Below are 56,557 nucleotides of genomic sequence, written 5' to 3'. Positions count from 1 at the left end.
TGGATCGTTTCAAGGAAGTCAACGATACCTTGGGCCATGATGCTGGCGACGATTTGCTGGTGGAAGCGGCGCAACGCATTCGCTTATGTGTCCGGGAATCGGATACCGTAGCGCGCTTGGGCGGCGACGAATTTGTGGTGATTTTGCCTAAAGTCGACGAAATCGTTCCGCAGGATCGGGTGGCGCAATGTATCGTTGATGCCATGGTACGGCCGTTCCTGCTTGGCGAGCAGAATGCTTATGTCTCCGCCAGCATCGGCATTGCCGGTTATCCGCAGGATGCAGATAACGCTGAAGTCTTGATCGGCTGTGCCGACCAGGCCATGTATGTCGCCAAAAGCATGGGTCGCAACTGTTTCAGTTTCTTCACTCACGGCATGCTGGAGCAGGCCCGGCATCGTCTGGAGCTGGTCAACGATTTGCGCGGCGCGCTTGATGCAGGCCAACTTGAGGTGTACTACCAGCCGATAATCGAAGTGGTTAGCGGCAAGGCGGTCAAGGCCGAAGCGCTGTTGCGTTGGCACCATCCCGAACTGGGCATGGTGCCGCCCGACCGGTTTATTCCCATCGCCGAAGAAACCGATCTGATTCAGGAGATCGGTGCTTGGGTATTTCGCGAGGCTGCGGATACCGCTAAACGCTGGCATGGCCTGAGCGAAGAGGATGGGGTAGGGCAGATTAGCGTCAACATGTCGCCGCGCCAGTTCACCAAAGATAGCGGCGTTCAAACTTTCATTGATTATTTGCAGGAAGCTGCTATCGATCCGTCCTATCTCGTTGTCGAAATCACCGAAGGCCTGTTACTGGATGATTGTTCGGCTGTTACCGAGAAATTGGAGTTGTTGCGCGCGGCGGGGATTCAACTTTCTCTGGATGACTTCGGCACCGGTTATTCGGCGATGGCCTATTTGAAAAAATTCAACATCGATTACCTGAAAATCGACCGCTCCTTCGTCCGCGATCTGGAAACCGATCCCGGCGACCGGGCGATCGCGGAAGCCATTGTAGTGATGGCGCACCGGTTGGGCTTGAAGGTGATAGCGGAAGGCGTGGAAACCGAAGGCCAGCGGGCGTTGCTGATGGCGGTCGGCTGCGAGTACGTGCAGGGTTATCTGTATGCCAAACCGATGCCGGTCGAGGCGTTTTTAGCGTATGTCGCAGGGTAATCTTGCCAAGCCATGCGCATATTCCGGCCCAGTCTGAACGATGATTAATTCAAGAGGTAATGGTTTGCATTGGGTTAGCTGATTACTTAAACGGCATTGGCCGAAAAACCTGAAAGCATCACCGAATCGGTGGATAAATCAAAATCTGAATTATAATTGACGCAATTTTTTGGTGAACTGGATATAACGATGCGGCAAACAATAAAGGCAAAACACGAGCTTCGCTTGTACGAGCTTAAAAAAGCGGTGAACGATTTTCTTGAGTTCACTGAAAATTTAACGCTGCTTCAGGCAGTTAATGAAAAAGCGCAGGAGATGGCTCAGGCGGTTGACATGCTGCAACAGTTGTTACAGCAGGGCTCGGCTGCAAATAAGCTGGTTAAGGCTATTAATGCTTCCGAGGCAGCGACTCTGCTTGATGAGATTGTCGATGTCGATGCGGTTGGCGAGTTGGAAGCTTATATGTTGTCGGCGGCAGAAGGTATTGAAGATGCCGAGGTAACGCAGTTTTTAACCGAGGTAATGGACAAGGTTGAGCGTAAATATAATCTGCTGCTTGAAAAAGCGCATGCTTATAATGCGCTACTTAAAGGCTAAACAAGCGCGGTTCTAGTAATTGCGTTGGACAGAAAACATCGCCAATAACGTCAACGCTTGTTTGTATTCGGAATCAGGCAGAACGCTTAATGCGGATATCGCTTTCTGGGCTTCCTCGTCGGCGCGCTGTTCTGTGTAATCAATGGCTTTAGTGCTTTGCACGATGGCGTAAACTTCGTTAAAGACATCACGGTCACCATTTTTGATCGCATCAATAATGATTTTGGCCTCGCTTTCGCTGCCGTTTTGAATGGCGTAAATCAGCGGTAAGGTCGGCTTGCCTTCGGCAAGGTCGTCGCCGAGATTTTTGCCCAGTTCGTCTTTGCTGGCTTTGTAATCGAGTGCGTCGTCAATCAGTTGAAAAGCGATGCCCAGATGCTGTCCGTATAGTGACAGGCCTTGTTCGGTTTCGGTTGACGCTCCGGCGATAACGGCGGCCAATTTGGTCGCGGCGCTGAATAAGATAGCGGTTTTTCTGGCAATAACTTCGAGGTATTTTTGTTCTGTCGTCTCGGGATTATTGCAGTTTAAAAGTTGCAGTACCTCGCCTTCGGCAATGGCTGTGGTGGTTTTTGACAGGATTTCCATGACTCGCATATTACCGGTACGCACCATCATTTCAAATGCGCTGGAATAAAGATAATCGCCTACCAGGATGCTGGCCGCGTTGCCCCAGACGGCATTAGCGGATTCTTTACCGCGTCTGAGGTCGGAGTCGTCCACAACGTCGTCATGCAGCAGTGTGGCGGTGTGGATAAATTCAATGACCGCCGCCATCAGCAGGTGGTTATCGTTGGCTCCTCCCAGGGCCTTGGCCGCCAGTAACAGCAGCATTGGGCGTAATCGTTTGCCGCCGCTGCCGACTATATAATGGCCCATCTGGTTAATGAGGACAACATCGGAACTTAACTCGTTAATAATGAGCTGATCGACAGCTTTTGCCTCGGCTGTAGTTAATTTTTTGATTGAATCAAAATCAATGGGTGCAGTAGTGTTAGCGGGGGATTGTGAGTGCGATGCCATTATGTTGTGCTGCGTATAAGTTTGGGTTATTTTTCATGGTGATAGCTATGAAAATCAAATTCTGTTAAGCTATTATAACTTAATAGAACATTAATCGCCCATGCTATTGATTGGGGGGTTGAGGGTAATAGCTTTTTTGTGCTATTTTGGTAAGATATTCAGGCCGTCGATTTAATTTAGATTGACTTGGTCCTGTTTTAAAAATATAATTTTTTGTTCACTTTAAACAGATTAATGCTTGATGGAGCTTGCGCCGATGTATGCGGTAATTCAAACAGGTGGTAAACAGTACCGCGTAGAAGAAGGTACTTACTTAAAAATAGAAAAACTGGAGCTAGGCGAAGGCGACAGCATTGAATTCGATAAAGTACTGATGATTCAGTCAGACGATGCTGTTAAGGTCGGCATGCCTTTTATCGAAGGCGGCAAAGTTACAGCGACTGTCTTGTCTCAAGGTAGACATGCAAAAGTCAAAATTATTAAATTCAGAAGACGTAAGCACCATATGAAACAAATGGGGCATCGTCAGTACTATACAGAAATCCAGATTACTGGCATTTCTGCTTAAGATATTAGGAGTTACAGATGGCTCATAAGAAAGCTGGTGGTAGTACGCGTAACGGACGTGACTCTAATGCGAAAAGATTAGGTGTTAAGCGTTACGGTGGAGAGAGTGTGACGGCGGGCAATATCATCGTTCGTCAACGTGGAACCAAGTTTCACGCTGGTGATAACGTAGGTTGCGGAAAAGATCATACCTTGTTTGCAACGGCTGATGGTAAAGTGGTTTTTCAGGTTAAAGGACCTAATAACCGCAAATTTATCAGTATTGTTGCTGCATAAGACATACGGCTGTATCGCGCCATAGCATGGCGAGACAGTTAGGTCGGGTTTGTGTACCCCGGCAACTTTAAAAAAGCTCCGCCGTTCATGGTGGGGCTTTTTTTGTTTTTATCGGTTGAGTTTGAAGTTTGGCGGCATGTGATTTATGAGATTTGTTGACGAAGCGGAAGTTCGTGTAGAAGCGGGCGATGGCGGCAATGGTACTATCGGTTTTCGGCGCGAGAAATACATTCCTATGGGTGGTCCGGATGGCGGTGATGGCGGCGATGGCGGCAGTGTTTATCTGATTGCGGCAGAGAATGTAAATACTCTGGTGGATTTTCGGTATCATGCGGTACATCGGGCTCAGCGCGGACAGAACGGCATGAGCCGTAATTGTACCGGCAGGAAAGGCGATGATTGCTATGTGCCGGTGCCGCTTGGAACGCAGGTTTCGGACGCGGAAACGGGTGAGGTTATCGGTGATTTAACCGAAATCGGTCAAACCTTGCTGGTTGCCCAGGGCGGGTTTCATGGTCTGGGTAATACGCGCTTCAAAAGTAGTGTTAACAGGGCGCCGCAAAAAGCCAGTAAAGGCAGTGAGGGCGAGCATCGCAGGCTTAATCTGGAGTTGACGCTGATTGCCGATGTCGGTCTGCTGGGTATGCCTAACGCCGGAAAATCCAGCTTGATTCGCTCGGTATCGGCGGCAACACCCAAGGTTGCCGACTATCCATTTACGACCTTGCACCCCAATCTGGGTGTGGTTAGCGTTGATGATTTGCGCAGTTTCGTTATTGCCGATATTCCCGGTGTTATTGAAGGTGCGGCGGAAGGTGCGGGCCTCGGCTTGCAATTCTTAAAGCATTTGCTGCGTACCGGCTTGCTGTTGCATCTTATTGATGTGGAACCCTACGAAAGCATGGAATCGCCGGTTCAGGCGGCTAAAAAGATCATTCACGAAGTCGAAAAATGGAGTGATGAGTTGGCCGCCAAGCCGCGCTGGCTGGTGTTGAACAAGATAGACCGTCTGCCTGTTGATGAAGTTGACGAGCGATGCCAGGCTATTGTCGATGAGCTGGAATGGACAGGGCCGGTCTTTAAAATTGCGGCGATTAATGGCGATGGTACGAGAGAGTTGATGTTTGCCATCATGAACTTTTTGGAACAGCAGCGGCAGGAAAAAAGTGAACAGGACTGATTTTGCCAAAGTTAAGCGGGTTGTCGTCAAGATAGGCAGTTCTTTATTGACCAAGGGTGGCCAGGGCCTTGATAAGGTTGCCATCGCTGCCTGGGTTGAGCAGATGGCAGGCTTAAGGCAGCAATCTATCGACGTGATACTGGTTTCTTCGGGCTCCGTGGCAGAAGGCATGTGTCGTTTGGGTATGAAGGTGCGCCCCAAGACATTGCACGAGCTACAGGCGGCCGCATCTGTCGGTCAAATGGGCTTGGTGCGCGTATTTGACGATAATTTTCAGCGGCATCGCTTGCATGCGGCGCAGGTGTTATTAACTCATGACGATTTATCGGACAGGCAGCGCTATTTAAACGCCAGAAGCACGCTGCTGACCTTGCTCAAGTTTGGCGTAGTGCCGGTTATTAATGAAAACGATGCGGTGGCAACCGAAGAAATCCGCTTTGGCGATAATGATACGCTGGCGGCATTGGTCGCCAATCTGGTCGAGGCCGATTTACTGATTATTTTGACCGATCAGCAGGGCCTGTTCACGGGAGATCCCGGTTTGCATCCCGATGCGAAATTAATTTCCGAGATCAGTGTTAACGATGATCGGCTGGATGTAATGGCTGGCGATAGTCGCAGTGGATTAGGGCGGGGCGGCATGTGTACCAAAGTACGGGCGGCGCGGCTGGCCTCCAGGTCCGGCGCTGCGACAGTGATTGCTGCGGGCGCTGTTGACAATGTTATTGCCTCCGTAATCTCCGGGGCTGATTTGGGTACCTATCTATTGCCGGACATAGAGCCGTTGGTGGCTAGAAAGCGCTGGCTCGCCGGACAGCTACAGGTTAAGGGGCAATTGGTTTTGGATGCGGGTGCGGTCAGGATGTTGCAGAATGAGGGCAAAAGCCTTTTGGCTGTCGGTGTTAAGTCGGCATCAGGCAGATTTGAGCGCGGCGAGTTGGTTTCCTGCGTCGATGAAAGCGGCTTGGAAATCGCGCGCGGACTGATTAACTACGGCAATGTCGACGCCCAATTAATAGCGGGCAAAAACAGTTCGGAATTCGAAAATATTCTGGGTTATTTCGACGATTCAGAGCTGATACATCGGGATAATCTGGTGATTATTTAACGCGATTAGCGCGCAATAAAAAAGGCCGTAACTCGATGAGTCCGGCCTTTTTTATTGAGTAAGACTACAGCGATTAAGCGATAGCTTTTACTTTTGCATTCAGTCTGCTTTTACCGCGTGCGGCTTTATTTTTGTGAATAATGCCTTTGGTAACTGCTGAATCGATAATCGGAACGGCAGTGTTGTAGGCGGCTTGCGCTTTTTCTTTGTCGCCAAGCTTTACTGCGGCAATGATTTTTTTGATGAATGTGCGTAAGTTGCTACGTTGTCCTGCGTTGCGAATACGGCTTTTTTCCGCTTGTCGCGCACGCTTTTTAGCTTGTGCTGTATTAGCCATAGTGTCTCGATTCTTGTGGTAAGTTAATTAAACCGTGTATTATCATTACAAGTGATATTATTGTCAAACTTTTTAACGCATCATAACAGGAGCAGCGTTGAGCAGGCAGCTTTTTAAATCGACCTTAGTTGTCGGCGGCATGACTTTGATCTCTCGTGTTCTAGGGTTTATCCGGGATATGTTGATTGCACATATTTTCGGTGTGAATTCGGCAACCGATGCGTTTTTTGTAGCATTTAAAATTCCCAATTTTTTGCGTCGTTTATTTGCCGAGGGCGCTTTTGCACATGCCTTTGTCCCGGTGCTGTCCGATTACAAAGAGCGGGGCAGCAAGGCCGCGTTAAAACAGTTTATCGATAAAACCGCCGGAACGCTGTCCGTGTTTTTACTGTTGATTACGGTGGTCGGTGTAGTGGCCGCCCCGGTGCTGATCATGTTGCTGGCTCCCGGTTTTATGTGGCAGGGAAGCCAGTACGAGCTGTCCGTGCAACTGTTGCAAATTACCTTTCCTTACCTGTTTTTTATTGCTTTGGTGGCCTTTGCCGGAGGTATTTTAAATGCGCACGGGCAATTTGCGATTCCCGCTTTAACGCCGGTTTTTCTGAATATCTGCATGATTGCCGCCGCGATCTGGCTGGCGCCATTGATGGACGAGCCGGTCACGGCCCTAGCGTGGGGCGTTTTTGCGGCGGGCATCGTGCAGCTGTTGTTTCAGCTTCCCGCGTTGATGCGCTTGGGACTGATGCCGAGATTAAGACTGGGTTTTGATGACTCGGGCGTTAAACGGATTATAAGCCTGATGCTACCGGCCATTTTTAGCGTTTCAGTGACGCAGATCAATTTGTTGTTGGATACCTTGATTGCCTCCTTTTTAACCGTCGGCAGCGTGTCCTGGCTGTATTATTCCGATCGTTTGGTGGAGTTTCCGCTGGGTATTTTGGGTCTTGCGTTGGGGACGGTTATTTTGCCGAATTTAGCCAAAAGCCATGCTGCGGAAGACACGGCCGCTTTTTCAAATGCGCTGGATTGGGGCTTGCGGCTGGTGGTTTTGGTAGGATTGCCCGCTACCATCGGTTTGGTATTGCTGGCCGAACCGATGCTGTCGACGCTGTTTCAATACAATGAATTCGGCGTCAGCGATGTACATTTTGCAGGATTGAGCTTGAAGGCGTATTCGCTGGGTTTGCTGGGATTTATTCTGATTAAAGTGTTGGTGCCGGGCTTTACCTCGCGCGGCGACATGAAAACGCCGGTACGCTACGGGGTTTACGCGATGATCGTCAGCTTGGGCCTGAACTTGGCGCTGGTTTTCCCGCTGGCGCATGCGGGACTGGCTTTAGCGACGTCCTTGGGCGCTTTTTTTAACGCCGTTTTGTTGCTGAGAAAATTACATAAGGACAAGGTGTACCAACCGGCAAGCGGCTGGTGGCTGTTTTTGGTCAGAGTATCGCTGGCCGGTGGAGTCATGGCGGCAAGCCTGTATTATTTTGTCGATGCCACTTGGTGGAATGACTGGAGTTCCACGGTGCGCGTGATCAATCTGGTTAAATGGATAGGGCTAGGCTTGGCGATTTACGCGGTAACGTTGCTGGTAACGGGCTTAAGGTTAAAGCATTTGACTGGTCGGATGCGCTGAAGAGCGGTTGGGATATAGCGATCATATGCCAGTTACGTTTACAGTTAACTCCTAAATAGGAATAGAGAAATGTCACAGAAAAAAGGTGGTGAGTTTTCAAGATTTATCAAACCACTAATAGAAATTCTAAGGGAAATTGGTGGCTCTGGTAGCTCTAGAGAGGTTACTGATGCCGTCATTGACAAAATGAATTTATCAGAAGAGGAACTCTCTGAAACATTAAAAAATGGTGCTTCCAGGGTTCGAAATCAAGTTGCGTGGGCTCGGCAATATTGCGTAAGTGCTGACCTAATTGATTCTTCGAAGCGTGGAGTTTGGTCTTTAACTGAGCAGGGTTTTAAACATCCTTTAGAAGCTGATGATATTTACAATATCGTAAAAGCTGTTCGTTTTACTAAGCCCAATACAACAAATACAAATTATGAAGAGTTAATAGATACGGAACCTCATGAGACAGAGCTTTTAGAAATCTTAAAATCTCTCTCACCAGCAGGTTTTGAGCGCATTTGCCAAAGGTTGCTTCGCGAATCTGGATTTGAACAGGTGGTCGTTACTGGTAAAACTAATGATGGTGGAATTGATGGCCATGGAGTTCTAAAGTTAAATCCATTAGTAAGTTTCAATGTCATCTTCCAATGTAAAAGGTATAAAGATTCTGTATCCTCACCTCAGATCAGAGATTTTCGAGGTGCAATGGCGGGGCGAGCCGACAAAGGAATTTTTATAACTACGGGGCGCTTCACACAAGAAGCAAAGAAGGAAGCACGGAGAGACGGAGTTCCCCCAATTGAGTTAGTTGATGGTGAAATGTTAGTAAATATGTTCGAGCAATATGAGTTAGGTGTCAAACCAGTAACAACCTATGAAATCGAGCATAAGTTTTTTAACGAGTACATGAGTTAGCAAGGCGTTGCATCGGACAAGTCGGAGAACGCCATTGAGCTAGCCCAGTAGGCCGGAATAAGCCGATTCGAGCGACAGCGAGAGCAGGCGTTTCCTGCAAAAACAACAAATTAATGCACCAGACTTGTCGGATTAAAATTTAGCACTATAATGTCATTTTTTGTAAAAATGACTTGGGTTAAACATTTGCCATGAATCAACAAGCAGCCAAAATTTCAGCGGGCGGTCGCATTGTGCTTCCCGCCCAAATGCGCGCCAGCCTTGGCATCCATGAAGGAGACGAATTACTTATCTCGGTCGTCAACGGCGAAATCCATATCACCCCTAAAGCCTTGGCTTTGCAAAACGCGCTGGCAATCGCCCGCAAACATTTAGTTGGCAGCCCTGATTTGAGCGATGCACTTATCGCAGATCGACGTGCAGAAGCCGCTAATGAATAGTACCGTGGTGCTCGATGCATCGGCTCTGTTGGTACTTATTCAAAATGAGGCGGGCGCGGAGCTGGTCAGTGCAGCCATCACCCAAGGCAAGGCGATAATTTCCACGGTTAACTTAAGTGAAGTCATTGGGAAGTTGGCTGAAACCGGAATGCCCAAAACTGCGATTGAAGCTTTTCAAGCCGAGCTGCCGATTGAGGTTGCCGATTTTAGTGAAACGATGGCGTTGGAAGCTGGCATGTTGCGGCTAACAACACGCCAGCTGGGTTTGTCGCTAGGCGACAGAGCCTGCTTGGCTACTGCACGAGTGCTTGGGAATTTACCCGTCCTGACAGCAGACCGCGCATGGGCCGACTTGAATATCAATTTAAAGATTACCCTTGTCCGCCCTTAAATCAACCTTGCGTTAACCTGACTTCCGCTTCGCGGTATTTTGCCGCGCAGTATTCCGCCACTTCAGCGGGTAAATGCGGCCCCGGCGCGGTTTTATCCCAGTCCAGCGTTTCTAGGTAATCACGGATATATTGTTTGTCGAAACTGGGCGGGCTGATGCCGACCTGATATTGATCGGCAGGCCAGAATCTTGATGAGTCGGGGGTTAACGCCTCATCAATCAAATATAAAACGCCGTCATCGTCGACGCCGAATTCAAATTTGGTATCGGCAATGATAATACCCCGCTCTTTGGCGTAGGCGGCGGCTTCCTTGTATAGTTTCAGGCTGGCGTCGCGCACTTTTTCGGCCAATTCCTGTCCCATCAATTCAACGGTTTTATCAAAAGAGACATTCTCGTCATGCTGGTCCACTTCGGCTTTGGTGGACGGCGTATAAATCGGCTCAGGCAATTGCTGCGCCTGCTGCAAACCTTCGGGCAATTTAATGCAGCAGACCGCGCCGGATTTTTGGTAATCTTTCCAGCCTGAACCGATCAAATAACCGCGCACAATCGCTTCGACCGGCAGCGGTTTTAACAATTTGACGACGATGGCGCGGCCTTCAATCTGCGCACGTTCGGCGGCATCGGGCACGACTTGTTCCAGCGGAATGTCGGACAGGTGATTGGGCATCACGTGCTTCATTTTTTCAAACCAGAAGTTGGATACGCTGGTTAAAACGCGGCCTTTGCCGGGAATCGGATCGGGCAAGATTACGTCGAATGCAGACAGCCGGTCGGTGGTTACAATCAGCATGTGCTTGTCGTCAATGTCGTAAATATCCCGCACTTTGCCGCGAGCGCGGAGCTTTAAAGACGACAGTGTTGATTGGTATAGAGCTTCTGGAGCGGTCATAAGTTCTCGCTGAGTGTCAAATAGGGTGATTTTACCAGTTATTAATCTTGGAGTCCGCATCATTCCATAAACCGCAGTTGGATCGTGTGGACGCCGCGCCACTGCGGTTTTCAGGCTGAAATTCCTAGCGGAACATATCCTTATTAACCGCTTTTTCCATAGCCATTTTTGCAGTGATAAGGCCTTTATCGACCATTTCTTTCATATTCTGATCCAGCGTCTGCATGCCGTCCTTGCGCCCGGTTTGAATCGCCGAATACATTTGCGCCACCTTGGCTTCACGAATCAGGTTCCTGATAGCGGCGGTACCGACCATGATTTCATGTGCGGCAATGCGGCCGCCGCCGATTTTTTTGAGCAAGGTTTGCGAAATAACCGCCTGCAACGATTCGGAAAGCATGGCCCGGATCATGTCTTTTTCCGCGGCAGGAAATACGTCGATGATACGGTCGATGGTTTTGGCGGCAGAGGTCGTATGCAATGTTCCGAACACAAGGTGACCGGTTTCCGCCGCCGTCATTGCCAGACGGATGGTTTCCAGGTCGCGCATTTCGCCGACCAGAATAATATCGGGATCTTCCCGCAGGGCAGAACGCAACGCTTCGGAAAAGCCGTGAGTATCGCGATGGACTTCCCGTTGGTTAATCAACGATTTTTGGCTTTCATGAACGAACTCGATAGGGTCCTCTACGGTGAGGATGTGCGCGTAATCGTTGCAGTTAATATGATTAATCATCGCCGCCAGCGTAGTCGACTTGCCGGAGCCGGTAGGGCCGGTCACCAGAACCAGGCCGCGCGGTTTTTGGCATAATTCTTCAAAAAACCTGGGGGCCTTCAAGTCTTCAAGGCTCAATATTACCGAGGGAATCGTCCTGAATACAGCGGCTGCACCGCGCTCCTGGTTAAACGCGTTAACCCGAAACCGGGCAACGCCGGGCAATTCAAACGAAAAATCGGTTTCCAGAAATTCCTCATAATCTTTGCGCTGCTTGTCATTCATGATGTCATAAATCAGCGCATGCACTTCCTTATGGTCCAATGCGGGAATATTGATTCGCCGAATATCGCCGTCAACCCTGATCATAGGCGGGAGTCCCGCCGACAAATGCAAATCCGACGCTTTGTTTTTAGCTGAGAAAGCCAGCAATTCGGCAATATCCATAACATCCTCTTGAAGACAAAAATAAAATTGTCCTTATACCATAGTTCATATTTTCATTTTTTAAATGTGTGTTGTCTAATAACCGGTAACTAACTGACAACGGACACCCAATGACAACCATAACTGAAAGACTCAAACACATACGTTCGCAGATCAGCGATGCGGAACTTGCCTGCAACCGTCAGCCCGGATCGGTACTGTTATTAGCCGTCAGCAAAACCAAGCCAAGCGAAGATATTGCCGCCGCCTATCAATCCGGGCAACGCCATTTCGGCGAAAATTATTTGCAGGAAGCCTTGAGAAAACAGCAGGAACTGGGCGCCTACGCTATTACCTGGCACTTTATCGGCCCCATCCAATCCAATAAAACCAGGCCGCTGGCGACGCATTTCGATTGGGTACACAGCGTGGACAGTTTAAAAATAGCCAAACGTCTGAGCGAACAGCGCCCGGCCCATTTGCCGCCGTTAAATATTTGCCTACAAGTCAATATCAGCAACGAACCGAGCAAGTCCGGCATTACCCTGGCCGAATTGCCGCAACTGTGCGAACAGATTGCCAAACTGCCTAACCTGAAGCTGCGCGGCGTCATGGCCATTCCGGCCCCGCAAGACGATTTTGAGCAACAACGCCAGCCCTATAAAGCACTGTATCAGGCCGTCGCAAAATTGGGACAAGCCGAGCTGGATACCTTCTCGTTCGGCATGACCGGGGATTTAAAGGCCGCAATTGCCGAAGGCTCCACTATTGTCAGAATCGGCACCGCGTTGTTTGGCGAGCGGAATTACGGCTGACAAAATCTTCGCCGTGCAGCGTTTAATCGGCCGCTGATGTTTACAGCTGCAAGACATAAATGACGCTATAGGTTCATTTTCAGCTTTGGCTTACATACGCCTACAATTTTTTACGCCACAATTGCGCGCCACATCGCCAACGAAAGCCAAGACCGCCATCCTGCGTTATGTTTGGATAGAGTCGGTTGGCCGCTGGGTGACGCGTTTAACACGATAGGATGAACCGGAAATCGGCGAAACGGCATTGTCGTAATAACTCTTGTAACGAATGACTAGCGGAGAAAAGCATGGGAAATCTTGGCGGAAAAATCGAACATGTCGTGGTACTGATGATGGAAAACCGGTCCTTCGATAGTATCCTGGGACAGCTTTATCCCGAAAATCCCGAATTTGACGGACTCACGGGCAATGAAACCAACCCGAACCACGGCAAGGATGACGTCAAGGTGTGGAACAGCGGAAACATCGACCAGAAATCCATGTCGATTCCCGATCCGGATCCCGGCGAACTCTGGAACGACATCAACATGCAGCTGTTCGGGCTCGACGGTAAACCGGGCAGCGAAACTCCGGCGATGAACGGTTTCGTCAACAACTATGTCAGGCAAACCGCCGACGCTTCCGGAAACTATTCGCCGGAATCGATCATGCATTACTACACGCCGGAGCAGCTTCCGGTCATCAGCACGCTAGCGAAGCAATTCGCAGTGTGCGACAACTGGTTCGCCTCCGCGCCCTGCCAGACCTGGCCGAACCGCTTCTTCCTGCATTGCGCCACCGCGGAGGGATATGAAAACAATTCGCCCGCGCGTTTTCCTTACCTGATGGAGACGGTCTTCAACCGATTCAGCAATCCTGATGCATGGAAAATCTATTTTCACGATTTCCCACAGACTCTCACCCTCAGCCGTTTGTGGCCGCATATAGATCGGTTCAGGCTTTTCGAGACGGAATTCGCGAAGGACGCCGCTGCCGGCAAATTACCTTCCTATACCTTTATCGAGCCGCGCTATTTTCCGGACGTGAAATTGCCCAACGACCAGCATCCCCCGCACCACGTGGGAATGGGCGAGGACCTGATCGCAGAGGTTTACAATGCGTTAAGGAGCGCGCCGACTTGGGAAAAGACATTGCTCGTCATCGTCTACGACGAGCACGGAGGAAACTACGATCATGTCCCGCCGCCGAAAGCCGTTCCTCCCGATAACAGCCATTCCCAGCCATTCGGCTTCGACCGCTACGGAGTTCGGGTTCCGGCGGTGCTTGTCTCCCCCTATATCAAGGCCGGAACCATCCTGAAGACACCGGTAGGATCATCTTTTCCCTTCGATCATACCTCGGTCATCGCTACCCTCAGGAAATGCTTTGCTCTCGGCGCGCCTATCAGCCATCGCGACGCGGTCGCCCCTGATCTTGAATGCGTGCTGAACCTCGATACCCCGAGCAATCTCGGCCCGGATAAAGTCGTGCCCTTGCCCTACGCAGTCAGTCCCGACGAACTTGTAAAAGCATTGAACGCGCCCTTGAACGACTTCCAGAAGGCGATGCACGAAGCGGCTGCCCACCTCCCGATTCGCGGGGGAATAAATATTCTCGACGACATCGAGAATCATGTCGAGAATCTGGTGAAGGGGATAATGCCTGAAGTTCCCGATCACAGGACCGCTGTCGCTGCGATGCCATTCATCAGCGAAAAAGTGCGCACCTTTTTGGGCAATGTCGTCAAGTAACCGATTATTTGTCACCGGTACTTTGGGAGCGGTGACATGATCAAAAAAACATTCAAACCGATGGGCCGAAAACTCGGGCGAAGTACCGGGGAAAAATCAAAAGAAGGAGAAATCTATGTTTAACAGCACCACCTTGGAAGTCGCAATCGGATTCGTCTTCTGTTACGCCTCCGTCGCGCTTATTGTCAGTTCAATTAACGAAGCCATTGCATCAGCTCTTAAGCTGCGATCCAACTCGCTGTTGGAGGGCGTCAAATCCCTGCTCAATGATCCAAAGTTTGAGGGGCTTGCTCTCAATGTATACAACCACGGTTTGGTGAGTCATCTAGGCCAAGGAAATGCCGAAAATGCACAAGACCTCAAAAACAAACCCTCTTATATCGATCCAAAGCATTTTGCTATCGCCCTTATCGACAATATACAAACCATACCCGGCGATTTTGCACAGCTAGGCAAGGACATCGACGCAATGAAAGATCCCCAGTTAAAACGACTGCTGCAAGGGATATACGGACGAGCCTCAGGACAGATTGAAAATGTCCATGCTGAAGTGGCAGCATGGTTTGACGCCGGGATGGACCGGTTATCAGGCAACTACAAGCGCCGCTCGCAGCTGTATTGCTTGATAATCGCCTTGGTCATTGCAGCCCTTTTCAACATCGATAGCTTTCACCTCTTCACGACACTTTGGCAACATCCGGCAATTGCGGCGGGAATCAGCGCGTCGACCCCTTCGGCGGATATCTCATGGAAAGAATTCATGTCCTTACCCATAGGCTGGACAGCCGACACGCCACCGCTAAGCGGCACCCAATTAGCGGGTTGGCTAGTGACCGCATCGACAACTCTTTTCGGAGCGCCGTTTTGGTTCGATCTTTTGCAAAAACTGGTTCGCCTGCGGGGCACCGGCAACAAACCGGGAGCCGACGGCAAATAAACTGCATAAAAATGGCGACAGAGCCTGAGTCAACATTCAAACAAAAGGAAAAATAATGTCGTATACAAAAACAATCGGCAAAACGGCCTTGGCATTGATTCTATGTTTAAGCCTTCCGGTTTATGCGGACGGCCAGCCTGGGCAATTCGACTATTACCTCTTGACCCTGTCCTGGTCGCCGGAGCATTGCGCCGAAGTGCCGAGCGACAAGCTCCAGTGCGATGGAGGAAAGCAATACGGATTCGTCGTGCATGGATTATGGCCGCAATATAATAAAGGTTACCCCGATTCCTGCTCGACGACTCCCGCCGTTCCCGAAGCGGTCGTGCAGGAAATGCTTCCCATCATGCCCAGCGAGAAGCTGATCCAGCACGAATGGGAAAAACACGGCACATGCAGCGGCGAAAAGGTCGGCGAATACTTCGGCCTGATCAAGAGCGCTTTCCAGACCATAAAAATCCCGGACGCTTTCGCCAATCCCGGCCGTCAGGTCAATATTTCGGCTGCCCAAATCCGTAAACAGTTTCAGGATTCGAATCCAAATGTGCAGATGGCCGTTGCCTGTAAAGGCGAATATCTGCAAGAAGTTCGTCTCTGTTTCGATAAAGCCATGCATCCCAAGACATGCAGCTCAGGCGTTAGAGACCATTGCCCCGCTTCGACCGTGATCATGCGTCCGGTCAATTAACAGATCAACAGGGTTGTCGCGGTGTTATCGAAACAGGGCGCTCAGTTTTGGTCGGCTAAAATCAACGCCATCGAGTCGGTCACGGTATTAGCTATGGCCAGGCGTTATCGGGAGGACAGTGAAGAGGGCTATCAGGCGCGGTGCAAGGTGGAGCAATGGGAGCTGCCGTTAGTTGAGGTTGTTTTTGGTGATACTTGCATTGGATGAGGATGTGGGCTGGTTTTTATCTGCATCTGCTAAAGCGGCAGTTGGGGTGCCGCTTTTTAGTAATCCAGCGTGTACAGTTACAGTACGTTGCAAAAAAATGGCATTCCCTTGAATTCTTTAAGTTGTAACTCCTTGAAATGTAATACACCTGCAACTATTAAGAAGCCACATCATCTATTTCTATTAACTTATTGTTTAAATAAATATTTTTTTATGGAAAAATAGCGGAAATTTTAATTTATGCCTTGCTCCACTTAAAAAGAAAGGGAAAAGAATGAAAGAGTTAAAGTTCTCAGAAATAAGCTTAGATAATTTCGCTAAAATCTACGAAGAAATGACCAACTTGGTGCGCAAAGACTTGGTCGGAGAAGTGTTCTTTTCAGGTAGCCATGCTGAATTCGGAGAAATTACGTTATATCAGCCTAAAGGCAGTAATAACGCGATTATGCTCCAACATGACAAACCGATCAGCGAAACTCGCTTTGACATCCCTGAGTTTTGCATTTCCCTTATAGCCTAAAACAAAAACGCTTCATTTCAGATCGGGACTTTAAAATAGCGGCTTCTAAGGGCGTTGATGTGACAATCAGCGTCCTTAAGCGGTTTGCACCTCCAGCCATGCAGATTCTACAATTCAACATCCGATCATCGGTAAAGAGTCATCTTTAAGAATGAGATGGGTGTTAGCCGTATTACGTCATTTTTACCCGATCCCCAATTAATGATTGCCGCTGGTAAAAGGCCCCTTTGGCGTGCCTGAACCAGTCGGCTATTAACTCGAAATTCAGCTCCTTGTAAATCCATGCTTAGTAAAATCGGTCATTAAGAGGTTGATTCGATATAATGCTAGCGTGCAGAAAAATAATGTTTTTTGAGGGGGGTAACAATGACTGATAAGAATAATGAAAAACACAAGATAGTGATTGTTGGCGGCGGGGCGGCGGGTCTTGAGCTTGCTACCAGTCTGGGTAAAAAATTAGGCAAAAAAGGCTTGGCCGAGGTGATGTTGCTGGACGCTTCGCCGACGCATATCTGGAAGCCGTTGTTGCATGAGGTTGCAGCCGGTACGTTGGACGAATCCGAGCAGATTGAATATCTGGCCCAGGCGCATCGGAATCATTTTCGCTTCAGGTTGGGTAAGATGGAAGGCTTGAACCGGCAGAAAAAGGAAGTTTATGTCAGTCCCACGCTGAGCGACAGCGGCGAGGAATTAATCCCCAGACGCACTTTCAGTTACGATACGCTGGTGATGTCGGTCGGCAGCATTAGTAACACCTTTAATATCAAGGGCGTGGCGGAACATTGCCTGTTTCTGGATACCACCGCTCAGGCATTCAAGTTCCAAAAGCAATTGGTTGAATCGTATATCAAAAGCCATGCCGGTAAAAACAATGCCGACGATAAGACTTTGTCTATCGTTATCATCGGCGCGGGAGCCACCGGCGTCGAGCTGTCGGCGCAATTGCACGAGGTGACCGATCTGCTGGCGGTTTACGGTCTGGATGAGTCCAGCGATGTGAAATTGACCATTATCGAAGCGGCTAATCAATTATTGCCCGCATTGCCCGTCAAATTAGCCAATGCGACACAGCAACAGCTGGTCAAGCTGGGCATCGACCTTAAGCTGGGTCGCCGGGTGATTGAGGTAACCAAAGAGGGCGTTCATACCCATGATGGCGAAATGGTGCCTGCGGATCTTAAAGTCTGGTCGGCGGGCATTAAAGCGCCGGATTGGATGAAAGACCTGGACGGCCTGGAAGTTAACCGGATCAACCAGTTGGTGGTCGATGAAACCTTGAAAACCAGTGACGATAATATTTTTGCGATAGGCGATTGCGCGGCCTGTCCCTGGCCGGGGCATGACGGCAATGTGCCGCCGCGAGCGCAGGCTGCGCATCAGCAGGCATCGACGTTAAGCAAATCGATAGTCAACCGCTTACACGGCGGCAAGTTGGTGAAATACACTTATCTCGATTACGGGTCGCTGGTGGCGCTTGGTAAATACACCACCGTCGGCAATCTGATGGGTAATCTGATGGGATCGGTCAGCATCGGCGGATTTATTGCCAGAGTGGTTTATCTGTCCTTGTATAAAATGCATCAGGTGGCCGTACACGGTTATTTCAGGACGGCAATGTTGACGCTTTCCAATCTATTCAGGCGTAGCGCTCATGCAAAAATAAAAATGCATTAGAATTTTTTATGTACCTACGCCTGCGTAGTGACTTTTTTATAATTATTTACAAAGATCAAAAACATGTTTGAAATTGAATACGAATTCCGCGAAGAAGATTTAATCCATTTTAATGAAATACAGTTCATGAGAAATGAAGATATACAAAACAATATCAGGAAAAACCGCTGGATAGTGCCGGGCATCATGGGGCTTATCGGATCGTTTTATTATTTTTATTACGGCGATATAAAGTCGTCAGGATATGTCGTTGCTATTGCGATACTTTGGGCATTGTTGTCTCCAAAAATTATGATGCTGGATTTGCGTAGGCAGATACTTAAAAACTATACCAATAAAGAAAAGATCAATATGTTCGGCTCTTATACGCTGAGCATTGATCCTGCTAACCCCAATTATTTGTTGGAAAAATCACCCAGCGGCAAACATAAAATGGCCTGGAGCGAGCTGGTCAGGGTGGAATACGGTAAACGCTATGTTTATATTTATATCAGTTTGAATACCGCACTGGTTATTCCGGTAGAAACGGTAAAAAAAGGCAATCTTGAGCAATTTGCCGAACAGGCGGAAAAGATGATTGAGCGGTTTGCGTAGAAAATACACGGCATTGTGTAGCAGGGTGGATTTTTATCCTGCTGAACGCCATTTCGAATCTCCCTTGTGGGTTAAAAAGCCATGATTACATCAATATACGCATCACTCGCAGCCTTGTTAATAGTGAGGCTTACGCTTTCGGTAATAAAACTGCGTAGGAAAAATCGGGTCAGTGTTGGCGACGGCGGAAATGAGGGGCTACAGCTGGCAATTCGCGCTCATGCAAACGCAGTGGAATATATTCCCATCGCACTGATGCTCTTATTAACGCTGGAATTAAATGGAGCGCCGAAAATACTTATCCATATATTGGGTACTACATTGATAATCGGGCGGATATTGCATGCGATGGGACTTCCCGCAAAGGATTTCAAGAAAAGAGTTTTGGGCATGCAGATAACCATTTATCTGTTAATCGGCTTGGCAGTGCTGAATATTTTATTTTTTGTGTTTGCCGGGACGCTTAAATTTTAGCGCGTAGGAATGGGTTAGAGCGTAGCGACTTGTAAAGCACGAAGTGAAACCCATCATAGACAAATCACCTTGCGATGGTTAGAGGCTATAGCTTCTAGCCATCCTACAACCCACGAACCAGCATAATCTCCTTCACCTTGAGCCTTTTATTTAAATGCTAAATTTTAAAAATATAGCCCTTCGCCGTGGCGTACGGGTTTTGTTTGACCACGCCTCCTTCACCATTCATAAAGGCCAAAAAGTAGGCTTTACCGGGGCTAATGGCGCGGGTAAGTCCAGTTTATTTGCGTTGGTTAGAGGTGAACTGCATTTGGATGAGGGTGATTTTTCCATGCCGCCGGGGCTGGAAATCGCTCACGTTGCACAGGAAACGCCCGCCACCGACTGCTCTGCGATCGATTATGTCATTGACGGCGATCAGGAATTGAGACGTTTGCAAAAGCAATTGTTTATTGCCGAACAGAATGATGACGGTTTGAAACAGGCCGAATTGCATGCGGCCCTGGAAACCATCGGCGGTTATACCGCACAGGCCAGAGCCTCGCGGTTAATGAGCGGTTTGGGTTTTACCGCCGATCAGGAAACCAATGCCGTCAATTCGTTTTCCGGCGGCTGGCGGATGCGGCTTAACTTGGCTCAGGCCCTGATGTGCCGCTCGGACGTACTATTGCTTGATGAGCCCACCAACCATTTGGATTTGGATGCGGTTATCTGGTTGCAGGACTGGTTATGCAAATATCCCGGCACCTTGTTGCTGATTTCCCATGACCGGGATTTTCTGGATACCATTACCGATCACATTGTGCATATCGAGCAGAATAAGGCCGAAATTTATACCGGCAATTATTCGGCTTTTGAACGCATGCGTGCAGAAAAGCTCGCGCAACAGCAGTCGTCCTATCTAAAGCAGCAGCGGGAAATCGCCCATATGCAGAGTTTTGTCGACCGCTTTAAGGCGCAAGCCACTAAAGCGAGACAAGCGCAAAGCCGGATCAAAGCCCTGGAGCGCATGGAGCTGATTGCACAGGCGCATGTCGATTCTCCGTTCGACTTTAGCTTCGCCAAGCCGGGAAAAATGCCCAATCCGCTATTAACGCTGGATAAGGTTGATATTGGCTACGATCAAACCTGCGTGATCAAACAGGCCGGACTGTCCATATCGCCGGGCGACCGTATCGGTTTGCTCGGGCCGAATGGCGCGGGTAAATCCAGCTTGATTAAGGTGCTGGCAGGCGATATGCAGCCGTTATCCGGTAAAAGAAATGAAGCGGAAGCGTTAAAAATCGGTTATTTCGCCCAGCATCAACTGGAGCAGTTACGCATTGATGAAAGTCCCTTGTGGCACTTGCAACAATTGGACAAGCAGGCGACCGAGAAAGATTTACGCAATTTTCTGGGCGGTTTCGATTTTCGCGGCGACAAGGTGATGGAAGCCGTCAAACCCTTTTCCGGCGGTGAAAAAGCGCGTCTGGTATTGGCGCTGTTGGTTTATCAAAATCCCAATCTTTTATTATTGGATGAGCCGACCAACCATCTGGACCTGGAAATGCGGCATGCTTTGAGCGTGGCCTTGCAGGACTATGAAGGCGCGATAGTGGTGGTCTCGCATGACCGGCATTTATTGCGCTCGGTGACCGATCAGCTATTATTGGTGTCAGGCGGCAAGGTGCAGCCTTTCGATGGCGATCTTGACGATTACCGCGTGTGGCTGACGGAGCAGAAAAAAGGCGAGGAAAAAACCGTTGTTGACAGTGCGCAGACAGTATCGCGGAAAGATCAAAGAAAGTTGGATGCAGAACGCAGACTAAAACATAAGCCTTTATTTGACGCCCTGAAAAAAGCTGAAATCGCCGTTGAAAAATATCATAATGAACAGCGGCAACTGGAACATCAATTGGCCGATCCTGCCATTTATGCGGAATCGGAAAAGGAGCAATTAAAAAAGCTGATGGAACGGAAAGTAAAAGTCGATAAGGCGTTGGATGATGCGGAAGCGGCCTGGATGGAGGCTGAGGAAAAGATCGAAGCGGTTAAATAGGCGTAGGGGCGACCGGCCGGTCGCCCGCTAACAGGGAAAAATCATGTTTGAAGTCATAAAACTATTATTTGATATTTGCCTGTTTAAAAAAGGGCCGCAGGATTTACCGCCTTCCGTATGGTTGTTGCGGCTGTTGATCGTTATTGATGTTATCGTCAGTTTTTTAATGGTAAGTATCCGTACGGACTGGCTTAACTCGCTGTTGCAGGCTATTGTCGGAGCCTTGTTGATCGTCGGATTTAGCTGGCTGATGTTATATGTAAGTCGAAAGCGGGAGCGATTTTATCAAACGAGCTGCGCCATACTGGGTACCGATGCGTTGATTAGTTTTTTCGCCCTGCCGGGAATGGCCTCAATGATGATAGGAAGAGGCGCTGTACTGGCATTTATTCTAACAATAGCTTTAATGATTTGGCATTGGGCGGTTACCGGGCATATTTTTCGCAATGCGCTGGGACAAACCTGGACTTTTAGTTTAGGCTTGGCGTTTTTATACATACTGGGATCTTATCAGGTGATGGCTTTATTGTTTCCTGAAGTTGCCGGTGTTAAATAGGAGGCATCATGGAAAGCTATAAACATATATTACTGGCGGCCGACTTTTCCGAGCACGGCGAGGCCGTTGCCGATAGAGCGAAGGATTTATCCGAGAAATATCAGGCAAAACTGAGCATTGTGCATGTGATGGACAATTTGTTGATTACCGATGCGGCTTATGGATCGACCATTCCTTTTGATCTCGATTTAACCGCCGAGTTAATGGCGGCGGCAAAAAAGAGACTGGCCAATTTGGCTGACAAACTCAATATTGCTGAAGACTGTCGGTGGATGGAAACGGGCAGCCCTAAATTGGAAATAATCAGGGTTGCTGAAGAAAACAAGGTAGATTTAATCGTAGTGGGCTCGCACGGTCGGCATGGTTTCGCCCTGTTGCTGGGTTCGACCGCAAACGGCGTGTTGCATCATGCGCTGTGCGATGTTTTAGCCGTACGTTTACGCGACGATAATTGATCTTGATTGAGACTGGCTGTGGCGGTATTGTAGGGGCCTCAGAGAATAAAGGGCGACCGATGGGCGTCCACTTTTAAAAGGTAGATGATAAATGATTGGACAGATTGAAACTTATGATCCCGATTCGCAAGCCGGGGTGATAAAAACCGAAGGAGCGTTGTTTACGTTTCATTTAGATGATTGGGTTGCGGACGTATCGCCGGATGAAGGCGATGATGTTAACTTTGATGTTAATGGAACAATTGCGAGCAACATTACTCTGGTGGGCGCGTATTTGGAACCGCCTAAAGCCGTAAAATATAAATACCTGGCTGCTGTGCTGGCGTTATTTTTGGGTTGGACAGGGGCGCACCGGTTTTATCTGGGCTTTTACCGGATGGCCTTTATACAGTTAACGCTGACGGTGATACTTTACGTAACCGGATTGCCCGGATTTGCGGCGCTCTGGGGGTTTATAGAAAGCATTTTGCTGTTTGGCGGACAGATCAACAAAGATGCTAAAGGTCGTCCTTTAAAATAGCTTTCTTAAAGCAGTAAGACAAAAAAAAGCCCTTGCGATGTGAATCGCAAGGGCTTTTTTTAAAGCTGTCTATTCCTTATTTGGAATAAACATTAGCAGCAGTTAAGCCTTTTGGACCTGATTCGATGTCAAAAGTGACCGTGTCGCCTTCAGTCAAAGTTTTGAAGCCTTCGCCCTGAATAACTGAATGGTGAACAAAAACATCTTCGCCGCCATCAGCAGGTGCAATAAAACCAAAACCCTTCGTGTTGTTAAACCACTTTACAGTGCCTGTTGCCATTTTGAAACTCCTAAAATAAAAACTTACGGTTAACACAGAACTACAACATTGATAACCGGACAACCTAACAATTTAGGAATCCCTTAACTCAACATCTGTTTTCTGACGCAGGGTATTGTACTGTTTTTTTGATGATACTGTCATCAGCAGATTGTATAAAAAGCCGTCCGGCGTTAAAGATTCGGGATTGCTTGGCAGGTGATTATTACTTACGGCGGGAGAAAGTGTGACGCTGTCATTCATTCGCAAGCTGTCGGTTGTGTGGGGCGATAGGTTAATACCCAAATTTTAGCAATCATTGGTTGAACACCTGAGAACCGGGACTTGCCCAAGCGCTTTTAATAAGTGCTCACGGCTTCGGTATGTGCCTTAATTACTCGTCTTCCTGCCGTTCAATCTTATCCAGTCTGGCTTCCATTTCGGCATCATCGGGCGATTGATAATCGCCATCAGGCTTGGGTGCAAAAAGTCGGGAGCAGACCAAGCCCAGCTCAAACAGCATCCACATCGGTACCGCTAATAATGTTTGCGAGATGGCATCGGGAGGCGTTAAAACAGCCCCTACGATAAACGCGCCGACGATGACATAAGGGCGTTTATCGGCGAGGTCGGCGGGGGTTACCAGTCCGGTCCAGACCAATACGATGGTGAATATCGGCACCTCGAAGCAAACGCCAAACGCAAAAAACAGGGCCAGAACAAAATCGAGATACTTGGCAATATCGGTCATTACCGCTACACCTTCGGGTGCGGCGGCGGTCAAGAAGCCGAAAACCAGCGGGAAAACCACGAAGTAGGCAAAGGCCACGCCCATATAAAACAGCAGGGTGCTGGCAATCAGCAACGGCAAAATCATGCGCCGCTCCCGTTTATACAAGCCTGGTGCGACAAACGCCCAGAACTGATAAAGGATATAGGGAACGGAAATAAAGACCGAGACTACCAGCACCAGTTTAAATGGTGTGAAAAACGGGGAGGCCACATCAATAGCGATCATGGTGCTGTTTTTCGGCATGTGCTGTAGCAGGGGGCCGGCCAGGAAGCTGTAGATTTCATTGGAGAATGAAGCCAGCCCTAAAAATACGACTAATACGCATAAAACCATTCGCAACAAGCGGTTGCGCAATTCAATCAGGTGACTGATAAAAGGCTGCTCTCCAGTCTCATTAAAATTACTTTGGCTCATGTTGTCCGGTTGTTATATCTGTCGGCAACTGCTCCTTGTATTGCTCTGGTTCGGGAACGGTTCCTGCATCCAGGTCATCCTGCGCCCTTGAAGTCGTCGGCAACGGGTCAATCGTGGATTTGAGCGTGTCGGAAGTTTCGTCAATAATTTGCTGAACCTCTGCCATGCCGGACTGCTCCTTGAATATCTGGCGCAATTCTTCGGCTTGCAGTTCCAGCTTGATTTCTTCCTTGACGGAAGCCACCATGCTGCGTGTTTTACCCAGCCAGAACCCTGCAAGCCTGGCCACCTTGGGCAATCTTTCAGGACCTATCACCAATAAGCTGACCAGACCGATCAGACAAAGTTCCGAGAATCCTACATCAAACATAGGAATTAATCTTTATCGGTTTTTTTGGAAGTGACTTCGCCCTCAATGGCTTCACCTTTATCTGCGGCCGGCTTGTCTTCCTCGCCTTCTTTGATGGCCGTGCGAAAGCCTTTGATGGCTCCGCCCAAATCGGTGCCGATATTGCGTAAACGCTTGGTGCCGAAAACAACAATGACGATGGCTAATACAACTAATAAGTGAGTAACGCTGAGACCCATTTTTTAACTCCAATGGAGACGTTGCAAGGCAACGCCTTATTTGCTGGAGACCTTGCAAGGCAAAGTCTTTACTTGTTACGTTGCGCCTTTTCTTCCAGACCGGACAAGCCGAAACGACGTTGCAGTTCCTGCAATACATCATCCGGCCCCAGTCCCTGATCGGCCAGCAACACCATGCAATGAAACCACAAATCGGCAGTTTCATAAATAATCTGTTTTTTATCGCCGCCTTTAGCTGCGATGACGGTTTCCGTCGCTTCTTCGCCGATTTTTTTCAGTATGCTGTCCAGTCCTTTGGCATACAGACTGGCTACGTATGATTTATCGGCAGTTTCCAGTTTACGCTGTTCCAGAATTTGCGCCAGTTGTTGTAATACGTCGCTCATGATTTTTTATAAATAGTTTCGGGATCTTTCAAAACCGGCTCGACGGCTTGCCATTGCCCGTCAACCAAGCTGCGATAAAAACAGCTTTCACGACCGGTGTGGCAGGCAATGCCGCCCTCTTGTTCAATTTTAAGCAGAATTACGTCTTCATCGCAATCCTGAAATATACCTAATATTTTCTGCCTGTTTCCGGATTCTTCGCCTTTGCGCCATAATCTTCCGCGCGACCTCGACCAGTAAACCGCATAACCTTCGGCAACGGTTAACGCTAATGACTCACGATTCATCCAGGCGAACATCAATACTTTTCCGGTTTCCGCCTGTTGCGCAATAACCGGCACCAGACCGTCCTCGGTCCAGCGTATCTCGTCCAGCCAAGATGCACTCACAGGCGCACCTCTATACCGCGTGAGGCCATATGCCGTTTTGCCTGTTCAATGGTGTATTCGGCAAAATGGAAAATACTGGCAGCCAACACCGCATCCGCCTTGCCTTCAATAATGCCGTCAGCCAGGTGATCGAGATTGCCTACGCCGCCGGATGCAATCACCGGCACGGGTACCGCCTCGCTAATGGCGCGGGTCAACGGCAAATCGAAACCTTCGCGGGTTCCGTCCCTGTCCATGCTGGTCAGCAGGATTTCCCCGGCGCCGTAGTCGACCATTTTTTTTGCCCAGGCAATGGCGTCAATACCTGTCGGCTTGCGGCCGCCGTGGGTAAAAATCTCCCATCGACTGGGTTCGCCTGCTTGACTGACTTTTTTGGCGTCTATGGCGACCACGATGCATTGCGAGCCGAAACGCTCCGCCGCCTCGCGGACAAATTCCGGGTTTGCAACCGCCGCGCTGTTAATGCCGACTTTATCGGCTCCCGCATTCAACATGCGGCGAATATCGTCCAGTGTCCTAATGCCGCCGCCGACCGTCAGCGGAATAAAAACCTCGCTGGCCACCTGCTCAACGACATGAACAATGGTGTCCCGATTGTCATGGGTGGCGGTAATGTCCAGAAAAGTGATTTCATCCGCGCCTTCGCGGTCATAGCGTCTGGCGATTTCTACCGGGTCGCCGGCATCGCGAATATCGACAAATTTTACGCCTTTAACGACGCGGCCATTATCGACATCCAGGCAGGGAATAATGCGTTTGGCTAAACTCATGGCTATTCAAATGATTCTGCTAATTTTTCGGCCGCTTCAAAATCCAGGGTGCCTTCGTAAATCGCCCTGCCGGTGATGGCGCCCATAATGCCGTCACTTGCAACAGCGCCCAAGGCCCTGATGTCATCCATATTGGTAATGCCGCCGGAAGCGATAACCGGAATCCGAATCGCGCGGGCTAATTTCGCTGTCGCCTCGACATTAACGCCGGACATCATGCCGTCCCTGGAAATATCGGTGTAGATAATGGCCTCGACGCCGTATTCCTCAAAGTGCTGGGCCATATCGATCACATCATGTTTGGACAGTTTGGACCAGCCGTCAATGGCTACCTTGCCGTCTTTTGCATCCAGCCCGACGATGATGTGACGCGGATATTCCAGCGCCATATCCCTGACAAAATGCGGCTCGTTAACCGCCTTGGTGCCGATAATGACGTATTCCACGCCGGCATTAAGATAAGCCTGGATAGTTTCTTCATCGCGAATGCCGCCGCCTATCTGCACCGGCACATTGGGGTAGGCTTCGACGATGGCATGAATCACGTCGGCATTTCTTGGTTTTCCGGCAAACGCGCCATCCAGGTCAACCAAATGGATTCTTTTTGCGCCCGCGGCAACCCATTTGCCTGCTACAGCGACCGGGTCATCGGAAAAAATCGTATTATCATCCATTCGTCCCTGACGCAAACGAACACATTTTCCTTCTTTTAAATCGATTGCAGGTATTAGCAACATAACTTATAAAATCCTCAGCGGCGTGTAATTATTATAGGGGCGGATTTATCTGCCCAAAGACGAAATACCCAGAGGGTACAAGTGAATTCATCCCTATGCTTGCCCATCCCAATGCATAAAATTCTCCAACAGTTGCAAACCAACTGCCTGGCTTTTTTCAGGGTGAAATTGTACGGCAAAAACATTATCTTGTGCCAAAGCGCAGGTAAATGCATCCGGGTATTGCGTAGTCGCCGCCATTATCGCTGCATCATTCGGCTGGGCATAATAACTATGCACGAAATAAAAGCGACTGTCTTGGGGAATATTTTCCCATAGCGGATGTTGTTGCAGCTGATGAACTTCATTCCAGCCCATGTGCGGAATTTTCAGGGAATTTCCGTCGCTGTCTTTTAATGATTCGGGGAAATGTACGACATGCCCGGAAAAAACGTCCAGGCATTTTATGCCGCCGTTTTCTTCGCTGTCGCTCAATAAGGCTTGCATGCCTAAGCAAATTCCCAGTAAAGGCTTGCTTTTGGCAACCTGTTGGATAACATCGGATAAGCCCAATTGATTGAGCGCCTGCATACAATCCCGTATCGCGCCGACACCGGGAAAAACCACCCGGTCAGCGCGAAGGATCGAATCGGCATCGGACACACAAACAACATCGACTTCAGGCGCTGCATGTTGCAGGGCCTTCACGATTGAATGCAGATTACCCATTCCATAATCAATTACAGCGACAGAAGACATAAGAAATACGGGAAGGTTAAAGGCTGCCTTTGGTTGACGGCATCATGCCCGCCATGCGCGGGTCGGCGGTAATCGCCATGCGGATGGCGCGGCCCATGGCTTTAAAAATGGTTTCGGCGACGTGATGGGCGTTTGCGCCTTTCAAGTTGTCGATATGCAACGTTACGCCGGCATGGTTGACAAAGCCTTGAAAAAACTCGCGGAACAAATCAACGTCAAAACGGCCGATCATGGCTTTCGGGTATTTAACCTCATAAAACAAGCCGGGGCGTCCGGAAAAATCGATGACGACTCGCGACAATGCTTCATCCAACGGTACGTAGGCATGTCCGTAACGAACAATGCCTTTTTTGTCTTGCATGGCTTTAGCAAACGCCTGGCCTAAGGTAATGCCGATGTCTTCAACAGTGTGGTGGTCATCAATATCCAAATCGCCTTTGGCTACAATATCCATGTCAATCAAGCCGTGTCTGGCAATTTGATCGAGCATGTGCTCAAGAAAGGGTACGCCCGTCGAAAATGAGGTTTTACCCGATCCATCCAGGTTGATTTTAATTTTGATTTGAGTTTCAAGCGTATTTCGCTCTATTTCTGCAGTACGTTGATCCATGTTTGCATTATGTATATTAAAGTCTGTCGGCATTTTACTATGACAAGCAAGATTTTGCAGTGTTTGTTATTTGTAAATGTGCAGTTTATAAAACGGTTCATGGACGCTGGTCCGGTTACGGAGAAGACGATGTTTTTGATGAGCAATTGGACAGACCCGCGCAATGGCCGAGCCTGCTCAGGCCGCGATGTCGATGTAATTTTGAGCGTACATTATCTTCAGCTTTGACTGGCTTTTTTTGTGGTTATTTTTTGAGACAATAGCCATGTCGCCAAAATAGGAGACGGATTTTAAGAAAGTTCAATAGGATGTTGCCAAGGATGGAACGAAATGCCAACCAAACCGGCGATTTTTAGTCCCAGCACACCCCCGTGTTCTGGGACTTTTTTTTGAAATCAGCACCGTGTACTCACACTGTAATCGACCATTCGCACATCCCGATGCGGATAAACCTGCCCCTTGGTTTTCCTGCCATTAAGTGGTTTTTTAATAATGTGCTACCCTTCAAACTAGATTATCTTGTTAATTAAACATTGCTTTCGTTTTTCGCCTACTGTTGGTGATGATGTTCGGATTGATAAAAAATGGCTGGTTTTTCAATATTTTTATTCTTGATAGGCCGCAATAATTCTCCAAGGAGCAAGCTGTGAATGATGCGTCACCTACAGATGGACTGACATTTAAGCTGAGCGATGACGGCAAGTTGCTCGCAACATTTGAAGCGAGTGAGTGCAAACCTCTGCTGGATGAAGCAACAATCAAAGCGACATTGGCTAAGCAAGGCTTGTCCAATCTGTTTCTGCATGAAAACGCACTCTCAAACCTGGTAAAACGGTACAACAGTCCTGGCGAGGGTTTTGTGCTGGAAATTGGCGAGCGCCGGGATGGCGGATGTACACTCAAAATTGACGACGACAAAATGACCGCCAGGCTTACTTTAATCCCTCCATACGGGGGCGCCCCCGTCGCTTTATTTCAAATCCAGCTGGCTTTGCAGGAAAAAGGGGTCGTCAGAGGCGTCATGATAAAAGAAATCGAGGCGGCCTTAAAGGAAGGCTACGCCACAGAACGTATCATCGCTCAAGGGTTGCGCCCCGTACGGGGCATTGACGCGCGGTTTCAAAGCCTGATACCGCAAATAAGAGAACGGAAACCCCAGGTCAACGAGCGCGGTATCGCTAACTACCGCGATCTTGGGCAGCTTATTGTGGTAAAGCCCGGCGATCCGCTGATGTGCCGTACCCCGCCCACCGAAGGTAAAAAAGGCTGGGACATTACCGGGCAAGCGCTTATGCCTCAACCTGGGCAGGACGTACAGTTTGCCCCGGGGCTACAAGGCGTAGAATTGGATACTGATGCCGAACTCGACCCGGATAATAACTCCCTACTGTTGGCTGCGATCGCCGGTCAACCCAAGTTGGTTCCTAATGGCGTTGTGGTGGAACCTACCATCGCGCTGTCGCTGGTGGATATTTCAACCGGAAACATGAGTTTCGATGGCACGATCAATATCAAAGGCGACGTCAAGGACGGGATGAAAATCCACGCGACTGGAGATGTGTTCGTGGGAGGGACCGTCGAAGCGGCAGAAATTGAAGCGGGTGGAAATATCGTTATAAAAGGCGGCGTGATCGGTCATAGCGAACATAGCGGCGATCCAAACGAAGTGTCTACCTTTAACGCGATAATTATCAGCAAAGGTTCAATCAGCGCGCACTTTGCCGAAAACGCCTGTATGGAAGCGGGCGTAGATATTATTATTGAAGAATTCTCCATGCATAACCATTTGACCGCACTTAATCGGGTGTTGGTGGGGAAATCCGTCGGAAAAAAAGGCCGCATCATCGGCGGCATTACCAGTGCATCGGACCTGGTAAAAACAGCCATAATCGGTTCGAGCGCGGGTTTTGTAACCAAGGTCAGGGCAGGTTTTAACCCTTACCTTCAGGCTGAACAGGACCGGCTTAAGCTTGAGATTGAGGCTCTTGAAAAGGAACAGGAGGACCTGAAGAAGATTATCGCCTTTGTTCTGGCGCATCCTGAAAAAGACAAAAACGGCTTATTAAACAAAGCCCTCCACACCAGGGAAAAAATTGAAATGGATTGCACCCGGCTTCATGTCGACCGAACCCATCTTCTGTCGGAAATGACTCTTGCCGAGCATGTCCAGGTTATTGTCGAAGAGGCTGTTCATGCCGGCGCCGAAATCCAGATTGGAAATGCAGTTTGGAAAAATAACGAAGAACGAGGTAAAGGTGTTTTTCAAATCGTCGAGAATGAAATTGTTTTTGGAAACATCATGTTGAGCGTCAATGAATCACACTGAAACGGGCAAACGCTATCTCCTGGTTTGATTATTGACAAGGATAGATGTGATAAAATCGCTCTCGGGATAACACAAACGGGGGATATTATGTATTCCCGCTATCCTCCATCCTTTACCTGCATAAAGCCAGGGATGGAGTGTCGTAGAGCTTGCCGGAGCCTATCTTGACAACGTTCGTGGCTTTAAAAATGAGCAAGACAAAAAAACATTAATAAATACTGAGAAAATACTATGAAATTTAATCCATGTACTGATAACTGCACTTACGAAGGAACTCGTTGCGAAGGGTGCGGCCGAACGCACGAAGAAATAGCCGAAACTAAAAAGCTGGTCATGGCGGCAGTGGATTTTGCCCAAACGCAGGGTTATGAAAATATTGAGGATTTTGCAAACGCTATCGGACAGAGCATACTTAAAAAACTAAAGAAATCCGCTGCAAAAAAATAGTGGAGTTAGCCAAAACACCTATGACAATCGCCCCTGAAATTATCGGCTATTTAGCCGCGACACTCACTACCGCCTCCTTTGTACCTCAGGCAATATTGACGATAAAAACCAAAGATACCGAATCCCTTTCTTTGGGCATGTACAGCACCTTTACGCTGGGCGTATTGTGTTGGCTTATTTACGGGATTTATCTTGATGATAAGGCCATTATTTTTGCAAATGCAATAACACTGCTGCTGGCCGCGTCGATACTGTTTTTCAAGATATACAACGTAGTGTACAAGAAAAAAGCATAATCAAATTTATGCCCGCTGGAGAATCTCCAGCGCATTTCCGTCCGGATCACGGCAAAACAGCGCTTGTCGACCCGACTTGCTCAAGGTGTAGGCGATACCGTTTTTATCCAGTACCTCCCGAACCGGCGCCAGTTCCTGCACACTTAAGGCGATATGTCGGTCACGACCGCCGTGCTCGGGGCGGCCGGTTGCCGGGTCGGGATTTTCCAGTTCCAGCAAATGAATCTGCTGCGCGCCCAACTGCAACCATGCGCCCGGAAAGCCCAGATCGGGCCGGTCGGTTTGTTGCATGCCGAGCACATCGCAATAAAATGTCAGCGAAGCGACGGTATCAGCAACAATGAGACTGGCATGATGCAGGGTAAAATTAAAATTTGGCATTAGGCTATCTGGAAAATCTATTTGAATTACAAGTGTTTTACTTTGTCCAATACGTCCTGGGCATGTCCCTCGGGCGTGACGCCATACGCGGCATCGACCAATACGCCTTCTTTATTAATAAGGAAGGTGGAACGAAGAATCGCCATGCTTTTAACGCCATTTTTTTCCCGTTCCTGCCATACGCCATAACTTTCACAAAGTTCGCCATCGACGTCGGCCAGTAAATCCACTTTCAGGTCGAATTTCTTAATGAAATCGGTATGACTGGCGCAAGAATCCTTGCTCACACCGATAATCACGGTATCTGCCTTGGCAAATTCCCCGGCGAGCTGGGTGAATTGGTTGGCTTCTATGGTGCAGCCCGGCGTGTCATCCTTGGGATAAAAATACAACACGACATTCTTTTTCCCTAAGTAGTCGGACAAATTAACCGTTTCATTAAATTGATTTTTTGAGCTGAACAGGGGGGCTTTTTGGTGTTTTTCTAACATGGGAATCTCCTTGCGAGTTCACGGATTGTTAAAACCTGAAACCGCAGTGTAAGCGCAATCAAAGTTTCACTGCAAGCCCCATAAAACCCGGAGGTATGTGCGTTAATTAGTCTTGGACGTGAAAAAAAGCTTCTTTTATTCACCACGAACGACTGCAAGGACAGATTTTTGCTCCTGCAAAATCTGCATTCCCCACATCCCTGTGGGTTATGCAGGAGGTAGGGTAATGCAGGAGCAATTGCCGAGGCCCGAAGGACACGAAGTTGTATTTCTTCGTGTCCTTCGGGCCTTCGTGGCGATAATCTTTTAATTAGTTATCTGATTATCAATCAGAAATTACGATTACGCCTTATTCTCGCCGCCGAACAGCTCCAGCAAACGCGGCAGGAAATTGGCCAGTTCCAGCGACATAATCGAGAAATCCACATCAAACTGCTCTGCTTCAGAGTCGGTATTAATGTCGGACACCTGATCCTGAATCAGGTCAAGAAACTTAAGGCGTTTAACGGCCAGATTTTCATCGATAATGAAAGAAATACGATCAGCCCAATTTACCGCCAGTTTGATGACTTCTTTGCCGGTATCCAGATGGTTCTTGATTTCCGGCAGACTCAGGTCATGGCGCTTGCAACGGATAATGCCGCCTTCCTCTTCAGGTGAGCGCAATTCGCATTCGTCTTCGATAGTGATGTCGTCCGGCGCTTGATTATTGACCAGCCACTCGGTCATGACTTTGACCGGTTTTTCGATGGTATTAAGCGGAACGGCCGGTAACGAACCCAGGCATTTGCGCAAACTGCTCAGCAAATCTTCGGCTTTTTTGGCCGAAGCCGCATCGACAATCAGCCAGCCGCCTTTAGGGTCGATATAAGCGTAAGTCTTGTTTGAGAAGGTGAAGGCTCTGGGCAACAACTCAAAGATCAACTCGTCCTTGATCGCGGTGCGTTCTTTTTTGGATAATTTACGGCCTTGCTGTTCTTCGGTTTCAAGAATCTTGTCCTGCATCATTTCATTGACGACGGACGCGGGCAGGACACGTTCTTCTTTTTTTCCGCACAGCATCAAAAAGCCGTTCGCGCTATGCACCAGCTGTTCGGACGATTTTCCCAGCGGTGAAGTCCAGCCGAAAGTAAATTCTTCATGACTGCCGCAGGGGCGAAAAGCCATTTGTTCAAGTTTTAGTTCCAGGTCTGCTGGAGCCAAAGTGAAATCTTCAGTAAGACGAAAAATGCTCAGATTTTTAAACCACATGTGCAACGGAACCTTTGTAAATAAAATGACTGTGCATTATCGCAAATTTGGCGGAGTAAAAATAAAGTAAATTTCGGACAAACGGCGAGTATTTGTTGGTGTCATGGTAAATGCGCTTCGGCAAAAGCCAGAATGGCCTTCGATTGGTAGCCATTGGCCAACTGACGCAAGTACGTAGCGAAAGCTTGATAGCTGGGGTCGATTCCGGCAATGTGCTCAGCATACTGCAAGATGTCGCGCATGTTGCCGGTTAGCGCCAGTCGGTGCAATTCCTGCATCTCTGCGGCAGGCGGTAGTGCCATTCGGGTCAGGCCTTACAATTTACACTAGAGGTGTCAAAACGTAAGGCCTGACCCCATGCTTTGTTCTCACCGCACCCTACGGCCCTTTCAGGACAGTCTCTTGTCGGCTTATACACACGTATTTATGAGAGACCGTTGTTCCTGCTGGGATGCCGGAACCCAGGCTCAGGGAGGTGAGACTTCGTGTTAAAGATGGGCGCCGGAGCGTCACTGCCATTAAGTTAAGCTTTAAAAGGCAATTGTCGCAGGGTGGATAAGCGTAGCGCCTCCACCATTGATACTCAGCCTTAAGTCTTCATGTCTTTTATGGTAATAGCTTAAATTAATTTATGCATGTTGCTTAGAAGTCTGGTTGGTGAAAAAGCTTCATTTATATTACTATGTTCTAATATGCCAGTTCGAATAAGAACATATCTAAATTTCTATAGGAGATTCTTCCATGTTATTCCCTAGCCAGCCACTTTCCATCTTCGCCAGCGTTATAATCGGATTAACGCTAACCCAACCGGTTCTTGCGCAAACAGCGAGTCCCGAGCGTTTGAAAGAAGTTACCCAGCGCGGTATGCACGTCATGCCTTTCGATCTTAAACAAACCCAACACATTTTTAATAAAACAGAGGCTGGCGGCTTACAACAGGTTATCGTCAGAAACCCGCCCAATACGCAACAAGTCGAATTGATCCGTCAACATCTCAGCAAGATTGCACAGGAGTTTACCCGTGGAGACTTCTCTAATCCGGCGAAAATCCACGGTCAGGATATGCCCGGCCTGGCGGAATTGCGCAAGGCCGAACCTGGACAGCTGCGCGTTGAATATAAAGAGCTTGAGACTGGCGCCGAGATTACTTACTCTTCGAAGGAACCCGGCGTGCTCAATGCCATTCATCGCTGGTTCGATGCCCAACTGGCAGATCACGGCCCGGATGCCGTACCAGGACATGCTCACGGCGCCATGCATGATATGCATGACATGCACAAGCAATAATCTAACCGCCTCAGGAAATTCATGCCCCTTCAGACCCGAACATTTAGCGTAACAGGAATGCACTGTCGCGGCTGTGAAGCCGCGATCGAATCGGCGGTCAATGAACTCGAGGGCATACGCTCCGTGCGAGCAGATTTTGCCAAGGAAAAGGTCAAGGTTACCTGGGAAGATTCAAAGACGAGTCTTGCTAAGATTTTCCAGGCCATCGAGGACAAAGGCTACGCCTGCGCACCGATGTCTTCGCCTGAACCCAGGCGGGAAAAACTGAAGACAGTTTTCATAGTGTCTTTGGGTTTGGCCGGGATAGCCGCACTTCTTGTGGTCGGCGCACTGCTCACCCAAGGTCGGCCCCATATACCTCGTTTCGAGCAGGGTGTCAGTTACGGGTTGCTGTTCGTCACCGGCCTATTGACTGGATTTCATTGCATCGGCATGTGCGGCGGCTTCGTGATTGGTTATACAGCACGGGAATCCGAGCAAACAAGCCCTTCCTATGTAATGGCCCATCTGAAGTACGGTATCGGCAAAACGCTATCCTATACCGCCATGGGAGCGGCATTTGGATTGCTGGGATCGATCGTGACCTTTACGCCGTATCTGCGAGGCATTGCCCAACTCGTAGCGGGTGTATTCCTGATTCTGTTCGGGTTGAACAATCTCACTCACTTCCGGTTTTTCAGGATGTTCAGCCTACGTATGCCGTCTTTCCTGTCACGGTTCGTTTTTGTTAAGTCCGGAAAAACCAGCAATCCATTTGTGATTGGTTTGTTGACCGGTTTAATGATCGGTTGCGGTCCCTTGCAAGCTATCTATGTGCTGGCGGCGGGGACTGGCAGCATAGTGGAAGGCGCCAAGATGTTATTTGTCTTTGGTACCGGAACCTTGCCGGTCTTGTTGAGTTTCGGGGCGATGACCAGCTTGATCTCCCACAAGGTCAGCCAACGGCTGATCGCCTTATCCGGTGTCATCGTCATCGCCCTGGGTTTGATGATGTTCAACCGAGGGTTGAAGTTGACCGGTTCAGGGTATGATTTTCAATCGCTGATCCATGGGTTTTCCAGTATTCACTTATAAAAAATTATCCCTCCGTTCTATCTCCTGGTTGATCGTATCGTTTATTGTCCTGATCTTTGCTGTGTATTAGCTGAAATTCAGGCCGGTTCCAGAATAACCATCTCTCGTCGCGCTTAGGAACATGCACAAAATAACTTGAGCAAGTTGCCAATAGCCGGAGTGCAAGCAAAGCTTGCACTCCGGCTGAAAACTTACGGCGCGAGTTGTTCAAATTATTTCATGCTTATTCCTTAATAAAGAATAAAGCTCGGCATTTAACGCAATAAAGTGCGCTAAATAACATAGTTTTTTTATTCAGAGCTATAAGTTAATTATTATTCTCTAATATTATAACATCTTACAATTCGGTATGATTTTTGCGTTAACTTTCCTTGGCCCCTGGAATTTTCCAGCTCTTTTTTCCAACTTTATAAAAAATAAAAAATGAAAGCCTTCAATTCGTTCACTCATCCCTGCTTTCCTCTTAAGCCCATTGCCAATGCAGTTAGCGCGCAAGCCCGTTATGGCGGAATTATCGGCGTGTTGCCGTTGTGCCTGGCGACTTCGGTAATGGCGGCCGAAAATCCTCAGGATCAACCCACGGAACAAAACGCCGTCGTATTAGAAAAACTGATCGTCACCGGCAAGTTCCCTAGCATGAAAAATTTGGGCACTTCCGAAATGGAGGCCGATATTCTCGACAGTAAACGCGCGGCGATCAGCGATACCGCCAAATTACTGGAAGATACGCCGGGCGTCAGCTTATACGGTGCGGGCGGTGTGTCCAGCCTTCCTGTGATTCACGGCCTGAACGACGACCGTGTCAAAATCGACATCAACGGTATGACCCTGACCTCGGCCTGTGCCAACCACATGAACCCGCCACTGTCTTATATCGACCGCAGCAATATCGGTAAGATCACCATTTTGTCCGGGGTAACACCGGTGAGTTTGGGGGGCGACAGTATCGGCGGAACAATCTCGATACAAACGCCTGATCCAGTGTTTGCCGAGCCAGGCAAGGATATTTTACTGGATGGCAGCGCGTCATCGTTTTACCGTAGCAACGGCGATGCGTTTGGCGGCAGTATCGCCGCCGGTGTGGCCAACCGGAACGTGCGGCTGGAGTATGCCGGCTCGCATACCGAAAGCAGGAATTACAGAGACGGCAACGGCCAAGCCGTACAATCCAGCGCTTACGAGAATCAAAACCACTCGGCAGCCTTGTCGTTCAAAACTGACGACCATCTCGTGGTGATCCGAGGCGGTCAACAGCACATGCCTTTCCAAGGCTTCCCGAACCAACGGATGGACTTGACCAACAACGACAGCATCTTTGGCAATATCCTGCACAAAGGCACATTCGACTGGGGTAACTTGGAGAGCAAGTTTTATATTGAAAGTACCCAGCACAGCATGGATATGGGTCAGGACAAGCATAAGCAGTTCCTGGACGGCTCAGTTACCGGAGGAGGCTTTGCGCCGCCTAACGATCAAATGCCGATGGAGACCCGTGGCCGTAACCTGGGTTACAAAATCCAGGCGGAAATACCTTTTTCTGAGCGAGATACCTTCCGTATCGGTAACGAGTATCACAACAACCGTCTCAATGATTTTTGGCCGGCGGTGCATAGCAATCTTACAGGGCCAACCCCGCCCGGCGCTTATTGGATGATGGCGCCGGAAACCTACATCAACATCAATAATGGCGAGCGGGAACGGATCGGTTTCTTCGGGGAATGGGAAGCCAACTGGACAGCGCAGTGGAAAAGCCAGCTGGGCTTGCGTTACGATCACACCAGCACCGATACCGGCAATGTCCAGCCTTACAATCCCAACCTCTTAGGCACTAGCATAGCGGCGCCTGATGCAGCCGGCGCTCGAACCGATTTGAATGCAGCCAATGCATTCAATGCACGCGATCACAAGCGTAATAACGATACCTTCGATGTCACGGCATTGGTGCAGTATACCCCCAACGATCTGAGCCAGTATGAATTGGGCTATGCGCGCAAAAACCGTGCGCCCAATCTGTACGAACGCTACACTTGGGGAGCGCGCAATATGGACATGGCGATGATTGGCTGGCATGGCGATGGCAACGGCTATATCGGCAACATGGATTTGACCGAAGAAACCGCGCATACCGTCAGTTTTACCGCGGCGTTTCACGAACCGAAAAGCAGTCTTTGGGAATTCAGCGCCACGCCCTATTTCACCTATGTGAATAATTTCATTGATGCGGATCGTTGCCGGAGTACATCGACAGCTGCTGCCAGTGGTTGTAAAGCAACCCCTCAAACCGCAACCAACAGCTTTGTCTATTTGCAATACGCCAATCACGATGCACGGCTGTGGGGCGCCGATGTCTCAGGCCGAGCCCAGCTGTATAAGGACAAAAAGCTGGGAGAATTCGCCACGCATACCACGATGAGTTACGTGCGGGGAGAACGTATGGATGGCGGCAATCTCTACCACATGATGCCGTTCAACATGAAACTCAGCCTGGATCATCGCTTGAGCAACTGGCAAAGTGCGCTGGAAATGCAGTTCGTCGATAGCAAAAGCGATGTTCAGGCAATCCGCAACGAAACCCAAACGCCGTCCTACGTTCTGCTGAATGCCAGAACCGGCTACGAATGGGGCAAAGTGCGTTTGGATGTCGGCTTGGATAACGTACTGGACAAACAGTATTACCAGCCGCTGGCCGGGGCTTATCTAGGCGACCGTTACGGCATGAACCCAACGGCGGCGGCAAATGTCACCGTGCCTTGGGGGAGAAACATAGCCGGCATGGGGCGCTCAGCCTTTGTCGGTATTACTATCAAATATTGATAGTTGTTTAATCGCGGATGCAGCACACTTGCTGTGTTGCATCCCTTCTTCACCCGCAAATAACGTCATCTGTTTTCGCTAGCTCCCAAGCTCCTGAAGCTGTGAAAATATTCGTTTTTAGAACAATTAAAGAATTCACCACGAAGGCACGAACGACTGTACGGATACAGGAGGTAGGCAGAAAACCGCTCCTGCGTTTTCTGCATTCGCCACATCCCTGTGGTTTAGCAATGCAGGGCAGAAAAATGCTCCTGCATTTTCTGCATTCATTACATCCATGTAACTTAGCAATTGCCGAGAACACGAAGTTTTCAATGCATTGAATTAAAACGACTGTTTTTCTCCGTGGCCTTCGTGTTTTCGAGGAAAAGGGGGGCAGGTTACATTATTGTGTGTTATCACATACATAACCATTATGCCGCGTCTTCCTCGCCTTAACTTGCCGAATATCCCGCAACATATTGTGCAACGGGGCAATAACCGTCAGCCCATTTTCTTTCATGAAGGCGATTATTGCACCTACCTTGAATACCTGCGTGAAGCTTTGGTGAAGAATAACTGCAAGCTTTATGCGTTTGTACAGATGACTAATTATGTTCACTTGTTGGCGCCAGGTGAAATGCAGGGTGGGGTTTCCGGTTTAATGCAATCGGTTGGTCGACGTTATGTGCACTATATCAACAGGATGTATCGGCATTCTGGAACTTTCTGGTTCGGGCAAGTTTCAGGATGAAGTCGAAGCCGCTTTGGGGCGGCGCACTAAAATTAAACCACAGGGACGGCCAAGAAAGTCACAAGAGGGTGGAAAAAAGTAACTTGCCTCCTTTTTTTCACCTGTTTTGCTCTAATTAGGCTAAAAATATCCCTTGCTGTCATGTTAAATGCGCTTCAGCAAAAGCCAAAATAGCCTTCGATTGGTAGCCGTTGGCCAACTGACGCAAGTGCGTAGCGAAAGCTTGATAGCTGGGGTCGATTCCGGCAATGCGCTCAGCATACTGCAAGATGTCGCGCATGTTGCCGGTCAGCGCCAGCCGGTATAACTCCTGCATCTCTGCGGCAGGCGGCAGAATCAGCATTTCGGCGAGCTCCCCTGGGTTCGGAGTAAGCTCTGTTCGCGGCACGGTGATCCATTCAAGTTGCATCAGCGCCGCCATCTGCGCGAGCAGTTCGTCCTGATCGACAGGTTTAGGCAGAAAGGCATTGGCTCCGGCTTGCAGGCATTTCGTCTCATCGGCGTTTGAGGCGCTGGCGGACAGCGCGATAATAGGCACCTGCGCCAGAGCCGGTAACTGGCGCAGAAGATGCGTCACTTCCTCGCCATCCATCTTCGGCATGACGATATCCATCAGGATGAGGTCAGGTATCGCGGCTTGGGCCAGCTCCAGTGCCTCAATGCCGTCACATGCCTCGATAATTCCGAAACCCAATGGGCTAAGCAGGTCAACCAGGACGGCGCGGTTCGAAGCGACATCATCGACAATCAGCACTTTGCGGTGCGGCCCCTTGTATCCGGTGATAACCTGCATCGGGTTCAGCAATACCGGTGTGGAACTACTCGCCGCCTGGAGTTCAACTTCAAATCTGAAGGTGCTGCCCTTGCCGACGCGGCTTTCAACCACGATATCGCTGCCCAGATAGCGCATCAGTTGACGGCTGATGGCAAGACCCAAACCGGTGCCGCCAAGCCGCCGCTGCAAGTCGCCGACCTGTTCGAAGGGCCGGAAGATAAGTTCCAGTTCGTTTTGCTCGATACCGATGCCGGTGTCCTCAACAGCAAAGGAGAACCGGGACGGCCCGACCCGGCCGACACGCAACACAACCTGCCCGCTGTCGGTAAATTTGACCGCATTGGTCAATAGGTTGAGCAACACCTGCCGCAACCGCCGCTCGTCGCAACGGATGCCCGCGGGTAAATCGGCTGCCAGCTCGCAGGAAAACTCCAGCCCCTTTTGCCGCGCCCTGAGGCCGACTATATCGGTGACGCCGCGCAGGAACTTAGCCAGAGAGATGTTGCTCAAGACGAAATCAAGCCTGCCGGTTTCGATACGGGACAAATCGAGAATATCGTCAATCAGCGCCCGCAGGTATTCGCTGCTTTGGCGAATGATATTGAGAGCGGCAGCCTTGCGCTCGCCAACGAGCTCATCCCGCTGCAATATCTGCGCATAGCCGAGAATGCCGTTCAACGGCGTGCGCAGTTCGTGGCTCATATGAGCCAGAAACAGGCCTTTGGCCTTGTTGGCCGCTTCGGCCGCGTCCCTGGCAAGAAGCAAGTCCGCCGTGCGTTGCTGTACCGTTTCCTCCAGTTGATCCTTGTGCCGCCTAAGTTCATTCTCCGCTTGCTTGCGTTCGGTAAGATCATAAGTCAGGCCGACAAAACCGGTGATTTGCCCACTCTCCGTTCGTAGTGCGGTCACGGACAACAGCACCGGCACGCGCGCGCCATTCTTGCGAATGAATGTCCACTCTTTTTCCTCGGTCAGGTTGCGCCGGGGGCGGGCCGAAAACACTGCGAATCCCGGCAATATCGTTTCGCCCAGTTCTTCGGACAAGTGCAGGGCGTACTGTGCAACTTCTTCCGTATCGTGCCAGAGCGCCGGCGTTTGTTTGCCTATCACTTCATCGGCCGTGTAACCCAGCAATGACTCGGCGGCACGATTGAAGCTGGTCACCGTGCCGTCGGGCGCCGTTGAGATAATGCCATGGGCCACATTATCCAAAAGCGTCCGTTGGAACAGCATGAGTCGACGCAAATCGTCTTCACGTTCCTGTATCGCGTCCATCATGGCGTTGAAGCTTTGGCTCAGCCGGGCGACCTCGTCGGTACCGGAAGTCAACACGCGTTGGCTGTAATCCGCGTGGGAATGCACCTGTTCGACAGTCTCGGCCAGCGTGGAGATGGGACCGACGATGCTTTTTTGGAGAGCGGCCAGCAGGCCCAGGGCAACGGTCGCCAGCAGCACGATCACGCCTATAGCAAACACCCGCAGGGTGTTACGGGTTTGACGGTTAAGTTCGTCCAGATTCATGGCAAGATACAAATACGCGTTATCTTGCAGACGCTGCACCAAAACCGCGGTGTTTCGATCCAGGTAAATACCGTTAGCTGTAGGTAGAGGCTGGGGTAATGTTGTGTTGGAGCGAATGCTGTAGCGGGCCAGCATTCGTCCGTCACGCAAATTGATTTGCGCTTCAAGAATTTGCGGATTGGCCCGTAAGGTATCGAGAATTTCCTGGGAGCGTCCCGAGTCCTCAAAAGCAACCGCCGCTTCCGCACTAACGGAAACCAGTTGAGCGTATGGCTCCATGACCTGCCGGGCGCGGCTTTCCAGCGAAAGATGCTCAAACAGCATAAACGCCGCGCTCGCCGCCGCAAAGGCCAGCAGCGCCGCGATAAACAATGCGAGGATGAGCTTTTTGCGAAAGCTCTGTTGCCGAAAGTTGATTAACGCCATCTTCTCACCTCCCCGTTTTCGACCACTTCTCGAGAGACTTCCAGCATCTTGGTCTGTATCGTCAACGATGCGGAACGCGACTGATCGAGGTTAATGCTCATTTCCACGCGATCCCCGACATGAAACTGGATGATTCCACCCTCCTGCAAAAACTCGGGGGCATCGCTGACCGTCAGGATCGGCCGGTTTTTCAATGCCGCGAGCGCTGCGCGGCGTTTCGCGGCATCTTGATAGGCGACAAAGACAATCTGGCAATTCGGCAATTCATTCAGGGTATCCGCACGAACAATTTCAAATGAGCGCTCCTGCTCAGCGCGCCCCGTCAGCGTGTTATCCAACACATCGCCAAACGGATCGTTGCCCAGGATGCAGATACGCCAGGATGAACGGTCGTCAGCGAATACACCGGGGGGCCAAGTCACGTAGCGGGCGAAATTGCGCAGGAAAGCGGCTTCGACCTTGTTCGGGTTCTCTGCCGCCAACTCCTGGCCTACGCTCAGACTTGGCCAATAAAGCATGAGCAACAGAACGGCTGCCCAGCGAATAAAATAAATGCCTTTCATGAATTCGCGCGGATTCAGAATCTGAGCGAGAAACTGAGCAGAAATTCGCGGGGACGGCTGCGCGTGCTTTGCGAGGGCCGGTAGTGTTCATCGGCGAGGTTCTTGCCCATCAGGTTGACGTTCATGCCGTGGCCGCCCATTTTCCACGAGTAGCCTATCATCGCGTTAAGCAGCGCATAAGTCTGATGGGCGAATTTGGGGCTGTCGGGCAGCAGCGTCTGGTCGTAGACGAAGTTGACGCCGCCGCCGAGGTAAAGCCCCTTAAGTTTCTCCGTGCCGAAGTCGTAGCGTGTCCATAGGTTGGCGAGATGCGGCGCGCTCATTTGCAGCGGGGCGTTATGAAAACGTTTTACGTTCTTGTAATTGGCCTGTCCGGTGGCGTCCAGCGTCAACGGGTCTTGGGCGAGAACGGCGGCGTCGTTGCCGCTGAATTCCGTGATACGTGCGTCCATGTAACTGTAAGAAAGGTAGGCCTGCCAATTATCGGTCACCTTGGCGGTGGCGTCCCACTCGATGCCTTGGGAGCGTTGCTCGCCGCTTTGGACGTTGGAGACCACTACCGAACCGGCGGCGTTGGTCGTAGCGAGATCGTTGACGATATTTTTGTTAACAATATCGAAGTAAGTCAGCGTGCTGGAAACGCGACCGCCGAACAAATCGGCCTTGATGCCGATATCGTAGCCTTGGCCTTCGGTTGGGGCCGCGGGCGTGCTGGTTCCATCGGGATTATTCAGCATTTGCGAACCGGGAACGAACGACTCGGCATAGGTGGCAAATGCCGAGAGTCCGGGCGTGAGCTTGTAGAGCACGCCGTATTGAGGCGTGACCGCGGACGCCGTGATTTCGGGTTGGGACTGGCTGGTCAGGCGGTTGGTCAGCCGGCTTTGCGTCGAGGTTAGGCGCCCACCGGCAAGCACCAGCAAGCGGTTGTCGAAGAAGCCTAACGTCGTGCCGCTGTAAACGGACTTGTCCACATACTCGCTGGTCTGATCGGTAGCATTTGCGGTCAGCGCGGAAACAGGTACCGTTACATCGCGGTTCCAAGTGTTAGGGTCGCCGAGGTTCCACAGCGGCAGCGGCGACGCGGTGGGATTGCTGCCGAGTGCTGGGTCATTGGCAGCCTGCGCGGCCCTGTTGTCGAAACGGCGGATGACATACTGGCCGCCGAACAGCAGGTGCAGGCTGGTCCAACCGAAGTTGTAGTTGCCGACGGACTGAATTTCGACGGTATCGTCGCGGTTGGTGTAGGTCTGTTTCCTGACGCGGCGGCCCTGCATCAGGGTTTGATTGTTGGCCATGCCGAGGTTGCCGGAAAATAGCGCGTCGACTTCGTATTCAAGGTGCGAATAGCCGGTACGCAGGTTCCAGTGGTCGTCGGCCTTGAAATCGATCCAGGTGCTCAGGTTATGCGTTTGGCTGTCGCGAAAATCCGCGTTGGACATGCTGTTCCAATGGTCGGGCAGATTGGGAACATCGACACCCGAGAGGTTGGGGTCGGACGGAGTCGGCACCACGCCGGCTTGAGTGCCGTAGCCGGGTTTTTGCATCAGCTGCGGTTGTTCCTCCTTGCGGAAGTTTTCGTACTTAAGCGAAACGCTCAGGCGCTCGCTGGGTTGCCAGAGCAAAGACGGCGAGACGTCCCAAGAATGCGCGTCGTAAGGATTCCAATAATCGATGTCATGGTCGTAGGAGGAGGCAAGCCGGTAAAACAGGGTGTTCGAGGCAGGTCCCGTCACGTCGGTATCGAAACGATATTGGCCGTATGCGCCGTAACGGGCATCGGCGGTGGCGGCGAACTTGGATTGGGGGTTCTTGGTGATGATATTGACGACACCGCCGGGAGCGACCTGGCCGTAAAGAAACGAGGCGGGGCCCTTGACCACCTCGACGCGGGAGATGTTGGTGAAATCGAAGATCGAGGGGCCGTGGACCCCGTCGCGCAAAATTTGGACGTTGCCGGGGGTGGCACTGACGGCGAAGCCGCGGATGGCGAGGTTTGCGTTACCCTCGGTGAAATCGTTGCTGCGGTAGGTGACGCCCGGCGAGTAGCGGGCGACATCGAAGATATTCACCGGCTTTTGGTCTTTGATGAAGGAATCGGTGAAGGCCTGAATGGCAAACGGAAGATTTTGGATTGGCGTGTCGAATCGGGAGCCGGACACCGAGTTCGAGGCGCGGTAGCCGGTGTCCATACGCGTGGAAACCTCGAAAGGGGAGACTCTGACCTTGACCAGTTCATCAAGATCCATATCTGCCACGTCTTTCAGAACCGTCGAGGATTTGGCTGTGTCGGTACGAGCGAATCCGATCGCGGCGGCCGGCGTGTCGGCTTTTGTTTTGGATTGCTTGGAGATGGTGGGCTTGATGCCGGCGAGCTGATCCGGGCTCTGAGCGCCAAACCCCTTCGATTCGCTGTTTGCAGCATAAATAGGCTCGTCCGCCCTTGCAAAAGGCAGGAGCAACAAACTAAATGCAAAAACGATTAAAACAGACGCACCCACCCTAAATTCAGATAAGTAGCCTTTCATTGGAATCTCACGAAGATTTAGTGTTGGCACCGATAGAAAATTGAGCAGGGGGGAAATGCCGCATAGCTTACTATAGAGCATTGGATATAGTTATTAGTTTTGCCTCCTTCGCCCCTTTTTTCTTTTTCACCGGGAGGGTCGAGTTCTGATGGTATTTGTGCATCCCTTGGTATCCCGAATCGGCTAACAGCAAGGTACCGGGATGCAACACCGTCCTTAAAGACCGAAAAATTATGCGGTTGCCCTTTAGCTACCCCTACGGAGAGAATGGCTAGCGGCGATACGCAGATTACGAGCTGGGTTCTTGATCGTGTGGCGTTTTTTTTCCTGCGTAGTAGGCTTTTTGGGCCTTTGACAGGGCGTTCGATGGGGTGCTCAGAAACATCAATGGCCAAGGTAGTAGCGAGATCAAGTAAGCCTCAAGCGTTTACTGGGTTGTCGCCGCGCATTGCCGAATACGTGGTGGTGCATGAGCTTGCACATTTGCATCATCCCTGCGTTCCGGCCGCGCGTAGAACGTGCAATGTCGGACTTCGGAAGAAGAAAAACCTGGCTTGCCGAGCACGGCACGAACGTAGAAGGGCTTTAAAACACTGACACAGTGAACATCTTCAAAACCATATCAACTTGGCCGCCATCACAAACAGTAGTAACGAAAAATAGCGTTTCAATTTCTCCGCAGGAAGCTTATGCGCCAGCTTTGCGCCAATCGGGGCGGTATAGGTGCTGGTCAGCACTATGCCCAGAAAAGAAGGCACGTAAATATAGCCTAAACTCCACTCCGGTAACTGCGATGCATCCTTGCCCAGCAGGGCATAGCCCACCGTTCCCACCAAAGCTAGCGGCAAGCCGCAGGCGCTGGCTATGGCTACGGCATTGCGCATCGGCGTTTGGAAATGGACTAAAAAAGGCACAGTGAGTGTGCCTCCGCCTATTCCGAGTAGTGACGACAGCAGCCCCATGATGCCGGCCACACCAAAATCCAACTCTTTGGAGGGTTGCTGCTGCCCAGGTTTCGGCTTGAATTGCAACGCCATTTGCACACCTACGGATAATAGATAGATGATAAAAATAAAGCGTAATACGTCACCGGCTATATGGTCCGCGACCACGGCTCCGACAGCCGCGCCGATCATAATCCCCGGCCCCATGGCCAGTACTTTATCCCACAACACGGAATTCAAACGATGATGTGCCAGCACCGAAGAGATCGAGGTGAAAATAATGGTCGCCAGTGAGGTTGCCACCGACATGATCATGACCAGTTCTGTGGGAAATCCTTGCCCGGCAAACAATACCGCTAAAACCGGCACAATAATCAGGCCGCCGCCTATCCCGAAAAGCCCTGCCATTAATCCTGAAACGGTGCCTAATAAAAGACTGGCTAAAAAAATTGCGATCACTTTATTCCCCTGATGATGTGTTGCTCAGCTGTACGGCCATTATGCCTTTTTTTGAATGCGGCTGTGCTATTCTAGGCGCATTATTAAACGGCTTGAGTAACTGAGTGGAAATATACCTTGTTGGCGGTGCGGTGCGCGATAAATTGCTTGAACTTCCGGTCAAGGAACGGGACTGGGTAGTGATCGGCGAGACGCCTGAGTCCATGGTGCGACAGGGGTTCAGGCCGGTAGGCAAGGATTTTCCGGTATTCTTGCATCCGAAAACGCATGAAGAATATGCATTAGCCAGAACCGAAAGAAAAACCGCGCCCGGTTATAAAGGCTTTACCGTACACGCATCGCCCGATGTCAGTCTGGAACAGGATTTGATCCGCCGCGACCTGACCATCAATGCGATGGCAATGACGCCAGAAGGGCAGCTTGTTGATCCTTACGGCGGGCAACGTGATCTTGAAAAACGTATTTTCCGGCATATTTCACCGGCCTTTGCCGAAGACCCGGTGCGGATCTTGCGTATCGCCCGCTTTGCCGCCCGATACGGTCATCTCGGCTTCACGCTGGCTGAGGAAACCCGGATTTTGATGCGGTCCATGGTGACGGCGGGGGAGGTCGATCATCTGGTTCCCGAACGGGTCTGGGCGGAATTGTTTAAAGCGTTGGGTGAGAAATCGCCCAGCGCTTTTTTCTATACCTTAAAAGATTGTGCGGCACTGGATAAAATTTTCCCGGAAATAAATGGTTTATTCGGCGTGCCGCAGCCGGAAAAATATCACCCGGAAATCGATACCGGCATTCATGTCATGCTCTGTTTGGAGCAGGCGGCGCGGTTGTCATCCAGCCTCGAAGTCCGGTTTGCGGCATTAGTCCACGATTTGGGCAAGGGCATGTCGCCTAAAGAACACTGGCCGCATCATTACGGGCATGAAGCCCAGGGACTGCCCATTTTGGAATGCATGTGCAGCCGTTTGCGGGTGCCTAACTCGTTTAAAGCGCTGGCCTTGCAAGTCATGCAATACCATACTCACTGCCACCGGGCTTTTGAATTACGCGCCTCAACAATAACCGATATGCTGGCCGCTTTGGGAGCCTTTAAGCCGGTTAATAAATTGCCCGAATTTTTGCTGGCCTGCGAGGCGGACGCTAGAGGCAGAACCGGGCTTGAAAACATTGCCTACCCTCAAGCCGCGCTGTTGAGCGGCGCAGCCAGGGCGGCGGCATCCGTTGACACCTCGGCTATCCTGAATGGCGAACTTAAAGGGGCGCATATCGGCGAGGCGATTCGCCGCTTGCGAATCAAGGCCGTCGCCGAGTTTATCAAAGCGGAATAAAAGCCCCGGCACCGGGAAGGGTGTTGAATAATGCCGCAAAGATCATTATAGTTAAATTCCTTTTTTACCTTATGTTGTAATCATAACCATGCCTTCTTTCGACATCATTTCCGAATTCGACAAACACGAGCTTACTAACGCGGTTGACCAAGCCAATAAGGAAGTCAGCACGCGCTTTGATTTTAAGGGCACCGACTCAAGCTTTGAATTGAATGACGATAAAGTGATCATGACGTCTCAATCGACGTTCCAGTTACAGCAAATGTTCAGTGTTATTTGCGCAAAACTTACGCGACGCGGCATTGATATAGCTTGCATGGAGACGGGCGATGCAAAGCCAAGCGGCAAGGGAATGCGTCAGGAAATTACCATGAAGCAGGGGCTAGATAAGGAAGTAGCCAAAAAAATCGTTAAATTGATTAAGGACAAAAAACTGAAAGTCCAGGCCGCCATACAGGGCGATCAGGTCAGGGTGACCGGCAAAAACAGGGATGATCTACAGGATGTGATTAAGATGCTGAGAGAAGAAAAGCTGGAAATGCCGTTGCAGTTTGAGAATTTCAGGGATTAGAAGCAAAGCTCAATGAATCTAAATGTCGCTAAAAATAACGACCTCTTAGGATTCCCACGTTCCGCGCTCGTCGTTATACACAAGTATTTTTAAAGCGCGTCATCCCGGCAGGGATTCATGTCAGGCTATCCTGCCTGACACCCTTTGGGTTAATGCAAATCCGTTCCAGACGGATTTGTGCGGGGATCCAGGCTACATGGACATGCATAGTTCGCCTCCATGGCGCTGGATACCCGCTTCTTTACCCGCGTTCCCACGAGCTGCGCTGCGAGGCACGACCAGCCTCTTGGGTATACGGGACGCAGCGCGTCCAGCACTGCATTCCCACGCGGCGCGTGGGAACGAGGGTAATATCCGCTATAGGGCGTGCTCATCAGTTATGAACGAAAGCCAATATGATAATTTAATCGGAAAAATCTACGATGCTGCGGTCATGCCGGAGTTATGGCCGGTTTTTTTGGAGCAGCTGTCAGAGGTTTTCGGAAGCAGGGGCACCGTCATTTATCTGATGGATTTTGCCAGCCGCAGTCCCACTTGCCGTAGCGATGAAGTTTCTTTTATTCAATCCGCCCGTACCGACCCTGAAACCATTGTGTCTTACGAACGTTATTATTCCAAGGTCAATGTCTGGCTTGAAAACTCCAAGGATTTACCTGAAGGCGAATTGATAACAACTGATCGCTTGTTTCCCGTGCGGGAACTTGTCAGGACTGAATGGTATAACGATTGGCTTAAACCTCAGGGTTATTTTCATGCGATGATCGGTCATCTTCTCAAGCAGGATACGCTGGCGGTGCGGCTGTCGATTTTCAGATCCAAGCAACAACCGTTTTCCGCCGACGAAACGGCAGGGTTCGCGCGCTTGGTGCCGCATTTGCGCCGTTCTTGCATGATCCACAAAAATTTTTCCGAAGTTAAACGGGTGCTGGCTACGGACACCAGCCTCTTGAACCGCTTGCCGGTCGGATTAGTCTTGTTCGATAAGGGCGGCCAAGCCGTATTTGTCAATCAGACGGCCGAAAATTTAGCCCGCTGTTCAGACGGCTTTTGCCTCAATGCCGCAGGTCGCTGCCTGGCCGGTAACGCTAACGAAACCCGCGCTTTGCGCCAGTTAATCGGCAATGCCGCAGAGCGGGGGCAAGGCAACGCGATGAGCTTGCATCGGAACCACTCAAACCGTCCGTTATCGGCCATCGTCGTCTCTCTACAAAACCAGCCGGTACCTTTTATCGGATCGGGGCCATCCGTTGCCCTATTTATTTATGACCCGGATAGACCGCTTGATTTAGACGACAGCCTGTTGACGCAATGCTACGGACTGTCTCCGGCCGAAGCCAGACTCGCGACCGCGTTACTGCGCGGACAAATGCCAAGCGATTATGCCCAAACGCGAGCCATCAGCAATAACACGGTAAAAACGCAGCTAAAGCAGGTGCTGGCAAAAACGGGAACGCATCGACAATCCGAACTCATACAATTGCTGACAACGGGTTTCGGCATGCTGGCAGCTCCGACCAAGGCTGCCGTAATAAAAGATTGATCTTCGGTTGCTTATATTCGTTGGGCGAAATGGCATTCCAAAATTCACCTTAATAACTGATGTTACGCACGGATGGTATTTCTCCCGTTTGCCGCGCCGAGCATCGGAGCTTTTATCGAGAACAGCCCGTTAGGGGCGCGGCAGGGATGCCGCGCGTCAGCAGAGGGGCAGGAGCCCCTTCTGCTGACCCTCGATAAAAGCGAGGAGCGCAGGAAGTAAGCGGCAACCGGGTCGCCTTTTCTTTGGTTACTTTCTTTTCGACTGCATGGATGCAGGAGGTAGAGCAACGCAGGAGCAGTTGCCGAGGCGAAGCAAAAGAAAGTAACTCGCCTTCGGGTGCGACAACCCGATTCAATCAAGTGTCGCGCTAGCGACTCCTTAATGTTAAAGCGGTCGAAATTCAACTAACTGCGTAACATCAGTTAATAATTTTCCTTTTTCACCCGAACGGGTGACGCGCTGTTAAATCGATTGGTTTAAATTGTTGACTCATAGGGCATTACAGCCGGTTCAATCTGTTTTGAACGCGATTGGTTTGTCTAATAAAAAGTTTTTCCTGAGTAGCCAAATTAAACTGGAGTACAGATGAATTTCCGCAATTTCTGCCGCTATTTAGTCGGCAGCTGCCGATTAGCGATTCACTCCCAACTTAGAATTTTAGCAAAAATAACTTCCGCTTATGGTTACCGCGTTTTGCTTGGGAATGATGAGTCCAGGACTCACCTTGCCCCAACGTGCTACGTCACAGCCATTAAGTTAAGAGATACGCTGGTTCCCAAGCTTCAGCTTGGGAACCCGGATGACGAAGCTCCAGCTTCGCGAGACGGGAAGCTGGAGCTTCCCGCACTGAATTCCCAAGCTGGAGCTTGGGAACTAGCAACAATAACATTCACTTATGGTTCCCAAGCTCTGCGTGGGAACGATGAGTTAGTCATTGCCGATCCTATCCTTGCCGCTATCAACCCATTGATAGGCTTGCTGCTTTTGATGCTGGCGGGATGCAGCCATCAAGACCAAGACCGGCAAACACTCCGTCCGGTCAACGTTATCCGGATAACGAGCCAACAGACACAGAACGACAGGCCGTTTCCCGGCGAGGTTCGGGCGCGATTTGAGACGACTTTATCGTTCCGCGTGGCTGGAAAACTGATAAACCGCTCGGTCGATATGGGGGATCGGGTGCGCAAAGGACAGATGCTGGCAAGGCTTGATCCCAGCGATTACCGGTTGGCCTCGCAAAGTATCAAAGCCCAGCTTATAGCCGCTAAAGCCGACCGCAAATATAGCCAGGACGACTTAAGCCGGTACCGGGAATTGTTCAATCAAAACATTATCAGCCGGCCTGAATTGGATCATCACCAAACGCTCGACATTACCGCACAGCAAAAGGTTGCAGCGCTCGAAGCCCAGCTCGGAGAGGCAGGCAACCAATTGGCTTATACCGATTTACGGGCCGATCGCGACGGCGTGGTGACGGCGCTGGAAGTCGAGGCGGGGCAAGTCGTTACCCCCGGCCAGCCGGTTATCAGGATAGCCCAACTCAATGAAAAGGAAATCCCTATCGACATCCCCGAGCATCGCGTTACCGGAATCGATCTACAGCAGGAAGTCGCCGTGACGCTGTGGGCCGACGGCGACAAGCGAATCAAGGCGCGTATCCGAGAGATCGCAGCGGCAGCCGATTCGGCCAGCCGCACCTATCGTGTCAAGGTGACTCTGTTGGAAGGCCAAGACGATGCACGGCTCGGCATGACGGCGACGGTTTGGATACCTTCAAACACGCCTTCAAACCCCACCGTTCCGCTCTCGGCCGTTTTTACTCCCCAGAATCAGCCTGAACAGCCTAGCGTCTGGCTGGTTGACGAGCGCAGCTCAACCGTCAACGCCGTGCCGGTACGGATCGGCGACACACTGAGCGGCGAACGGGTTGCCATCACCGGACTTGCAGCTGGGCAACTGATCGTCAGCGCCGGTGCAAGCCGTCTGGTCGAGGGTCAACCCGTACGCTTGCCGCACCCCGTTAAACCCGCCATTGACGCAAACGAGGAAGCCCGTCCATGAGAGAATTCAACCTGAGCGCCTGGGTGCTGGAGCACCGCGCTTTCACCGGTTTCATCATGGCGCTGTTGCTGTTCGGCGGGATTTTTGCCTATTTCCGTCTCGGCCAACGGGAAGACCCCGAGTTTACCTTTCGGGTCATGGTGGTCAAAACCCTCTATCCGGGCGCGACCGCGCAGGAGGTCGAACAACAGCTGACCGACCGCCTGGAAAAGAAAATCCAGGAATTGCCGAACCTGAATATTTTGCGCAGCTACTCCAAACCGGGCGAGTCGGTCATTTTCGTGACCCCGCGTGAAGATACGCCGCCCAAGGAAATCCCCGATCTGTGGTATCAGGTGCGCAAAAAGGTTGACGACATTCGCCTGACTTTGCCGCCCGGCAGCATCGGGCCGTTTTTCAACGACGAATTCGGAGATACCTACAGCCTGATCTATGCCTTCTCGGGAGACGGTTTTAGTTACGCCGCGCTGAAACAAGCCGCCGACTCAGCCCGCCAACAACTGCTGAGGGTCAAGGATGTCGAAAAAGTCGACCTGATCGGCACCCAGGATGAAAAAATTTACATCGAATTTTCCGACAAAAAATTGGCTGAATTGGGATTGGATGCCAACGCGGTCGCCGAGGCCTTGCAAGCGCAAAACAGCATGACATCGGCGGGAACGGTGTACACCGCCCAGCGTAATTTGCCGATCCGACTCACCGGCCAATTCGATTCGGTGGACAGCATCGCCAAATTGCCGGTGCATATTCAAGGCCGCACCTTACGCGTCGCCGATTTCGCCCACGTTAAGCGCGGATACCTTGACCCGCCGGAACTCAAAATGCGCATCAACGGCAAGGAAGCCGTCGGCCTGGGCATCACCATGAACAAACGCGGCGATGTGCTGGAACTGGGCAAGGCGCTGGAAGCCGCCAAGATTCAAATCGAGGGCGAACTCCCGGTCGGGATGGACGTCGATCAGATCGCCGACCAACCGCGCGTAGTCAACAAAGCCATCGGGGAATTCCTGTCCACCTTCTTTGAAGCCTTGGCCGCGGTGCTGCTGGTCAGCTTTTTGAGCCTCGGTTTCCGCACCGGCTCCGTGGTCGCGCTGACGGTGCCGCTGGTGCTGTCAGGCACACTGCTGTGCATGTTGCTGTTCGGCATGGAAATCCACCGCATTTCATTAGGCGCTTTGATTCTGGCGCTCGGCTTATTGGTCGACGACGCGATGATCTCCATCGAGATGATGGCGCGCAAGCTGGAAGAGGGTTGGGACAGGATCGATGCGGCGACTTATGCTTATCGCGCCACCGCTTTTCCGATGCTGACCGGCACCTTGGTCACGATTGTCGGCTTCCTGCCGGTGGGTTTGGCTAAATCGCAAGCCGGCGAGTACACCGTTTCGATATTTCAGGTGATGGGCATCTCGCTGTTGCTGTCGTGGATCGGCGCAGTCGTTTTTAAGTAGTTACGCAAAAGTTATTTGGAATTTTTTACCGATGTCACTCAGAATTTCCAACACCCACTTTTTCAAGTGTCCGTAACTTTGATAGGCATCAAGCGGCAACCATTCGTACTTAACTTTACGCCAGAGTATTTCGATCAGGTTCAGCTCCGGGCTGTAAGGCGGAAGAAAATGTAAGCACACACCACGTTGTTGCCAGCCCGCCAGCTTTTCTTTGAATACGCCGCTACGATGAATGGAAGCATTATCCAACACCACACAGCACGGCACTTTAGTTTCTTCGTACTTGCCTGCATACGTTTCGACAAACGCATCAAAGGCATTGACAACCGTATCCGTTGTCACCGATTGTTCGGAGCTGTGGAAAAACAGATCATTGCTGCGACTCAAAAAACCTAACACATTCATGCGCTTGCTACGATAGCAGGGTATTTGTCGGGTCTCGCCAATCCGTTGCCATCCATAGGGTACACAGGGTGTCGTGCTAAATCCGGATTCGTCAAAGTAGTAAAGCTTCAATTCCCCATCATCCTCTTGCTGTTTCAAGGCCTTCAGATATGCCTTATCACGTTGGAAATCTGCTTCATTACGCTTTCCCTTCACTGATTGCCGACAACGTTTCCAGGCATAGGCACTTTTTTAAAATTCGTTTAAAGGTGTCAAGGCTGGCTTCCTTGCCCGTCTCCTCCAGCAATCGTGCTGCGGCGGCCTTGGGCTGGTGGGGGTTTTTTTGTCAATTATACCCCAAAAAAAACGGCTTGGTTCCCTCAACCCGTGAAGCGCACAGGCCCTCCCGCTTCGTGGAAAAATCTAAAAGCCCTATTAATCCCTCTGTTTCCCATTTGTCTAACCATGAACTGACAGTCTCATGCTGGGACTCAAACAATTCGCTCAGCCGTGCAATTACATACCTTCTATTATTCAATAAGATAGCATGTGCCCGTTGTCTAACCCGGAATAATGAGTGGTTACGATAGGCTTCGGTTAACGTTACTTCCTCTTCCGGGGTCAGTTTGGCGATGAATTTCAGGTGGACTCCTAATTTTTGTCTGTTATTGCAATCGTTTCCAGTTTGACACAATAAATTTACTTCCTAATAACTTTCGCATTACTACTTATCCCACTCCGGACAAAAGGTTCGGAGCGCGCTTGAAATAACTATGAAAAAAAAATCAACTGATATTAGCTGCACTCGGCTCAGTCGCGTTGTTCCTGCCGCTATCCAACATGCTTGGTTTAAATAGCAAGAATGAGCCGATAGCTCCTGTGGCTGGCACTTCGGCTAACTTTGCCCAAGTTTCGCAAATTTTTCAAAATAAATGTGTTGATTGCCATTCGCCAGGTATGCTGCGTAGACCAATTTATGCCGAACTGCCTATCGCCAAACAACTCATGGCGCATGATATTGAAAATGCCTCTGCACGCTTGGTTATTTCTAAGTCCATGTATAGTGGCGAAACCCTTTTTACTCCCTTGATGTTGGCCAGAATTGAAGGCGCACTCCGCAATAACTCCATGCCACCGGCTTTATACCTGTCGATGCATTGGACCGATAGCCTAAATGATAACGAAAAGACCACCATCTTGGCTTGGATTACCGAAGAACGCGCTAAATTGGCTTGGAGTGCGGACACCGTGCCGACCCTAAAAGGTGAGCCAATCCATCCGCTACCCTTGCAAGTCACGCTAGACCCGAAAAAAGTAGAGCTAGGCCGGAAACTGTTTTTTGATCGCCGGTTATCGGGCGACAACAGCATGAATTGTGCGTCCTGCCATAGTCTCGTCAAGGGCGGCACCGATCATGCTAAAGTCGCCACCGGTATTCGTGGACAACAGGGGCCGATCAACTCGCCTACTGTTTATAATGCGATGTACAACATCGCCCAGTTTTGGGATGGCCGCGCAAAGAATTTGATTGAACAAGCAGCTGGACCTGTCGCCAATCCTGGCGAAATGGGTGCCGAGTGGGAGCATGTGATCGAAACGCTAAATCAAGTCGAAACTTATCGAGCCGCGTTTGCTGAGTTATATCCAACAGAAGGCTTAACCAAAGCGACAGTAACCCAGTCTATTGCTACTTTTGAAGAATCTCTAGGAGACTGTCGGATTTAGCAGTGCAAAAAGTGTTAAAATAACCCTATCGAAACACCAAATCAAAAAACAAAAATGGCTACCCAATTCATCCTGATTGATCGCGATACCCCCTACATTCTGCCCCCGTGTGTTCAGGATTATTTGCCTGAAGATCATATGGCCCGTTTTGTTGTCGAGATTGTCGATCAACTGGATTTACGGACGCTATCAGCCGTCTATGCGGGCAAAGGAAAGCGCCCCTATCATCCGGCGATGCTGTTGGCGTTGCTGTTCTACGGTTACGCGACCGGCGTATTTTCCAGTCGCAAACTGGAGAAAGCCACTCATGACTCGATGGCCTTTAAATACATCTGCGCCAACGAAAACCCAGATCACGACACCATCAACAGCTTTCGCAAGCGCTTTGGCAAAGAGATCGAAAGCCTATTTGTCGAGATATTGGTACTTGCACAAACCTTGGGGCTGCTTAAGCTGGGTACGGTGAGCCTGGACGGCACCAAGATTAAAGCCAATGCCAGCAAGCATAAAGCCTTGAGCTGGGATTACGCCAATCAACTGGAAGCCCAGTTCAAACAGGAAGTTGAAACCTTGATGAAACTGGCTGAAGCCGCCGACAATTCCCCGCTTCCAGAAGACATGGATGTACC

The 56,557-nt window shown here is 50.2% G+C and carries 61 protein-coding genes and 1 pseudogene (1 of these 62 running past the window's edge); 37 read left to right on the top strand and 25 right to left on the bottom strand.

All coding sequences use genetic code 11. The features are described 5' to 3' along the window. Both METTU_RS21690 and METTU_RS08135 read left to right on the top strand, forming a co-directional pair. Window positions 1–1,166, top strand: partial view of an EAL domain-containing protein gene (locus METTU_RS21690; RefSeq protein ID WP_006890863.1) — the end only. It extends 3,553 nt beyond the left edge of the window; the window shows 1,166 of its 4,719 coding nt (coding positions 3,554–4,719); its start codon lies off the left edge, out of view; the stop codon is at window positions 1,164–1,166. A gap of 189 nt (window positions 1,167–1,355) precedes the next feature. Further along, complete coding sequence (locus METTU_RS08135; protein WP_006890862.1) at window positions 1,356–1,763, top strand: hypothetical protein; 408 nt, start codon at window positions 1,356–1,358, stop codon at window positions 1,761–1,763. Between the two features lie 12 nt (window positions 1,764–1,775). Here METTU_RS08135 and ispB read toward each other — a convergent pair whose 3' ends face one another. Continuing rightward, window positions 1,776–2,786 carry an octaprenyl diphosphate synthase gene (gene ispB, locus METTU_RS08130; RefSeq protein WP_006890857.1) on the bottom strand — a complete coding sequence of 337 codons (1,011 nt, stop codon included), beginning with the start codon at window positions 2,784–2,786 and terminating at the stop codon, window positions 1,776–1,778. 256 nt (window positions 2,787–3,042) lie between these two features. On the opposite strand from ispB, the gene rplU reads away from it, so the two are divergent. The 4 genes from rplU to proB all read left to right on the top strand — a co-directional run bounded on the left by rplU (window position 3,043) and on the right by proB (window position 5,917). After that, window positions 3,043–3,354, top strand: a complete 312-nt coding sequence (gene rplU / locus METTU_RS08125) for a 50S ribosomal protein L21 (RefSeq protein ID WP_006890855.1) — start codon at window positions 3,043–3,045, stop codon at window positions 3,352–3,354. Window positions 3,355–3,371: 17 nt separating this feature from the next. Beyond that, window positions 3,372–3,629: a 50S ribosomal protein L27 gene (gene rpmA / locus METTU_RS08120; RefSeq protein WP_006890853.1), complete on the top strand. Its 258-nt coding sequence runs from the start codon at window positions 3,372–3,374 to the stop codon at window positions 3,627–3,629. A 145-nt stretch (window positions 3,630–3,774) separates the two neighbouring features. After that, complete coding sequence (cgtA, locus tag METTU_RS08115) at window positions 3,775–4,809, top strand: Obg family GTPase CgtA (RefSeq protein WP_006890851.1); 1,035 nt, start codon at window positions 3,775–3,777, stop codon at window positions 4,807–4,809. Next, window positions 4,796–5,917, top strand: a complete 1,122-nt coding sequence (proB, locus tag METTU_RS08110) for a glutamate 5-kinase (protein ID WP_006890849.1) — start codon at window positions 4,796–4,798, stop codon at window positions 5,915–5,917. The genes cgtA and proB overlap by 14 nt, the downstream gene beginning before the upstream one ends. Window positions 5,918–5,990: 73 nt before the next feature. Here proB and rpsT read toward each other — a convergent pair whose 3' ends face one another. Continuing rightward, the gene (gene rpsT / locus METTU_RS08105) at window positions 5,991–6,254 is read right to left on the bottom strand and encodes a 30S ribosomal protein S20 (RefSeq protein ID WP_006890844.1); all 264 of its coding nucleotides are present in this window, start codon (window positions 6,252–6,254) and stop codon (window positions 5,991–5,993) included. A gap of 97 nt (window positions 6,255–6,351) precedes the next feature. Between rpsT and murJ the strand changes: the two genes are divergently transcribed. The 4 genes from murJ to METTU_RS08085 all read left to right on the top strand — a co-directional run bounded on the left by murJ (window position 6,352) and on the right by METTU_RS08085 (window position 9,624). Further along, the gene (gene murJ, locus METTU_RS08100; RefSeq protein ID WP_006890842.1) at window positions 6,352–7,890 is read left to right on the top strand and encodes a murein biosynthesis integral membrane protein MurJ; all 1,539 of its coding nucleotides are present in this window, start codon (window positions 6,352–6,354) and stop codon (window positions 7,888–7,890) included. 69 nt (window positions 7,891–7,959) lie between these two features. Further along, a complete protein-coding gene (locus METTU_RS08095) occupies window positions 7,960–8,793 on the top strand; it encodes a restriction endonuclease (protein ID WP_006890840.1) in 834 nt (277 codons plus the stop codon). Window positions 8,794–8,984: 191 nt separating this feature from the next. Continuing rightward, a complete protein-coding gene (locus tag METTU_RS08090) occupies window positions 8,985–9,233 on the top strand; it encodes an AbrB/MazE/SpoVT family DNA-binding domain-containing protein (protein ID WP_006890839.1) in 249 nt (82 codons plus the stop codon). Continuing rightward, entirely contained in the window at window positions 9,226–9,624 is a 399-nt protein-coding gene (locus METTU_RS08085) for a type II toxin-antitoxin system VapC family toxin (protein ID WP_040579707.1), read from the top strand. Before METTU_RS08090 ends, METTU_RS08085 begins: the two co-directional genes overlap by 8 nt. Before the next feature lies 1 nt (window position 9,625). Here the strand turns inward: METTU_RS08085 and METTU_RS08080 are convergent, their stop codons facing one another. After that, window positions 9,626–10,519, bottom strand: a complete 894-nt coding sequence (locus tag METTU_RS08080) for a phosphoribosylaminoimidazolesuccinocarboxamide synthase (RefSeq protein ID WP_006890835.1) — start codon at window positions 10,517–10,519, stop codon at window positions 9,626–9,628. A 124-nt stretch (window positions 10,520–10,643) separates the two neighbouring features. Continuing rightward, complete coding sequence (locus METTU_RS08075; RefSeq protein ID WP_006890833.1) at window positions 10,644–11,681, bottom strand: type IV pilus twitching motility protein PilT; 1,038 nt, start codon at window positions 11,679–11,681, stop codon at window positions 10,644–10,646. 110 nt (window positions 11,682–11,791) lie between these two features. On the opposite strand from METTU_RS08075, the gene METTU_RS08070 reads away from it, so the two are divergent. The 13 genes from METTU_RS08070 (at window position 11,792) to METTU_RS08010 (ending at window position 22,868) form a co-directional block, all read left to right on the top strand. Then, window positions 11,792–12,475: a YggS family pyridoxal phosphate-dependent enzyme gene (locus METTU_RS08070; RefSeq protein WP_006890832.1), complete on the top strand. Its 684-nt coding sequence runs from the start codon at window positions 11,792–11,794 to the stop codon at window positions 12,473–12,475. Between the two features lie 287 nt (window positions 12,476–12,762). Next, a complete protein-coding gene (locus METTU_RS08065) occupies window positions 12,763–14,205 on the top strand; it encodes an alkaline phosphatase family protein (RefSeq protein ID WP_006890831.1) in 1,443 nt (480 codons plus the stop codon). A gap of 115 nt (window positions 14,206–14,320) precedes the next feature. After that, a complete protein-coding gene (locus METTU_RS08060; protein ID WP_006890830.1) occupies window positions 14,321–15,142 on the top strand; it encodes a hypothetical protein in 822 nt (273 codons plus the stop codon). Window positions 15,143–15,197: 55 nt separating this feature from the next. Beyond that, complete coding sequence (locus METTU_RS08055; protein ID WP_006890829.1) at window positions 15,198–15,830, top strand: ribonuclease T2 family protein; 633 nt, start codon at window positions 15,198–15,200, stop codon at window positions 15,828–15,830. 21 nt (window positions 15,831–15,851) lie between these two features. Further along, window positions 15,852–16,037, top strand: coding sequence for a hypothetical protein (locus METTU_RS08050; RefSeq protein WP_006890828.1), 186 nt, complete (start codon window positions 15,852–15,854; stop codon window positions 16,035–16,037). A 274-nt stretch (window positions 16,038–16,311) separates the two neighbouring features. Beyond that, window positions 16,312–16,557, top strand: coding sequence for a hypothetical protein (locus METTU_RS08045; RefSeq protein ID WP_006890827.1), 246 nt, complete (start codon window positions 16,312–16,314; stop codon window positions 16,555–16,557). A 366-nt stretch (window positions 16,558–16,923) separates the two neighbouring features. After that, the gene (locus METTU_RS08040) at window positions 16,924–18,231 is read left to right on the top strand and encodes an NAD(P)/FAD-dependent oxidoreductase (protein WP_006890826.1); all 1,308 of its coding nucleotides are present in this window, start codon (window positions 16,924–16,926) and stop codon (window positions 18,229–18,231) included. Window positions 18,232–18,294: 63 nt separating this feature from the next. Then, the gene (locus tag METTU_RS08035) at window positions 18,295–18,825 is read left to right on the top strand and encodes a YcxB family protein (protein WP_006890825.1); all 531 of its coding nucleotides are present in this window, start codon (window positions 18,295–18,297) and stop codon (window positions 18,823–18,825) included. Between the two features lie 81 nt (window positions 18,826–18,906). Continuing rightward, window positions 18,907–19,299 (top strand): MAPEG family protein, encoded by a 393-nt coding sequence (locus METTU_RS08030; protein ID WP_006890824.1) that lies wholly within the window; start codon window positions 18,907–18,909, stop codon window positions 19,297–19,299. 154 nt (window positions 19,300–19,453) lie between these two features. Continuing rightward, window positions 19,454–21,337, top strand: coding sequence for an ATP-binding cassette domain-containing protein (locus METTU_RS08025; RefSeq protein WP_006890823.1), 1,884 nt, complete (start codon window positions 19,454–19,456; stop codon window positions 21,335–21,337). A gap of 43 nt (window positions 21,338–21,380) precedes the next feature. Then, window positions 21,381–21,893, top strand: coding sequence for a hypothetical protein (locus tag METTU_RS08020; protein ID WP_006890822.1), 513 nt, complete (start codon window positions 21,381–21,383; stop codon window positions 21,891–21,893). 8 nt (window positions 21,894–21,901) lie between these two features. Further along, complete coding sequence (locus METTU_RS08015) at window positions 21,902–22,348, top strand: universal stress protein (RefSeq protein WP_006890821.1); 447 nt, start codon at window positions 21,902–21,904, stop codon at window positions 22,346–22,348. Window positions 22,349–22,439: 91 nt separating this feature from the next. Continuing rightward, entirely contained in the window at window positions 22,440–22,868 is a 429-nt protein-coding gene (locus METTU_RS08010) for a TM2 domain-containing protein (protein WP_006890820.1), read from the top strand. Between the two features lie 76 nt (window positions 22,869–22,944). Here METTU_RS08010 and METTU_RS08005 read toward each other — a convergent pair whose 3' ends face one another. The 11 genes from METTU_RS08005 to hisB all read right to left on the bottom strand — a co-directional run bounded on the left by METTU_RS08005 (window position 22,945) and on the right by hisB (window position 28,552). Next, a complete protein-coding gene (locus METTU_RS08005) occupies window positions 22,945–23,148 on the bottom strand; it encodes a cold-shock protein (RefSeq protein WP_006890819.1) in 204 nt (67 codons plus the stop codon). 72 nt (window positions 23,149–23,220) lie between these two features. Continuing rightward, window positions 23,221–23,391, bottom strand: coding sequence for a hypothetical protein (locus METTU_RS23625; protein ID WP_169624866.1), 171 nt, complete (start codon window positions 23,389–23,391; stop codon window positions 23,221–23,223). 130 nt (window positions 23,392–23,521) lie between these two features. Then, on the bottom strand, window positions 23,522–24,334 hold the full coding sequence (gene tatC / locus METTU_RS08000) for a twin-arginine translocase subunit TatC (RefSeq protein ID WP_006890818.1): 813 nt from the start codon (window positions 24,332–24,334) through the stop codon (window positions 23,522–23,524). Continuing rightward, window positions 24,321–24,704: a Sec-independent protein translocase protein TatB gene (gene tatB / locus METTU_RS21685; RefSeq protein WP_006890817.1), complete on the bottom strand. Its 384-nt coding sequence runs from the start codon at window positions 24,702–24,704 to the stop codon at window positions 24,321–24,323. The genes tatC and tatB overlap by 14 nt, the downstream gene beginning before the upstream one ends. A gap of 5 nt (window positions 24,705–24,709) precedes the next feature. Then, a complete protein-coding gene (tatA, locus tag METTU_RS07990; RefSeq protein ID WP_006890816.1) occupies window positions 24,710–24,922 on the bottom strand; it encodes a Sec-independent protein translocase subunit TatA in 213 nt (70 codons plus the stop codon). A gap of 68 nt (window positions 24,923–24,990) precedes the next feature. Next, window positions 24,991–25,308 carry a phosphoribosyl-ATP diphosphatase gene (locus METTU_RS07985; protein WP_006890815.1) on the bottom strand — a complete coding sequence of 106 codons (318 nt, stop codon included), beginning with the start codon at window positions 25,306–25,308 and terminating at the stop codon, window positions 24,991–24,993. After that, window positions 25,305–25,697, bottom strand: coding sequence for a phosphoribosyl-AMP cyclohydrolase (gene hisI, locus METTU_RS07980; RefSeq protein ID WP_006890814.1), 393 nt, complete (start codon window positions 25,695–25,697; stop codon window positions 25,305–25,307). The genes METTU_RS07985 and hisI overlap by 4 nt, the downstream gene beginning before the upstream one ends. After that, the gene (gene hisF, locus METTU_RS07975; RefSeq protein WP_006890813.1) at window positions 25,694–26,467 is read right to left on the bottom strand and encodes an imidazole glycerol phosphate synthase subunit HisF; all 774 of its coding nucleotides are present in this window, start codon (window positions 26,465–26,467) and stop codon (window positions 25,694–25,696) included. Before hisF ends, hisI begins: the two co-directional genes overlap by 4 nt. Before the next feature lie 2 nt (window positions 26,468–26,469). Next, the gene (gene hisA, locus METTU_RS07970; RefSeq protein WP_006890812.1) at window positions 26,470–27,204 is read right to left on the bottom strand and encodes a 1-(5-phosphoribosyl)-5-[(5-phosphoribosylamino)methylideneamino]imidazole-4-carboxamide isomerase; all 735 of its coding nucleotides are present in this window, start codon (window positions 27,202–27,204) and stop codon (window positions 26,470–26,472) included. Between the two features lie 93 nt (window positions 27,205–27,297). Next, complete coding sequence (hisH, locus tag METTU_RS07965) at window positions 27,298–27,942, bottom strand: imidazole glycerol phosphate synthase subunit HisH (protein WP_006890811.1); 645 nt, start codon at window positions 27,940–27,942, stop codon at window positions 27,298–27,300. Between the two features lie 16 nt (window positions 27,943–27,958). Then, window positions 27,959–28,552 carry an imidazoleglycerol-phosphate dehydratase HisB gene (hisB, locus tag METTU_RS07960; RefSeq protein ID WP_040580219.1) on the bottom strand — a complete coding sequence of 198 codons (594 nt, stop codon included), beginning with the start codon at window positions 28,550–28,552 and terminating at the stop codon, window positions 27,959–27,961. 646 nt (window positions 28,553–29,198) lie between these two features. Between hisB and METTU_RS07955 the strand changes: the two genes are divergently transcribed. The 3 genes from METTU_RS07955 to METTU_RS07945 all read left to right on the top strand — a co-directional run bounded on the left by METTU_RS07955 (window position 29,199) and on the right by METTU_RS07945 (window position 31,621). Next, the gene (locus METTU_RS07955; RefSeq protein ID WP_006890804.1) at window positions 29,199–30,878 is read left to right on the top strand and encodes a flagellar assembly protein A; all 1,680 of its coding nucleotides are present in this window, start codon (window positions 29,199–29,201) and stop codon (window positions 30,876–30,878) included. Between the two features lie 231 nt (window positions 30,879–31,109). Continuing rightward, the gene (locus METTU_RS07950) at window positions 31,110–31,325 is read left to right on the top strand and encodes a DUF1289 domain-containing protein (RefSeq protein ID WP_006890802.1); all 216 of its coding nucleotides are present in this window, start codon (window positions 31,110–31,112) and stop codon (window positions 31,323–31,325) included. Between the two features lie 20 nt (window positions 31,326–31,345). Continuing rightward, a complete protein-coding gene (locus METTU_RS07945; protein WP_027148297.1) occupies window positions 31,346–31,621 on the top strand; it encodes a SemiSWEET transporter in 276 nt (91 codons plus the stop codon). A gap of 6 nt (window positions 31,622–31,627) precedes the next feature. Here METTU_RS07945 and METTU_RS07940 read toward each other — a convergent pair whose 3' ends face one another. The 4 genes from METTU_RS07940 to METTU_RS23120 all read right to left on the bottom strand — a co-directional run bounded on the left by METTU_RS07940 (window position 31,628) and on the right by METTU_RS23120 (window position 34,046). Next, window positions 31,628–32,002: a VOC family protein gene (locus METTU_RS07940; RefSeq protein ID WP_006890800.1), complete on the bottom strand. Its 375-nt coding sequence runs from the start codon at window positions 32,000–32,002 to the stop codon at window positions 31,628–31,630. A gap of 26 nt (window positions 32,003–32,028) precedes the next feature. Then, the gene (locus tag METTU_RS07935; RefSeq protein WP_006890798.1) at window positions 32,029–32,493 is read right to left on the bottom strand and encodes a peroxiredoxin; all 465 of its coding nucleotides are present in this window, start codon (window positions 32,491–32,493) and stop codon (window positions 32,029–32,031) included. A gap of 342 nt (window positions 32,494–32,835) precedes the next feature. Then, window positions 32,836–33,744 (bottom strand): recombination-associated protein RdgC, encoded by a 909-nt coding sequence (rdgC, locus tag METTU_RS07930; RefSeq protein ID WP_006890796.1) that lies wholly within the window; start codon window positions 33,742–33,744, stop codon window positions 32,836–32,838. Between the two features lie 101 nt (window positions 33,745–33,845). Then, the gene (locus METTU_RS23120; RefSeq protein ID WP_150107756.1) at window positions 33,846–34,046 is read right to left on the bottom strand and encodes a hypothetical protein; all 201 of its coding nucleotides are present in this window, start codon (window positions 34,044–34,046) and stop codon (window positions 33,846–33,848) included. A gap of 439 nt (window positions 34,047–34,485) precedes the next feature. Between METTU_RS23120 and METTU_RS07925 the strand changes: the two genes are divergently transcribed. The 4 genes from METTU_RS07925 to METTU_RS22335 all read left to right on the top strand — a co-directional run bounded on the left by METTU_RS07925 (window position 34,486) and on the right by METTU_RS22335 (window position 39,652). Further along, on the top strand, window positions 34,486–35,031 hold the full coding sequence (locus METTU_RS07925; RefSeq protein WP_006890795.1) for a hypothetical protein: 546 nt from the start codon (window positions 34,486–34,488) through the stop codon (window positions 35,029–35,031). A 21-nt stretch (window positions 35,032–35,052) separates the two neighbouring features. Further along, window positions 35,053–36,105, top strand: coding sequence for an urease accessory protein UreH domain-containing protein (locus tag METTU_RS07920; protein WP_006890794.1), 1,053 nt, complete (start codon window positions 35,053–35,055; stop codon window positions 36,103–36,105). Between the two features lie 423 nt (window positions 36,106–36,528). Then, window positions 36,529–38,919, top strand: coding sequence for a TonB-dependent receptor (locus METTU_RS07915; RefSeq protein ID WP_006890792.1), 2,391 nt, complete (start codon window positions 36,529–36,531; stop codon window positions 38,917–38,919). Between the two features lie 415 nt (window positions 38,920–39,334). Further along, a complete protein-coding gene (locus METTU_RS22335) occupies window positions 39,335–39,652 on the top strand; it encodes a transposase (RefSeq protein WP_006890790.1) in 318 nt (105 codons plus the stop codon). Between the two features lie 139 nt (window positions 39,653–39,791). Here METTU_RS22335 and METTU_RS07905 read toward each other — a convergent pair whose 3' ends face one another. The 4 genes from METTU_RS07905 to METTU_RS07890 form a co-directional block, all read right to left on the bottom strand. Beyond that, the gene (locus tag METTU_RS07905) at window positions 39,792–42,374 is read right to left on the bottom strand and encodes an ATP-binding protein (RefSeq protein ID WP_006890789.1); all 2,583 of its coding nucleotides are present in this window, start codon (window positions 42,372–42,374) and stop codon (window positions 39,792–39,794) included. Next, window positions 42,365–42,937: a YfiR family protein gene (locus METTU_RS07900; RefSeq protein WP_006890788.1), complete on the bottom strand. Its 573-nt coding sequence runs from the start codon at window positions 42,935–42,937 to the stop codon at window positions 42,365–42,367. Before METTU_RS07900 ends, METTU_RS07905 begins: the two co-directional genes overlap by 10 nt. A gap of 14 nt (window positions 42,938–42,951) precedes the next feature. Continuing rightward, a complete protein-coding gene (locus METTU_RS07895; RefSeq protein WP_006890787.1) occupies window positions 42,952–45,465 on the bottom strand; it encodes a TonB-dependent siderophore receptor in 2,514 nt (837 codons plus the stop codon). A gap of 611 nt (window positions 45,466–46,076) precedes the next feature. Next, window positions 46,077–46,868 carry a sulfite exporter TauE/SafE family protein gene (locus tag METTU_RS07890; protein WP_006890786.1) on the bottom strand — a complete coding sequence of 264 codons (792 nt, stop codon included), beginning with the start codon at window positions 46,866–46,868 and terminating at the stop codon, window positions 46,077–46,079. A 104-nt stretch (window positions 46,869–46,972) separates the two neighbouring features. Here METTU_RS07890 and METTU_RS07885 point away from each other — a divergent pair, with 104 nt between their 5' ends. The 5 genes from METTU_RS07885 (at window position 46,973) to METTU_RS07865 (ending at window position 53,819) form a co-directional block, all read left to right on the top strand. Next, complete coding sequence (locus tag METTU_RS07885; RefSeq protein WP_006890785.1) at window positions 46,973–48,196, top strand: multifunctional CCA addition/repair protein; 1,224 nt, start codon at window positions 46,973–46,975, stop codon at window positions 48,194–48,196. A gap of 88 nt (window positions 48,197–48,284) precedes the next feature. Next, on the top strand, window positions 48,285–48,767 hold the full coding sequence (locus METTU_RS07880; protein ID WP_006890784.1) for a YajQ family cyclic di-GMP-binding protein: 483 nt from the start codon (window positions 48,285–48,287) through the stop codon (window positions 48,765–48,767). 379 nt (window positions 48,768–49,146) lie between these two features. After that, a complete protein-coding gene (locus METTU_RS07875) occupies window positions 49,147–50,307 on the top strand; it encodes a helix-turn-helix transcriptional regulator (RefSeq protein ID WP_040579705.1) in 1,161 nt (386 codons plus the stop codon). Between the two features lie 585 nt (window positions 50,308–50,892). Then, window positions 50,893–52,368 carry an efflux RND transporter periplasmic adaptor subunit gene (locus tag METTU_RS07870; protein WP_006890782.1) on the top strand — a complete coding sequence of 492 codons (1,476 nt, stop codon included), beginning with the start codon at window positions 50,893–50,895 and terminating at the stop codon, window positions 52,366–52,368. Beyond that, complete coding sequence (locus METTU_RS07865; protein WP_006890781.1) at window positions 52,365–53,819, top strand: efflux RND transporter permease subunit; 1,455 nt, start codon at window positions 52,365–52,367, stop codon at window positions 53,817–53,819. Before METTU_RS07870 ends, METTU_RS07865 begins: the two co-directional genes overlap by 4 nt. Here the strand turns inward: METTU_RS07865 and METTU_RS24405 are convergent. Then, a pseudogene (locus tag METTU_RS24405) lies at window positions 53,820–54,434 on the bottom strand (IS630 family transposase); the annotation flags it as partial. A 115-nt stretch (window positions 54,435–54,549) separates the two neighbouring features. Beyond that, window positions 54,550–54,897, bottom strand: coding sequence for a COG3415 family protein (locus METTU_RS24400; protein ID WP_254257838.1), 348 nt, complete (start codon window positions 54,895–54,897; stop codon window positions 54,550–54,552). A gap of 146 nt (window positions 54,898–55,043) precedes the next feature. Here METTU_RS24400 and METTU_RS22315 point away from each other — a divergent pair, with 146 nt between their 5' ends. Further along, entirely contained in the window at window positions 55,044–55,928 is an 885-nt protein-coding gene (locus tag METTU_RS22315) for a cytochrome c peroxidase (RefSeq protein ID WP_006890780.1), read from the top strand. Window positions 55,929–55,982: 54 nt separating this feature from the next. Further along, window positions 55,983–56,557, top strand: a 575-nt coding sequence (locus METTU_RS07850; RefSeq protein WP_006890779.1) for an IS1182 family transposase, incomplete at its 3' end; no start/stop codon positions are given.

Origin of the sequence: Methylobacter tundripaludum SV96 (assembly GCF_000190755.2) — a bacterium.
Taxonomy (GTDB): Bacteria; Pseudomonadota; Gammaproteobacteria; order Methylococcales; family Methylomonadaceae; genus Methylobacter_A; species Methylobacter_A tundripaludum.
The sequence above is the reverse complement of the archived record's forward strand: the minus strand, read 5'-3'. Positions and strand labels throughout refer to the sequence as shown.

Coding starts and splice junctions, on each gene's coding strand:
- METTU_RS08135 (WP_006890862.1), top strand. CDS start 1,356: ATGCGGCAAACAATAAAGGCAAAACACGAGCTTCGCTTGTACGAGCTT.
- ispB (WP_006890857.1), bottom strand. CDS start 2,786: ATGGCATCGCACTCACAATCCCCCGCTAACACTACTGCACCCATTGAT.
- rplU (WP_006890855.1), top strand. CDS start 3,043: ATGTATGCGGTAATTCAAACAGGTGGTAAACAGTACCGCGTAGAAGAA.
- rpmA (WP_006890853.1), top strand. CDS start 3,372: ATGGCTCATAAGAAAGCTGGTGGTAGTACGCGTAACGGACGTGACTCT.
- cgtA (WP_006890851.1), top strand. CDS start 3,775: ATGAGATTTGTTGACGAAGCGGAAGTTCGTGTAGAAGCGGGCGATGGC.
- rpsT (WP_006890844.1), bottom strand. CDS start 6,254: ATGGCTAATACAGCACAAGCTAAAAAGCGTGCGCGACAAGCGGAAAAA.
- METTU_RS08095 (WP_006890840.1), top strand. CDS start 7,960: ATGTCACAGAAAAAAGGTGGTGAGTTTTCAAGATTTATCAAACCACTA.
- METTU_RS08090 (WP_006890839.1), top strand. CDS start 8,985: ATGAATCAACAAGCAGCCAAAATTTCAGCGGGCGGTCGCATTGTGCTT.
- METTU_RS08085 (WP_040579707.1), top strand. CDS start 9,226: ATGAATAGTACCGTGGTGCTCGATGCATCGGCTCTGTTGGTACTTATT.
- METTU_RS08080 (WP_006890835.1), bottom strand. CDS start 10,519: ATGACCGCTCCAGAAGCTCTATACCAATCAACACTGTCGTCTTTAAAG.
- METTU_RS08075 (WP_006890833.1), bottom strand. CDS start 11,681: ATGGATATTGCCGAATTGCTGGCTTTCTCAGCTAAAAACAAAGCGTCG.
- METTU_RS08070 (WP_006890832.1), top strand. CDS start 11,792: ATGACAACCATAACTGAAAGACTCAAACACATACGTTCGCAGATCAGC.
- METTU_RS08065 (WP_006890831.1), top strand. CDS start 12,763: ATGGGAAATCTTGGCGGAAAAATCGAACATGTCGTGGTACTGATGATG.
- METTU_RS08060 (WP_006890830.1), top strand. CDS start 14,321: ATGTTTAACAGCACCACCTTGGAAGTCGCAATCGGATTCGTCTTCTGT.
- METTU_RS08055 (WP_006890829.1), top strand. CDS start 15,198: ATGTCGTATACAAAAACAATCGGCAAAACGGCCTTGGCATTGATTCTA.
- METTU_RS08045 (WP_006890827.1), top strand. CDS start 16,312: ATGAAAGAGTTAAAGTTCTCAGAAATAAGCTTAGATAATTTCGCTAAA.
- METTU_RS08040 (WP_006890826.1), top strand. CDS start 16,924: ATGACTGATAAGAATAATGAAAAACACAAGATAGTGATTGTTGGCGGC.
- METTU_RS08035 (WP_006890825.1), top strand. CDS start 18,295: ATGTTTGAAATTGAATACGAATTCCGCGAAGAAGATTTAATCCATTTT.
- METTU_RS08030 (WP_006890824.1), top strand. CDS start 18,907: ATGATTACATCAATATACGCATCACTCGCAGCCTTGTTAATAGTGAGG.
- METTU_RS08025 (WP_006890823.1), top strand. CDS start 19,454: ATGCTAAATTTTAAAAATATAGCCCTTCGCCGTGGCGTACGGGTTTTG.
- METTU_RS08020 (WP_006890822.1), top strand. CDS start 21,381: ATGTTTGAAGTCATAAAACTATTATTTGATATTTGCCTGTTTAAAAAA.
- METTU_RS08015 (WP_006890821.1), top strand. CDS start 21,902: ATGGAAAGCTATAAACATATATTACTGGCGGCCGACTTTTCCGAGCAC.
- METTU_RS08010 (WP_006890820.1), top strand. CDS start 22,440: ATGATTGGACAGATTGAAACTTATGATCCCGATTCGCAAGCCGGGGTG.
- METTU_RS08005 (WP_006890819.1), bottom strand. CDS start 23,148: ATGGCAACAGGCACTGTAAAGTGGTTTAACAACACGAAGGGTTTTGGT.
- METTU_RS23625 (WP_169624866.1), bottom strand. CDS start 23,391: ATGAATGACAGCGTCACACTTTCTCCCGCCGTAAGTAATAATCACCTG.
- tatC (WP_006890818.1), bottom strand. CDS start 24,334: ATGAGCCAAAGTAATTTTAATGAGACTGGAGAGCAGCCTTTTATCAGT.
- tatB (WP_006890817.1), bottom strand. CDS start 24,704: ATGTTTGATGTAGGATTCTCGGAACTTTGTCTGATCGGTCTGGTCAGC.
- tatA (WP_006890816.1), bottom strand. CDS start 24,922: ATGGGTCTCAGCGTTACTCACTTATTAGTTGTATTAGCCATCGTCATT.
- METTU_RS07985 (WP_006890815.1), bottom strand. CDS start 25,308: ATGAGCGACGTATTACAACAACTGGCGCAAATTCTGGAACAGCGTAAA.
- hisF (WP_006890813.1), bottom strand. CDS start 26,467: ATGAGTTTAGCCAAACGCATTATTCCCTGCCTGGATGTCGATAATGGC.
- hisA (WP_006890812.1), bottom strand. CDS start 27,204: ATGTTGCTAATACCTGCAATCGATTTAAAAGAAGGAAAATGTGTTCGT.
- hisH (WP_006890811.1), bottom strand. CDS start 27,942: ATGTCTTCTGTCGCTGTAATTGATTATGGAATGGGTAATCTGCATTCA.
- hisB (WP_040580219.1), bottom strand. CDS start 28,552: ATGGATCAACGTACTGCAGAAATAGAGCGAAATACGCTTGAAACTCAA.
- METTU_RS07950 (WP_006890802.1), top strand. CDS start 31,110: ATGAAATTTAATCCATGTACTGATAACTGCACTTACGAAGGAACTCGT.
- METTU_RS07945 (WP_027148297.1), top strand. CDS start 31,346: ATGACAATCGCCCCTGAAATTATCGGCTATTTAGCCGCGACACTCACT.
- METTU_RS07940 (WP_006890800.1), bottom strand. CDS start 32,002: ATGCCAAATTTTAATTTTACCCTGCATCATGCCAGTCTCATTGTTGCT.
- METTU_RS07935 (WP_006890798.1), bottom strand. CDS start 32,493: ATGTTAGAAAAACACCAAAAAGCCCCCCTGTTCAGCTCAAAAAATCAA.
- rdgC (WP_006890796.1), bottom strand. CDS start 33,744: ATGTGGTTTAAAAATCTGAGCATTTTTCGTCTTACTGAAGATTTCACT.
- METTU_RS23120 (WP_150107756.1), bottom strand. CDS start 34,046: ATGGCACTACCGCCTGCCGCAGAGATGCAGGAATTGCACCGACTGGCG.
- METTU_RS07925 (WP_006890795.1), top strand. CDS start 34,486: ATGTTATTCCCTAGCCAGCCACTTTCCATCTTCGCCAGCGTTATAATC.
- METTU_RS07920 (WP_006890794.1), top strand. CDS start 35,053: ATGCCCCTTCAGACCCGAACATTTAGCGTAACAGGAATGCACTGTCGC.
- METTU_RS07915 (WP_006890792.1), top strand. CDS start 36,529: ATGAAAGCCTTCAATTCGTTCACTCATCCCTGCTTTCCTCTTAAGCCC.
- METTU_RS22335 (WP_006890790.1), top strand. CDS start 39,335: ATGCCGCGTCTTCCTCGCCTTAACTTGCCGAATATCCCGCAACATATT.
- METTU_RS07905 (WP_006890789.1), bottom strand. CDS start 42,374: ATGGCGTTAATCAACTTTCGGCAACAGAGCTTTCGCAAAAAGCTCATC.
- METTU_RS07900 (WP_006890788.1), bottom strand. CDS start 42,937: ATGAAAGGCATTTATTTTATTCGCTGGGCAGCCGTTCTGTTGCTCATG.
- METTU_RS07895 (WP_006890787.1), bottom strand. CDS start 45,465: ATGAAAGGCTACTTATCTGAATTTAGGGTGGGTGCGTCTGTTTTAATC.
- METTU_RS07880 (WP_006890784.1), top strand. CDS start 48,285: ATGCCTTCTTTCGACATCATTTCCGAATTCGACAAACACGAGCTTACT.
- METTU_RS07875 (WP_040579705.1), top strand. CDS start 49,147: ATGAACGAAAGCCAATATGATAATTTAATCGGAAAAATCTACGATGCT.
- METTU_RS07870 (WP_006890782.1), top strand. CDS start 50,893: ATGAATTTCCGCAATTTCTGCCGCTATTTAGTCGGCAGCTGCCGATTA.
- METTU_RS07865 (WP_006890781.1), top strand. CDS start 52,365: ATGAGAGAATTCAACCTGAGCGCCTGGGTGCTGGAGCACCGCGCTTTC.
- METTU_RS22315 (WP_006890780.1), top strand. CDS start 55,044: ATGCTTGGTTTAAATAGCAAGAATGAGCCGATAGCTCCTGTGGCTGGC.